We start from the raw sequence: 57,671 nt of genomic DNA on the forward strand, positions 1-57,671 counted from the left end.
ATCGGAACGCTGTTATTCTCATAAAAACCGCTATCCGCGGTCTTAATGTCCAAATCCGTAAACGGTTCTTTAATCGACATCAATTTCCTCCCATTTTCATGTTTCTTGTAGACATTGCACGCCGGAAAATCCGGTTTGCTGTCAGCCTATCTTCTTAAAGCGCCAAGACGAGACGGTCCGATTTTGCCCTGGATACACAGGTGCATAGAAAGCTGTTCGAGGCTTGCTCCTCGGGTGTCAGTATGCCGTCCCGGTGATCCACCTCACCTTGGACGACATCCACCATGCACGACCCGCACAGACCTTCGGAGCAACCGAAATCCACGTGAACCCCGTTAGTTCTGAGCACGTCGAGAATGGTTTCATTCTTCGACACCTTGTAGACGGCTCCCGTCGACTGGACTTCGACTTCAAAGCTGTCGTTGGGCGCGTGCTCGATTTCGGAAGCAGCCGCAAAACGCTCAAAGTGGATGGCCCCACCGCGCAGAGCGCTACCAGACTCGAGGACCGCGTTCAGCATCGGTTCCGGGCCGCAAGTGTAGACATCAGCGCCCATCGGCATGGATTGCATAACAGCGGTCAAATCGAACTGCCCGTCTGTATCGTCGCAATGCAGGTGGTACCACTCATCCAGACCCAAAGCGCGAAACTTGTCATCCATCGCGGCAAGGTCCTTGGATCGAACCAAGTAATAGACCCGGAAATCCTGACCTCGGTTCAGCAGCTCACGCGCCATCGCGACCATCGGGGTGGCACCAATACCACCCGCGATAAGGGTCACGTGGCGATCATGGCTTTCAAGCTTGAAGTGGTTGCGCGGGCCTCCGATGGCGACCTCTGCACCCACTTCCAAGGCATGCATGGCCAGCGACCCCCCGCGACCACCATCCTCGCGCTTGACGGCGACGTTCAGGGTGCGCCCGTCCTGACTCCAACTCCAGAGCGAATACTGACGCACCAGATCGTCACCAAGGTGGATATCCACGTGCGCGCCGGGTTCAAGTCCGGTGAAACGCCCCTGTTCGATTTCGAAACAGAAATCCGAAGTGTCCGAGCTGAGTTCAGTTTTCCGGATCAGACGCGCTTTCTGAGTGTTCATCGGGCTACTCATCTTATCTTGCGCCGAAAAAACCGCAGAAAGGCGGTCGTTGTGTCGGCCTTGGTGTTGACTACTACCTGGCTTGGGTCGGGGCGCGCCTCGGAAGGAGGGCAAAGAACTGCAATACCGCCTTTAGAGAAAGGCGGAACTTCATCGGGCGGTAAACTGCAGAAAAAAAGAAAGTTTTCAATTGCAATATTTTTCGCACTCAGGTGAAGGTAGCTCAATCAAAAACCTCAGAGCCACGTATCCCTCATGTCGCGACGCCACTACAATCTACCTCCGCTTGCCTCGCTTTCTGCCTTCGAGGCTGCCGCCCGGCACCTCAGTTTCAAGGTAGCTGCAAGCGAATTGTCCGTCACGCCCGGCGCTGTCAGTCATCAGATCAAAGCGCTGGAGACCGAGCTGGCATCCCCGCTTTTCATACGTAAACATCGCGGCGTTGAACTGACCGAGGATGGCGCCGCGCTGCTAGAGGCACTGGGAAGCTCTTTCCAGAAAATCTCGAAAATTCTTGAGCAGATTCGCAATGGGGATTCCGACAATCATGTCACCGTGGGGTCCACAACAGCAGTTGCCGCCTTGTGGCTTTCCCCGTCGGTCATTCGGTTTTGGCAGGACTATCCGCACGTAAAAGTGAACCAAATGGCTGAGGATACGTATTTCGCAGATCGCTCTGACGTAGACTTTTTCATTCGATACGGCAAAGACCCGAACGCCTCTCTGCCGCATACCAAGCTGTACCGGGATATCCTGACACCCGTTTGCAGCCCAGAACTGGCGGAAGACCTCAAAGGGGCTAGCCTCAGGGACCTGACAGAACACCGCCTGATTCACCTTGCAACAAAACACAGCAACTGGACCACATGGACGGATTGGTTTCAGGCGTTAGGCTTTAATGAGAGTATTCAGACTCAGGCAAGTGTCAGCAGCTATGCGCTGGCCCTGCAGGTTGCCAGAAAGGGCGCTGGAGTCGCCCTCGGCTGGAAGCGTTTGCTAAAACCCATGCTGGATTCCGGGAAACTTGTGGCTTTAGAGGCATTCAGCATACCTGCGCCGCATAATTTCTATCTGGTTGAACGGGAAAACGACAGCCTGCCAGAAGGGGCACTGGCCTTGAAGGAATGGCTGCTGAATGAGCTACAGGAGAATTCAGTTTAGCTCCGCTCATCTAGCGGTTAGGATTTTTAGTATTGAATGCAGGGCCTCCGCGCTGCCAATGGAGACCCAGAAAAACGCCAATTCAAAAGTCTTAGGAGTGACCGATGAACAAGCATGCACCGCTTTCGTCTGTTCTGACCCCGGTAAACACAGCAAAGGGGCTGCCGAACGCGCATTATATCGACCCTGAAGTGTTTGCCGAAGAACGCGACTCGGTCCTGTTTGCGAACTGGTCCGGGATCGGATTCGGCAAGGACATCCCCGAGGCAGGCGATGCCTATCCGATTGATTTCCTTGGTATGCCCCTGCTGATGGTCCGTGATCGCGACGGTCAGATTGGCGTGTTCCAGAACACCTGCCGCCACCGTGGCATGATCCTGGTCGACAAACCTCAGAAAATCCGCGGCGCGATCCGTTGCCCCTATCACAGCTGGTGCTACGGCCTGAATGGTGAGCTGCGCACTGCCCCTCATGTCGGTGGCCCCGGTCAGAATACCCACGAAGATCTGGATTTCTCGGAACTGGGTCTGATCCGCATCCGCTCCTACGTCTGGCGCGACGTGATCTTTGTGAACGTCGACGGCAACGCCCCCGAGTTCGAAGAAGTTCACGGCGAGCTGATGGAGCGCTGGAAAGAGTTCGAACAGCCTATGTATCACGGCGGCGCTGGCGCGTCGGTCCGGCTTGAGCTGGATTCGAACTGGAAATTGGCGGTCGAAAACTTCTGCGAAAGCTACCACCTGCCCTGGGTTCACCCAGGTCTGAACAGCTATTCCCGTCTGGAAGACCATTACAACATCAACGAGCTGGGCAAATACTCGGGTCAGGGCACCCTTGTATATCGTCAATTCGAAGGGGAAGACGGCTCGAAACTGGCGGACTTTGATGGCCTGAGCGAAAAGTGGCACGAAGGCGCGGAATACATCGTGGTCTACCCCAACACCCTGCTGGGTGTTCAGCGTGACCACGGTTTTGCCTTCATCATCGACCCAATCAATCATGAGCGGTCGAACGAGCGGATTGAGCTGTACTATGCTCAGAAACCCGAAGACAGCCCCGAACATGAAGGCCTGCGCGCGCAAAACGCGGCGCTTTGGAAAACCGTGTTTGAAGAGGACGTCTTCGTCGTCGAAGGCATGCAGAAAGGCCGCCATGGCATCAAATTTGACGGTGGTCGCTTCTCGCCTGCAATGGACGGCCCCACCCATTGCTTCCACCACTGGGTCGCAACGCAGATCGAAAAGGCACGCGCGGAGGCATGACCACTTTTCTGAACGACGGCTTGGCCAGGAATTTCCTGGCCGGGTCGTGGGTGGAGGGCGACAAGGGCGCCTCCATCGCGGTGGAAGATCCCGGCAATCAGGATCACGTGGCGGACTGCGCACAAGCCAGTGAGGCATCGCTGGCTCAGGCGCTCGAAACCGCACGCGCATCATTCGATCGCGGTGATCTGGCAGACATGAACCCGGCCGAGCGTGGCCGCCTGCTGATCCGCATCGCGCAGGAAATCCGCAACCTCGCGGATGAAGGGGCCGACTTGCTGTGCCGTGAAAGCGGCAAAACACTGGACGCGGCCCGGGATGAGTTCATCGAGGCGGCTCAGTATTTCGAATATTACGGCGGCGTCGCGGACAAGATCGAAGGCAAGTCGATCCCTCTGGGTCCCGACTATGCTGATTTCACCGTATTCGAACCCTACGGCGTGTCGGCGCAGATCGTTCCGTGGAACTTCCCTGTTTCTATCGCCGGTCGATCGCTCGCGCCGTCTATGGCGGCGGGAAACTCGACCATCATCAAATCGCCCGAGCTGGACCCGCTTGCGCTGGCGATGCTAGGCACCGCGCTGGAACGCGCCGAGGTGCCTGCCGGTGCGGTGTCGATCCTGAACGGTATCGGCTCAGATCTGGGCGCCAAACTGGTGGCGAGTTCGCAGGTGGATCAGATCGTCTTCACCGGATCGGTGTCGACAGGCCAGCATATCCTGCGCTCGGCTGCCGACAACGTGGTGCCGTCGCTGATGGAGCTTGGCGGCAAATCCGCCGCTGTCGCCTTTGACGACGCGGATCTGGATACGCTGATGTCTAGCCTTCAAAGCGGTATTTTCTACAATGCCGGTCAGGTTTGCTCTGCCATGGCCCGCGTGCTGGTGCATCGCTCGATCTACGATCAGGCCGTGGAACGTGCGGCTGCGCTGGCCAATGGCCTAAGCGTCGGTCACGGGCTTGAGAACCCCGATCATACGCCGGTCGTGTCCAGCCTGCAGCTGCAGCGCGTGGAAGAGATCACCTCGAACGCCCGTCAGGACGGTGCGCGGGTCGCAGCCGGTGGTGCGCGACTGGATCGCGAAGGGTATTTCATGGCTCCGACCATTCTGGCCGATGTCGACTCCGCCAGCCGCGTCGCGCAGGAGGAGGTCTTTGGCCCCGTCACCTGCTTCACGCCCTTCGATACCGAAGAAGAAGCCGTCGCCATGGCCAATGGCACCGAATTCGGTTTGGTCGCGGGCATCTTCACGCGTGATCTCGCCCGCGCCCATCGGGTGGCGCGCAAATTGCGGGCAGGTCAGGTTTTTGTCAACGAATGGTTCGCCGGAGGTGTCTCGACCCCGTTCGGTGGCGTCGGCAAATCCGGCTTCGGTCGCGAAAAGGGGCTCGAGGCACTCTACAACTATGTTCGCACCAAAAACATCGCCATTTCGCTAAAGGGATAGCCATGGATCGCGAAGCCTTAGACCGTGAACTGCTAGAGGCACATGCCAATTGCGACCAAGAGGCGCTTGTGCGCCTATATACGATTGCCGCCGACGAACGAGAGCTGGCCCAGGACATTGATGCCGCCTGTTTCTATCTAACTCACGCCTTCGTCTTTGCACTTGATTCCGGCCACCCGGAGGCAAGCAATCTGAACAAACGGCTGGCTGACTATGGCCGCGCCCACAGACTGGAGTTCTGAGCAATGTCGGCAAAGTCTAAGTGAATCTGTACGCGGCACCCGGCGGTGCCCCGTATCCCCAAGAAGTGAATGCAGGCTGCATCTCTGGTCAAACAGGGTGCTCAGTTGACGCGTTTAGAACAGTTATGGGTCTGAATCGCCATATTCTTAACGAAAGACCGGTTCTGACATGACACAGCAAATCAGGAAGATTAAATGCGCGAAGAAGCACAGGCGGTAGTAATCGGCGGCGGGGTGATCGGTTGCTCGATCCTCTACCATTTGGCCAAATTGGGATGGTCCGATGTGGTCCTGCTGGAGCGGGATGAGTTGACCTCCGGCTCAACCTGGCATGCGGCAGCCAACATTCACGGTCTGCATGACAGCACCAATATCAGCCGCATCCAGCACTATACGATGAACCTCTATAACTCGCTGGAGGAAGAAACCGGCCAAAGCTGCGGTGTCTTCCAGCCCGGCTCGCTGTATCTGGCTCAGACAGAAGAGCGGGAACATCAACTGAAGCTGCAGGCGGCCAAAGCCAAGCTCTATGGCATGAATTTCTATGAGATCAGCATTGAAGAGGCGCAAAAGCTGAACCCGCTGGTCAACTACGAAGGCATCCGTTGCGTGATGTTCGAACCCGATGGCGGCAATGTCGACCCGTCGGGCGTGACCAACGCCTACGCGGTCGGTGCCCGCCAACGCGGGGCCGAGATCCATCGCTTCACCCCCGTCACCGCGACCGAACAGCAGGAAGACGGCACCTGGATCGTCAAAACGCCCAAAGGTGACATCAAAACGCCTTGGGTCGTGAACGCAGCGGGCCTCTGGGGTCGCGAGGTCGCGAAGCTGGCTGGCATCGAGTTGCCGCTGCAGCCCACCGAACACCAGTATTTCGTGACCGAGGCAATGTCTGACGTCGAAGGTCACGGCACCCGCCTGCCCTCTGTATCGGACCGCGATGGCGAGTACTATCTGCGTCAGGAAGGCAATGGCCTGCTCGTTGGGGCCTATGAGAAGGACATGAAATTCTGGGCCGAGGAAGGCACTCCGCTGGACTTCGCCCATGACCTCTTCCCCGACGATCTGGAGCGGATCGAAGAGAACATGATGAACGCGATCGAACGCCTGCCCGCTGTGGGAGAGGCTGGGATCAAGCGCGTCATCAACGGCCCGATGATCTGGTCTCCGGACTCTAACGTGCTGATGGGGCCAGTACCCGAGGTGGATGGTTATTTCTGCTGCAACGGCATCATCCCCGGCTTCTCGCAGTCGGGCGGCATGGGCCTAATGGCGGCGCAGTGGATCATCGAAGGGGAAACCCAATACGATATGTTCGCCTGGGACATGGCGCGCTTTGACACCTGGGCCACCAAGGAATTCACCAAGGCCAAGGTGCAGGACCAATACGCGCACCGTTTCGCCATTCACTTCCCGAACGAAGAACGCAGCGCAGGCCGCCCCGCCCGCGTGCGCCCCATCTACGAGACGCAGAAAGCCATGGGCGCTGTCTTTGGCCTGAATGTCGGTTGGGAACACCCGCTGTGGTTCGCTGATGAGCCGGGTGTCGTGGATACAAACGGCTTCACTCGTCAAAACTGGTGGGCCCCGGTTGGTAAAGAATGCAAAATGCTGCGCGAGCGTGCGGGGATCATCGACATCTCGAACTTCGCCAAATACATCTGCAAAGGCCCCGGCGCTGCGGATTGGCTGAATGCTGTCTTCGCCAACAACATGCCCAAGGCGATCGGCCGGTCCTGCCTAACCCCGCTGATCTCAAAACGCGGTGGCATTGCGGGGGACTTCACCGTCACCCGCGTGGCCGAGGATGAATTCTGGGTCATCGGATCGGGCATGGCCGAACGTTATCACAAGCGCTTCTTCAAACAGGTCCCTCTGCCCGACGGCACAACATTTGAAAGCCACACCGAAGCCATGTGCGGCTTCAACATCGCCGGTCCGAAATCGCGTGAGATCCTGCAGCGGCTGACCAACACGTCGCTGGCGAATGAGGATTTCCCCTTCATGCGCTCGGCCAGGATCGAGCTGGCAGGTGTTGAACTTCTGGCCCTGCGTGTCTCCTTCACAGGAGATCTGGGGTGGGAGCTGCATTGCAAGACCGAAGATCAGGCGCGCCTATACGATGCTCTGCTTGAGGCGGGCAAAGAGTTCGGCGCAGGCCCGGTTGGCAGCCGTGCCCTGATGTCGATGCGCGTCGAAAAGGGCTATGGCTCGTGGAGCCGTGAATACAGCCCCGAATACTGGCCGCATGAGGTGGGTCTGGACCGTCTGTGCAAGTTCGAGAAGGACTTCCTCAACAAGGACGCCGCCCAGAAAGTGCGGGAAACTCCTGCACGTGAACAGCTTGTTCTGCTGCATCTGGATGAGGCAGATGTGACGGCCTCCAACGCGGACGCCACTGGCGGTGAGCCGATCTTCAAGGACGGCGAAGGCATCGGTCGCGTCACCTCGGGCACCTATGGCTATACCGTGGGTATGTCGCTGGCCTTGGGTTACGTCAAAAACGCGCAACCCGGAGACGAGGTTGAAGTGATGGTTCTGGGTCAGCCTCACAAAGCCACCATCCTGCACGAGCCGCCCTTTGACGCAGCGGGCAAAGTCCTTCGGGGATAAACATCGAACAATCACGTTTAAGCCAGTCCTTCGTGGGGCTGGCTTTTTCATTTCTGCACTAATGTCGCGTGGCACTGCAAAGGCGCGTTCGATCCAGCCGTGTAAAAGCAGATTTCAGACAAGCAAATGGCCAGCACCCCAAATGCTGGCCATTTTTTGAGTGAGTGATAGGCCCGAAGGCCCCACCGGTGAATCTCTTGTCTTGGACAAGTTATCAAGCGGGGACGGATCAGTGTATTGGGGGAATCCCGTAGATCATGCAGTTTTAGTCATGTCTTGCGGGAAAAGTTTCGCAACAGTCTGAAGTAAAAGGAAAAACTGGTCGGGTTTCCGCACCAGTGGGAAAGACCCGCGCCAGTAAGGCGCGGGTCGTTTTCTTAGCCGATGATGGCGTTCAGCGTCGCACTCGGACGCATCACAGCAGCGGTCTTGGCAGGGTCTGTGTGGTAGTATCCACCTAGATCGGCAGCCCCACCCTGGGCCGAGGCAAGCTCACCCAGAATCTGCTCCTCCTTGTCGGCCAGAGCAGTTGCAAGCGGCGCAAATTCAGTTGCCAGTTCCGCATCATCCGACTGCGCGGCCAGAGCTTCGGCCCAATAGCGTGCGAACCAGTAGTGGCTGTCACGGTTGTCCGGCTGACCAACCTTCCGGCTGGGGGATCGGTTGTTGTCCAGAATGCCCTGCGTTGCCGCCTCGGCCGCAGCACCCAGAACACCCGCCTTGGCGTTGCCCTTGCTGTCGGCGAGGAAGTTCAGGGATTCACCCAGCGCACAGAACTCACCCATGGAATCCCAACGCAGGTGGTTTTCTTCAACCAGCTGCTGCACATGCTTCGGAGCGGAGCCGCCTGCGCCGGTCTCGAACAGACCACCGCCGTTCATCAGTTTGACGATCGACAGCATCTTGGCCGAGGTGCCCAGTTCGAGGATCGGGAACAAGTCAGTCAGATAATCGCGCAGCACGTTGCCGGTGATGGCGATGCTGTCATTTCCGGCGGTGATGGTCTCCAGCGATTGGCGGGTTGCCTCACGCGGAGCCATGATCAGGAATTTGTCTGCAACACCAGCCGCTTCCAGTGCGGGCTTAACATATTGGATCAACTCGGCATCATGGGCACGGTTTGCGTCCAGCCAGAAGATCGCCTCGGATCCGGTGAGGCGTTGACGATCCATCGCCAGTTGGACCCAGTTCTCGATTGGCGCTTTCTTTACAGTGCAGGCTCGCCAGATGTCTCCGGCCTCGACCTCATGAGAATGCAGCGTTTCGCCGTTGGCCAGAACAACGCGGATTGTGCCATCTGCAGGTGCCTGGAACGTGGTCGGGTGCGAGCCGTACTCTTCGGCCTTTTGAGCCATCAGGCCAACGTTGGCCACCGCACCGGCAGTGGCCGGGTTCAGCGCGCCATTGGCTTTGAAGAAGTTTATGGATTCGTCATAGACCGACGCATAGCAGCGATCGGGGATCACGCAATTGGTGTCGCCTTTGGCTCCTGTCTCATCCCAGCCTTTGCCGCCAGCGCGGATGACGGCGGGCATGGAGGCGTCGATGATCACATCGGACGGGACGTGCAGGTTGGTAATGCCACGGTCCGAGTCGACCATATACATCGACGGACGGTCACCCTTGAGCGCGTCGATGGCAGCCACGATGTCGGCATTGTCTTTCACGCGGTCCAGCAGATCCCCCAGACCCGAGTTCGGGTTGACACCCAGCGCCTCCAGCTCGGCGCCAAATTTTTCGAACACAGGGGCCAACCACGCGCGCACGGCGTAACCGAAGATGATCGGGTCGCTGACCTTCATCATCGTCGCTTTCATGTGCAGCGAGAACATGGTGCCGTCTTTCTTGGTGTCCTCGATGGCATCGGCCAAGAAGGACGACAGCGCTTTGACCGACATGAAGGTCGCATCCGCAACGGTGCCCTCCTCCAGCGGCCAGCCGTCTTTCAACACGGTCACGCTGCCATCTTTGCCGACAAATTCGATCTTCGCGTCACCGGCTTGTGCTACGGTGATCGTCGCCGATTTCTCATTGGCATAGAAATCATTGCCCGACATCGAGGACACTTTGGTCTTGCTGTCCGACACCCATTCCCCCATCGAATGAGGGTTCTTCTGGGCGTAGTTCTTCACCGCGCGCGCCGCGCGGCGGTCGCTGTTGCCTTCGCGCAGAACCGGGTTCACCGCCGAGCCTTTGATCGCGTCATAGCGGGCACGGATCGCCTTTTCTTCGTCGCTCGAAGGCTCTTCGGGGTAGTTGGGGATGTCGTAGCCCTGCGATTGCAGCTCTTCGATTGCGGCCACAAGCTGAGGAACCGAGGCCGAGATGTTGGGCAGTTTGATTACGTTGGCGTCGGGCGTTTTCACCAGATCGCCCAATGCGGCAAGATCATCTGTGATGCGTTGCGCGTCGGTCAGCTTTTCTGGGAAGGTCGAAATGATGCGGCCTGCAAGCGAAATATCCTTGGTGCCAACGCTGACACCCGCCGCCGAGGCGAATTTGCGAATGATGGGCAGGAATGACGCGCTGGCCAGTTCAGGCGCTTCGTCTACAATGGTATACAATATGTCGAAGTTCGATTTATCTGCCATATTCTTTCACCTTTTTTAAGCCTTTAAGGGGCAATCGCTGCATGAGTTCGGGCCGCTTTATTGCGGCGCAGGAGGGGCGCGAATGACATAACACCCCTGAGTGACTCTGATTTGACAGGGCTTCCCTTAAATCAGGTTTGCGTTGGGATCAATCGTCTACTGGGGGCGCAAATTGCCACGGTTGGGGAAAAACACGCCAACGGGCCTATGATTGCGTGCCTTTCAGCGCCCAACGCCCCAGGTATCACTTAGCCGATACCCGCCGGGCCATGGGTCATCCGGGTCTAGCATGTGCTGATGAACGCCGGTGATCCAACCTCGGCCACTGATCACGGGGATGATGGCCGCGCGGTGCCCGACCTTGGTTTCCTCGACAATCCGGCCGGTGAAACGCGATCCGATGATTGATACGGCCTCTAAGGATTGACCGACCTTCATCTGGCCCTTCGCGGCCATCAGGGCCATGCGCGCCGAGACCGCCGTTCCGGTTGGCGAGCGGTCGACTTTGCCGGGCTGGATCGCGACGGCGGATTTCCCTGTGAGTCCGGTTTCGGTTGTCTTCAAAGGCCCGCAAAACGCGCAGAAAGAGATATGATCCCAAGCCGCGTTTTGCGGGTGGGTAAAGCCAAGCTGATCATTGGCGGCATTGGTAATGGCAACGCCCAGACGGGCAATGTCACGGGCCTCGGCCTCGACAATTTCGAACCCCAAGGCCTTGGCATCAACCACCACGAAACTATCCCCTCCATAGGCCGTATCCACGGTAAGGGTGCCCACGCCCGGCACCTCCAGGGGGACCGCGATCTTGTCGGCAAAACTTGGCAGGTTTTGCACATAGATACGCTGGGCTTTACCATCCCGACACTCTGCCCGGACCCGTACCAAACCGCCGGGAGCCTCGAGTGTCATATGCGTTTCCGGCTCTTGCATGGGAATGATGCCGCTGTCCAAAAGGACAGTGGAGACACAGATCGAGTTTGACCCCGACATAGGCGGCGTGTCCTCCGGCTCCATGATAATGAACGCCGCATCCGCCTGCGGATGTTTCGGAGGGACCAGCAGGTTGACATGGCGAAAGACGCCGCCTCGGGGTTCATTCAGCACGAAATTGCGCAAGTTCTGATCCTGCGCAATGAATGTGCGTTGATCCCACAGGGTTTCTCCGGGTGGTGGTTGCACGCCACCGACGATGACGTCGCCCACCTCGCCTTCCGCATGGGCCGAGATCACGTGGACGGTTTTGACGCTGCGCATGGGGCCTCTCTACTCGAAATGAGTCGGGCCGACTGGCCTCGTGTGGGCCAGTTCAGAGGACGACCCCGTTTCGGTCAAGCCTAAACCTGCGCTCAAAACACCCCGGTTGAACTTGAATCGCTGCTACCTAAACCGAACGCCAGTCTCAGGGTCGAACACCATGGCACGTTCGGGTTGGACCGTGATCCCGATCTTCTCGCCTGTAGTGCTGCGTTGGTCATCCCGTTCTTCAACGATCAGCTTGTCGCCATTCGGGGTCAGAAGATAGGAATAGGACACGCCCCCAAGCGCCTCGGTCAAATCAACGGTGCAGGTGTCGGCACTGCGGTCGATCTGGATGTGTTCGGGCCGCATGCCAAGGGTCACCTTGTTTACCCCAGCCGGAACTTGGGCCGATACCGGCAACGGTTGACCAAGGGCCGGATGCGTGACGTGGCCGTCTGCATAGTCGCAGTCGAGAAAGTTCATCGCTGGCGAGCCGATGAAGCCCGCCACAAAGCGATTGTCCGGATCGCGGTACAGGTCCATCGGCGCGCCCACCTGCTCAATCCGGCCATCGCGCAACACGACGATTTTGTCGGCCATTGTCATCGCTTCGACCTGATCGTGGGTCACATAGATCATGGTAGCGCCAATCTCCTGATGGAGGCGCGCGATTTCGACCCGCATCTCCACCCGAAGCTCGGCATCGAGATTGGAGAGCGGTTCGTCGAATAGGAACACTTCGGGGCCGCGCACAATCGCACGCCCGATGGCAACTCGCTGACGTTGACCACCGGACAGGGCCTTGGGCTTGCGTTTCAGGTATTGATCCAGTTTCAGAATGCTGGAGGCGTCCTGAACCTTCTGGTCGATCTCTGCCTTGGGAACGCCGTTCATGCGCAGGCCAAAACCCATATTCTCGGCGACCGTCATATGCGGGTACAAAGCGTAGGTCTGGAACACCATCGCCACGCCGCGTTTTGCCGGATCCATGTGGGTCACTTCGCGCGCGCCAATATGAATTTGGCCTTCCGATGTTTCCTCGAGCCCTGCAATCATTCGCAGCAGCGTGGACTTGCCGCAGCCCGAGGGGCCGACGAACACACAGAATTCACCATCTTCGATTTCCAGATCAATCCCGTGGATCACCTGAGTCTGGCCGTAGCGTTTGATCGCCTGATTGAGCGTTACACCTGTCATGTCGATTGCATCCTGTTGTTCTGTCCATTCGGGCGGGTTTCAGGGAACCGCCAAGCCTGCGCCTCGGTCGCGATCTGGTCGGCAACGCGCCGCACCCGAGGGACCCAAGCCTCTAGTTGATTGAAATCCATCCGCCCGGTTGAACCGGTCACGGAAATTGCGCCCAAAACGCGCCCACCGGAAGTCAGAACCGGACAGGCTACGCAGATAATGCCGGGCTCATGTTCTTCATCGTCGATCGCGTAGCCGCGTCTGCGAATCAGTTCCAGATCCGCCCGCAACGCCGCCTCGGAGGTCAGCGTCTTGTCCGTGAAACGGTGATAGCTTTGCTGGGATACGGCGCGATCCAATGCGGGCCCATCCAGAAACGCCATCATCGCTTTTCCGACGCCCGTGCAATAGGCCGGGCCGACTTTGCCGGCTTGAGAATACATCTCTACCGGTTGGGCCGCGTTGCGTTTGTCGACATACAGAACCTGATTGGAATCCAGCTGCGCCAAATGCACCGTTTCGCCCGTCTCGGAGCTGAGCGTATCCAGAAACGGCCGCGCAATAGGGGCCAGAGAGCTTTGCGTCCACGCCGTATGCGCCAGACGGACCAGCCGGAGACCCGGCGAATAGGTCTGGCGGTCTGGCTCATAGGCCAGCATGCCCTGATTGGTCAGCGATTGCAGAAAGCGATAGAGCGTCGCTTTGGGAAAGCTGCTGCTCTCCAGCAGTTCCGCGAACCGCACCGGGCGCTCGAACGAGGCCACGTGCTCCAGCACATCGCATGCTTTGCCTATTGTTCCGTCACCAGCCACGGGTGTGTGTTCTCCTCCGTTTGACCCCCGTTCAACCACAGTGTTTGCACGAGGGTCTTGACAAGACTAGCCGAGTCGATGTGTAGTTTTCAATATATAAAACACGGTTTCATTATTTGGAACTAAAATGGAAGCTAAGGGAGGACACCATGCATTCCATGTTCAAGCGCACCGCTGCCGCACTGGCGGCGAGTGTGGCACTAGCTGCACCCGTTGCCGCCGAACTAACCGGCGAACTGCGCATCTTTCTTGACACCTCAAACCCGGCGCCACGTGCGACGATGGAAGCGATGATCGAACAGTTTCAGGCTCAGCACCCGGATCTGGCCATCGAAACCACAGTGATCGACCGCGAGGCGTATAAGACGCAGATCCGCAACTTCCTGACGGCTGACACGCCGGATGTTGCGACATGGTATGCCGCAAACCGCATGAAGCCTTATGTTGAGGCGGGTCTGTTCGAAGACGTTTCGGACCTGTGGGCCGAGCCTGAGATCGCCGAAAACCTGGCCTCGACCAAAGGCGCGATGACCCTCGATGGCAAGCAGTGGGGCGTGCCCTATACCTACTATCAGTGGGGTGTCTACTACCGCAAAGACATCTTTGACGAACTGGGCTTGACCGAGCCGACCACCTGGGAAGAAGAGCTGGCGAACTGCCAGAAGATCATCGATTCGGGCCGTGCCTGCTATACCATCGGGACCAAGTTCCTGTGGACCGCCGGCGGCTGGTTCGACTATCTGAACATGCGCACCAACGGGTTCGACTTCCACAACCAGCTCGCCAATGGCGAAATCAGCTGGGAAGACGACCGGGTCAAGCAGACCTTCGCCAACTGGAAACAGCTGGTCGACATGGGCGCCTTCATCGACAACCACCAGACCTATAGCTGGCAGGAAGCCCTGCCCTTCATGGTGAACGGAGACGCCGCCGCCTATCTGATGGGCAACTTCGCTGTTGCACCTCTGCGCGAAGCGGGTCTGAGCGACGATCAGCTGGACTTCTACCAGTTCGTCGCGATCAACCCCGATGTTGAACTGGCCGAGGATGCGCCGACCGATACGTTCCACATCCCGGCCAACGCGTCGAACAAGGAAGCCGCGCGCGAGTTCCTGCGCTTCGTCGTGTCTCCGGACGTTCAGACCGAAATCAACAACGGTTCCAACCTGGGCCAGCTTCCGGTCAACGCGCAATCCTCGGTGGATGACGACAAGTTCCTGCAGCAAGGGTTCACCATGCTGTCCTCGAACAGCCCCGGTGGTGTCGCACAGTTCTGGGATCGTGACGCACCAGCTGAAATGGCCAAGGTCTCGATGGAAGGCTTCCAGGAATTCATGGTCAAGCCCGACAATCTGGACAAAATTCTGGCCAAGCTGGAACGCGCTCGTAGCCGTATCTACGACAACTGATCTGGCAGAGGCCGGGTAAACTCCCGGCCTACGCCTTCTTCAAATGCAAGGCAGGCTTCAACCCGCCTTAGCCCCCAGATCCGAGATAGCCCATGTCAGCCGTCGACACACCGGAACAGGAAAGCTGGTTCCATCGCAACCAACAACGCATCGCGCCTTGGCTCTTCCTTGCGCCGGGCCTGTTGTTCTTCATGGTCTATGTGATCATCCCGGTCTTTCAGTCCTTCAACCTGTCACTCTACGAATGGGATGGGCTTGGCGCCGCAGAATATGTAGGGTTCCGCAACTACGAGGACCTGTACTGGGAGTGGGTTGACCGCGACGCGTTCTACATCTCACTCAAGAACAACCTGATCTGGTTGATCCTGTATTTGGCAGCGATCCCGGCGGGCCTGTTCATCGCCCTGTTCCTGAACCAGACGGTCTGGGGCATTCGACTCTACAAGTCTCTATTTTTCTTTCCGTTCGTGATCTCTCAAGTCGTTGTCGGGCTGGTTTTCACATGGTTCTACGATCCGACATTCGGGCTACTGAACGAATTCCTCAGTTTCTTTGGTCTTGGCCCGCTGAATGTGCTGGGAGATGAAAAACTGGTCACTTACGGCATCATCGTCGCTGGCCTGTGGCCGCAGACGGCCTATTGCATGATCCTGTATCTCACCGGCCTGAACGCCGTGGACCCTGAACAGATCGAGGCCGGACGTCTGGACGGTGCAAAAGGCGGGCGGATGTTGTGGCACATCATCCTGCCGCAACTGCGCCCGGCGACGTTTATCGCCTTTGTCGTGACGATCATTGGCGCGCTGCGGTCCTTCGACCTGATCTCGATCATGACGCAAGGTGGGCCGTTCGGGTCGTCCCGCGTGCTGGCCTACTACATGTTCGAGGTAGCCCTGTCCGAATACGGTTTCCGCATGGGATATGGTGCCGCTATTGCCGTGATCCTTTTCCTCATCATGCTCTGCTTCATCGCCTACTTCCTGTGGTCGATGTACCGCGAAGAAAGGGGGCACTGAGATGTTTCCCAAACCCATCGAAAAACAACCCCGCGCGGCGCAGATCACCTATCAGGCCATGCTGCCCATTGCCCTGCTGCTATGGCTCGGCCCCTTGCTTGCTGTCGCCTTGTTCTCAATCAAGCCCGAAGCAGATTTCACCAACGCAAACTACTGGGGCCTGCCCTCCCGGTTTGAGGGCGCGGTCAACTATGGACAGGTCTTTTTCAACTCGGATATGCCTCGATATCTGCTGAACTCGTTCATGATCACCATTCCAACGGTGATCGGAGCGGTTGCGCTCAGCTGCATGACTGGGTTCGCACTGGGGATCTACAAGTTCAAGTCGAACCTATGGATCTTCTTCATGTTCGTGGCGGGCAACTTTGTCCCGTTCCAGATCCTCATGGTTCCAGTCCGCGACCTGACTTTGGAGCTTGGCCTCTACAATACCAAAACCGGGCTGGTCCTGTTCCACATCGCGTTCCAGACCGGGTTCTGCACGCTGTTCATGCGCAACTTTATCCGCGCGCTGCCTTTCGAACTGATCGAAGCCGCTCGGGTCGAAGGCATCAGCGAGGTCCGTATCTTCTGGTACGTGGTCCTGCCCCTGATGAAACCCGCCATCGCGGCGCTGAGCGTGTTGATCTTCACCTTCATCTGGAACGACTATTTCTGGGCCGTTGTCCTGACCCAAGGGGCTGAAAGTCAGCCTGTGACGGCCGGAATCACCAGCTTCAACGCGCAGTACCGCGCGGCATATCAACTGATGAGCGCGGGTTCCCTCGTTGCCGCCTTGCCGCCCGTGGCCATGTTCTTCCTGATGCAGAAACACTTCATCGCGGGTTTGACCCTTGGAGCTGTTAAATAACGCCAAACGAGAGTTTTGCAAAATGACCAAAATCACCTTTATCGGCGCGGGTTCCACGATCTTCATGCGCAATATCGTGGGCGATGCGCTGCTGACCCCTGCGCTTGCCGACAGCCATTTCGCGCTGATGGATATCGACCCGCAGCGTCTGGCCGAAAGCGAAACCGTAGCGCGGGCCATGATCCGTTCGGTCGGCACCGGAGCAACGGTGACCACCCACACCGACCGCCGCGCGGCGTTGGAGGGGGCTGATTTCGTCATCACTGCCTTTCAGGTCGGCGGGTACGAACCCTGCACGGTGACGGATTTTGAGATCCCCAAGCAATACGGGTTGCGCCAGACCATCGCAGACACGCTCGGGATCGGAGGGATCATGCGCGGGCTGCGCACCGTTCCGGTACTGTGGGGCGTGGCTCAGGATATGATGCAGCTCTGCCCGAATGCGACGCTTTTGCAATATGTGAACCCGATGGCCATCAATACCTGGGCTTTGGCCGAGCAATTCCCGGACCTGAAACATGTCGGCCTATGCCATTCGGTACAGAATACGGTCGAAGAACTTGCCCATGATCTGGACCTGCCCAAGGATGAGATCCGCTACAAGGTCGCAGGCGTGAACCACGTGGCCTTCTTCCTTCGGCTGGATCATCAGGGCCGCGACCTCTACCCCGCCTTACGCCGGGGCTATGCGCATGGTGCTCTGCCGAAACCACCTCTGTTGATGCCGCGCTGCCCCAACAAGGTTCGGTATGAGGTGATGGACCACTTAGGCTATTTCTGCACCGAGAGCTCGGAACATCTGGCAGAATATGTGCCGTGGTTCATCAAGGACGGTCGGCAAGACCTGATTGAACAGTTCTCGATTCCGCTGGATGAATACCCAACCCGCTGTGTCGAGCAGGTCGCGGATTGGAAAGAACAGGCTAAGACACTTACAGACGGGCGCGATGTCTCGGTTATTCGCAGCCACGAATTCGCGGCGGACCTGATGAACGCCGTCGTCACGGACACGCCCTATACGGCCTATGGAAACCTGCCCAATACGGGTCAGATCCCGCAATTGCCCTTGGGCGCTGCGGTGGAAACCCCGTGTCTGGTCGATTCAAACGGCGTTCAGCCCTCGGTCGTTACCGACATCCCGCCGCAGTTGGTGGCGCTGATGCGCACCCAAATCAACGTGCAAGAGCTAACCGTCAGGGCGCTGACCGAGCAAAACGCCGAATACATCTACCATGCTGCCATGATGGACCCGCACACTGCTGCGGAACTGGACCTGCGGCAAATCCGCAGCCTTGTCACGGACCTTCTGACCGCGCATTCGGACTGGCTGCCCGACTGGTGCCGCCCACTTCGCGCCGCATGATCTTCAATTCATCACGAACCTCAATTCCAGCCTCAGCCAAAGAACCAAAGCCAGAATGACAAAGAAACGCCGCTCATCTCATTGGTACGGAAAGCTCGACAAAGACGGGTTCATCCACCGTTCCTGGATGAAAAACCAAGGCTTCCCTGACCACGCCTTTGACGGGCGCCCCATCATTGGCATCTGCAACACGTGGTCTGAACTGACGCCCTGCAACTCGGGCTTGCGAGATCTGGCCGAAGGCGTGAAGCGCGGTGTGTGGGAGGCTGGGGGCTTCCCGGTCGAATTCCCGGTCATGTCGCTGGGCGAGACCCAGATGAAGCCCACCGCCATGCTGTTCCGCAATCTGCTGGCCATGGATGTTGAGGAATCCATCCGCGCCTACGGCATTGACGGCGTTGTTCTGCTGGGCGGATGTGACAAGACTACGCCGGGGCAGCTGATGGGCGCGGCCTCGGTCGATCTGCCCTCGATCGTGGTAAGTTCCGGGCCGATGCTGAACGGCAAGTTCAAGGGCAAGGATATCGGATCGGGCACCGATGTCTGGAAGTTCTCTGAAGAAGTCCGCGCGGGTGAGATGACGCTGCAGGATTTCATGAACGCTGAATCCGGCATGTCACGCAGCGCCGGAGTTTGTATGACGATGGGTACGGCCTCAACCATGGCCTCGCTGGTTGAAGCCATGGGAATGTCGCTGCCAACCAACGCCGCCCTGCCCGCCGTTGACGCCCGCCGCATGGCGCTGGCACACCTGACCGGCAAGCGGATTGTCGAGATGGTGGACGAAGACCTCAAACCCTCTGACATCCTGACCAAAGAAGCCTTCGAGAATGCCATTCTAGCCAATGCCGCCGTGGGCGGCTCGACCAACGCCGTGGTTCACCTGCTGGCGCTGGCAGGTCGGGTTGGTGTGGATCTGACGCTAAAGGACTTTGAAATCGGCTCCGAGATTCCCCTGTTGGTCAACTGCATGCCGTCTGGCACATACTTGATGGAGGATTTCTGCTACGCGGGCGGCGTGCCTGTGGTTTTGAATGAACTCAAGTCCTTCTTGCGCCCTGCCAAGACAGTTCTGAACAAAGATATCTCGGCTCACTACGACGGGGCAGAATGCTACAACCCCGATGTGATCCGCCCCTTCGATGACCCGGTGAAACCCGCTGCCGGCCTGCGCGTTCTGCGCGGCAACCTTGCGCCGAACGGGGCGATCGTAAAACCTTCGGCAGCAACGGATGAACTGCTGGAAACCGAGGCCGAAGCCTTTGTTTTCGAAAACATCGAAGACCTGAAGGCCAATATCGACCGCGAAGACCTGCCTGTGACGCCCGAGACCATTGTGGTCCTCAAAGGGTGCGGACCCAAGGGCTATCCCGGCATGCCCGAGGTCGGCAACATGCCGATCCCTGCCAAGCTGGTGAAAGAGGGCGTACGCGACATGATCCGCATCTCAGACGCGCGCATGTCCGGCACAGCCTTCGGTACTGTCATCCTGCATGTCAGCCCTGAGGCGCAGGCCGGAGGAACCTTGGCGCTGGTCAAGACCGGCGACCGCATCCGCGTGTCGGCCAGCAAGGGAGAGCTTGAGCTGCTGGTCGATCAGGCGGAACTCGACACCCGCCGAGCAGCCTGGCAGCCGGAGGCACCGCATTACACGCGCGGCTACGCCCGACTTTACATCGACCACGTACTGCAAGCCGATCAGGGCGCTGACCTTGATTTCCTTGTCGGCAAAGACACACGCCTCGTTACAAGAGAGAGCCACTAATGGACCAACCTGCTGTATTCCAGGACCTGCAAGGGGCCTCAGTCTATATCACCGGCGGCGGCTCGGGCGTTGGCGCTTCGCTGACCGACGGGTTCATGGCGCAAGGGGCCAACGTGGCCTTTATCGGCCGCTCGGACGCAAGCGCCTTCGTGGAAGAAATGCGTGCAAAACACGGTCGTGCGCCCCTGTTCATGCAAGGCGATATGACCGACACGGAACTGTTGCACGCCACAATGCAGAAGGCCGCCGAGGCCCATGGACCGATCAAAGTGCTCGTCAATAACGCCGCCAACGATCAGCGCCACTCACTGGATGAGACGACCTCTGAATTCTGGGACTGGATGATCGAGGTGAACCTCAAAGCCTATTATTTCGCCTGTCAGGAAGCCGCGCGGCAGATGGAGAATGGCGGCTCGATCATCAATTTCAGCTCGATCAGCTACATGATGGGCAACGCGGGCTATCCGATCTACACGACATCTAACGCGGGTATCACCGGGATGACCCGCTCGCTGGCGCGCGAGCTTGGACCGAAACGCATCCGCGTCAACGCACTGGCCCCCGGTTGGGTTCTGACGCAAAAACAGATGGACATGTGGGCCACGCCCGAAGATTTGGCGGCACATTTGGATCGCCAATGCCTTAAAGAACATCTAAAGCCCGACGACATGATCGGACCCACCTTGTTTCTGGCCTCGGACGCCAGCCGCGCCATGACCGGACAATGCATGGTTGCTGATGGTGGCGTCGTGGTAACGGGGTAGAACGATGAAACCAGAATGGATCGCAGCGGACTGGGGCACCTCGCACTTGCGCGTCTGGGCGATGGAGGGGTCGACCCCTATTGACCACGCCCAGTCAGACATGGGCATGGCGCGCGTCTCCAAAGGCGGGTTTGAGGACGCCCTGTTGGCATTGATCGAGGGCTGGTTGAACAATGCCCCTGTCGATGTCGTCGCCTGCGGCATGGTCGGCGCCCGTCAGGGATGGGTTGAAGCACCCTATGCTGCTGTTCCAACCCCGCCTGTGCAGGGCGTTCCGATCCGCGTGCCCGCCACCGACCCTCGGATCCGTGCTTTTGTCGTGCCTGGTTTGAAACAGGTGTCCCCGCCGGATGTGATGCGCGGCGAAGAAACGCAGATCGCGGGATTTCTGGATACGCACCCCAACTGGGATGGGGTAATCTGCTTGCCCGGCACTCACACAAAATGGGTGCAGGTCAGCGCGAACGAGGTCGTCAGCTTCCGCACATTCATGACCGGAGAACTGTTCGACCTGCTGAGCGGTCAATCGGTCCTTCGACACTCGGTACGCGAAGGTTGGGATGAGGCCGCATTTGCTGAGGCTGTCGAAGATACTCTGTCCAAACCCGAACAGCTTGCCGCCCGCCTGTTCAGCCTGCGTGCTGCAGATCTGCTGCACGGGCAGGATGGCAGCACGGCCCGCGCGCGTCTGTCCGGGCTATTGATTGGGGCCGAACTTGCGGCCTCACGCCCCTATTGGCTGGGTCAGCAGATCGCGATCATCGGGGCCGAGGGGCTATCGGCCGCCTACGCGCAAGCGCTGCAACCGCAAGGCGCGTTTGTCGAGATGGCCGACGCCACCACATCCACTCTGGCCGGGTTGAACAAAGCCCGCAATATGACAAGAGAAACCGTATGAGCCGCCCTATCATTGCCATTCTACGAGGGTTGACCCCCTCGCACGCCGAGAAAGTCGGTCGACTTCTGATCGAAACCGGGATCGACCGGATCGAGGTGCCGCTGAACTCACCGGATCCTCTTGAGAGCATCGGGATTCTGGTCGAGGCTTTCGGCGATCGCGCCCTAATCGGCGCGGGCACGGTGTTGACACCCGAACAGGTTGAGGCCGTACGGGATGTGGGCGGCAAGCTGATTGTCTCGCCCAATGCCGATCCTGATGTGATCCGGCGTAGCCGTGAACTGGGGCTGCAATCCTGGCCGGGCATCTTCACCCCGACCGAGGCCTTTTCGGCCCTCAAAGCGGGTGCAACCGGTTTGAAGCTGTTCCCCGGTTCCTTGGCAGGCCCCGCAGGTCTGTCTGCTTTGCGGGCGGTCTTGCCAGAAGGCACGCAGGTCTTCGCGGTTGGCGGCGCGGGCACAGACAACTTCGACGAATGGATCGCAGCCAGCGCGGACGGGTTCGGCATCGGGTCGGCACTGTTCAAGCCCGACATGGAGATCGCGGAAATCTCGGAACGAGCCATCCGGATCGTAGCCGCCTATGACGAGGCCGTTGCATGAGCGTCACTTTCGACGACCGCCCGTGTATGCTGGGCGAAGGCCCCCTCTGGCATCCCGAGCGGAAGCTGTTGTTCTGGTTCGACATCCTCGGCAAACGCCTTCTGACCCGTGAAGGCGAGGCGCAGAAAAGCTGGGATTTCGACGAATATGTCTCGGCCGCAGGCTGGGTGGACCGTGATACTTTGCTGATGGCCTCGGAAAGCGGTTTGTGGAGATTTTCGCTCACAACGGGTGAGAAATCACTGGTTGCCCCGCTCGAGGCTGACAATCCTGTCACCCGCTCGAATGATGGCCGCGCCGATCCGTGGGGCGGGTTCTGGATCGGGACGATGGGCAAAAGCGCGGAACCTGGTGCTGGTTCAATCTACCGGTACTACAAGGGCGAGTTGCGCCGTCTGGTGCCGGGTATCACCATCTCAAACGCGATCTGTTTCGCTCCGGACCGGTCCTCCGCTTACTACGCAGACACTGCGACACGACAGGTAATGCGGTGGGGTCTGAACGCCGAAACCGGCTGGCCCGAAGGAGAGCTTTCGGTCTTTCTGGATCTAAACGAAGACGGTTTGAACCCGGATGGCGCGGTGGTTGATACCGCCGGGAACGTTTGGATCGCTCAATGGGGGGCGAGCCGGGTCGCGGCCTATGATCCGGCGGGCCAGTTCCTGCGCGCAGTCGCGGTAGACGCCGCCCATACATCCTGCCCCGCCTTTGGCGGAGACGACCTGACAACACTATTCTGCACGACGGCCCGCGAAGGGCTGAGCACTGAGACGCTTGAAACACAACCCACGAACGGAATGACCTTTGCCGAACCGCACGCAGGCCAGGGTCAACCGGAACACAGAGTCCTTCTATGACCCCCGAACTAGGCGTTTGCTACTACCCCGAACACTGGCCCGAGGCTGTTTGGGCCGAAGATGCCGTGCGCATGGTCGAAACGGGCCTGAGCTGGGTGCGCATCGGCGAATTCGCCTGGAGCAGGTTGGAACCCTCGCCTGAAGATCTGCAATTCGACTGGCTGGATCGTGCGGTCGAGGTATTGGGATCGGCCGGTTTGAAGGTGGTTATGGGGACACCCACAGCGACACCTCCGCGCTGGATGCTGGACAAACACCCCGATATGCTGGCCGTCGACGCCCAAGGTCAGCCGCGTAAATTCGGGTCACGTCGGCACTATTGCTTCAGCCATGCGGGCTATGTCGACGAGTGCGTTCGCATCGCTCGGATCTTTGGCGAGCGCTACGGCCACAATCCGCATGTGGCGGCTTGGCAAATCGACAATGAATATGGCTGCCACGACACCACGATCAGCTACAGCCCCCCTGCGCTAGCGGCGTTTCGGCTGTGGTTGGCGGATCAATATGGCAGCATCGACGCCCTGAACGATGCTTGGGGCAATGTGTTCTGGTCGATGGAATACGACCACTTTGACCAGATCGACCTGCCAAACCTGACCGTGACTGAGCCGAACCCGGCCCATGTTCTGGCCTTCCGACGCTTTAGTTCAGACCAGGTGGTGGCGCTTAACAAGGCACAGGCCGATGTGTTGCGCCCACTGACTGATGCGCCGCTGTCGCATAACTACATGGGACGTGTGCTTGAGTTCGACCATTTCGATGTTGGTACGGACCTCGATATCGCCACTTGGGATAGCTATCCGATCGGCTTCTTGTCCGACCGACTGGAAGATGACGCCGAACACAAGGCCAAATTCCTGCAACAGGGCGATCCGGACATGCAGGGCTTTCACCATGACCTCTATCGCGCGGTTGGCCGTGGTCGTTGGTGGGTGATGGAGCAACAACCCGGCCCGGTGAACTGGGCTCCGTACAACCCAGCCCCCCTGCCCGGCATGGTCCGGCTGTGGTCACTTGAGGCCGTGGCCCATGGGGCCGAGGTGGTGAGCTATTTCCGCTGGCGCCAAGCGCCGTTTGCGCAGGAACAGATGCACGCCGGATTGCTGACACCAGACAGCCGCGCGGCCCCCGGTCTGGCCGAGGCACGCCAGACGGCGGAGGAATTGAAGGCCATCGGTCCGGTGCACCAGAAACAGGCGCAGGTTGCGATCCTGTTCGACTATGCCTCGGATTGGGCGTGGACCGCGCAGCCGCAGGGCGCAGGATTTGACTATTTCCGGCTGGTATTCTCGACCTATCGCGCTCTGCGTCGGGCCGGGCTGTCGGTGGACATTGTTTCACCTCAGGACCTGCCGAAAGGCTATGCAGTGATCCTTGCGCCAGGTCTGGCCACAATCGACGCCGAGTTGGAAACACGTTTGGCAGAGGCCTGCGAGCTTGCCATACTTGGTCCGCGCAGCGGCGCAATCACCCGCGATTTCCAGATCCCTCTGTCAGGTCGCCCCGGGCTTGATGCGGTCGATTGCCATGTCGATCTGGTTGAAACCCTGCCGCCGAGTGTCAAACGCCCGGTCGTGGGGGGCGGAGCGGCGCAGCACTGGATCGATCGTCTGTCCGGAGACGGCGCGGACCTCTTGCGATTTGAAGATGGGACTCCGGCCGTGAAAACGGGGGACGGTGTTTGGTATCTGGCGGGTTTCCCCGACGAGGCGCTCTGGGATCGTCTCATCGGATTGGCGGCGCAACACACCGGTCTAACCCTGCAGCCGATGCCCAAGGGCTTGCGACGTCGGGAAACGGCCGAGCATACGTTCCTGATTAACTACAATGCCGATCCGGTTGAATGGAACGGGCACTCTATTGCGGGCTGCGACGTTGTGATTCTAGAAAACAGTGCGTCCTTGGAGGGCTAAAACCGCCTCGGCTATTCCGCCCAGATCGCAAGGCTGTGGGCGGCGACCGGGTCTTCTCCGATAAGAAACACGCGCTTTGAGTTCACCGGCAGCGGTTGATCTTGATCGCCGAAATTGAAGGCAAAGCGTAGGTCCCCGCGTTGGGTCAGCCTCAAATCCTGATGCGTTTCCGTGACCTCTAGCCCAGCCCAATCCAACACGTCGTGCAAGATGCTTTGCAACAAAGTGCCGCTCGGGACCATCGCAAGATAGGTCGTCCTGTCCGAGCGAATGACCGCAGGGCTGCCATTCTGATATCGGCTATAGAAATGGCCGATAACTTCTTCACTTGTAACGACAATTTCGCGCCAACCCGTGAAGGGCAGCGGGTTTCGGTCGCGCAACTGCACGGCTTCGTCCGCAAGGTCGGGCAAGGACTCGACTCGCAAAACGCGAACACCTGTCAAATCACTCAACACCCCCGGCGCGAGGCTATCCGGGCTGTGCATGTCTGGCGTCTTGCTGCCCGACCGCGCCCCGATCAACAGTTTCGCTGACGTCGCCTGAAGTCTTGAGGCCAACTCTTCACTGACGATCATGCTCTGCGGCAGCACGATCAAGGCATAGCCATCGAGGTCGTCCTCCGGCCCGACAAAATCCAGATCGACGCCGAAACCGCGCAAACCCGCGTACCAGTCTCGTAGGATGTTCGCATTAGGAAATGCGTCGTCATGCGGCAGGATATCCGCCGCCCAGATCGACGTATAGTCGATCAGAATTGCAACTTGGGCCTTCTGCCTTTTGGCCGGCGGCAAAGCCGCGCGATCCTTCACCACCAGCGCCAGCTCAACCGCCGCTTGATCCGGACTGCCATCCGACCGTAAAAGCGCAGTGTGGAACTGCTCCTGAGCGAACTTGGCCTGCCGCCAGCGAAAGAACATCACCGCCTGCGCGCCATGGGCAAAGGCTGCCCAGGTCCATAGCCGGACCACGCCATCTGCCGGCGAAGGGTTCTTTTCCGCCCAGTCGACGGGACCGGGTTGCTGCTCTAGCACCCACATGCGCCCACGGCCTTGCGAGCGATAAAGATCGCAGTGAAACCCCTGATAGTCCGGTGCCCCGGTTCGCAAGTAGCGATGCTTGTCCTGATCAGACAGGGATGATCCCAGCAGATTGCCCAGAGGGTAGCTGTCGAAGCCGACGATATCCAAATCGGCGGCCACCGCGTGGTGATCAAACTCGAAACTGCCCGCCATGAAGTTATGCGTGATGTCCCTGCCCGGAGAATGTGCCCGAAGAATATCCACCTGAGCCTTGTTGAACAGTCGGACCCGGTCCGAGGAATAACGCGCAAAATCCAAAGATTGCGTGGGGTTGGCGGCCGCGACCAAGCCGTTTGGTAGCTCGATCTGGTCAAAACTTGAATACTGCGTGCCCCAGAAGACCGTGCCCCATCTCTGGTTCAACTCCTCAATCTCGCCATAGCGATCTTGCAGCCATCGGCGAAACCCATTGCGAGCCGCGTCGGAGTAGCTGAGAACGGTGTCGTGGTCATTGTATTCATTGTCGATCTGCCACGCGTGAACATGTGGGTTTTGCCCATAGCGCCGGGCATATTCGGTGGCGATCCGTTTGGCCTCCTCCAGATAGACATCGCTGGAGAAGCAATAGTGCCGTCGCGATCCAAAACCGCGCACACGACCGTCGGGGCCGACGGGCAAAATCTCTGGATACTCGTCGATCAGCCACTTTGGCGGCGAAGCCGTTGGCGTAGACATCATGACCCGCAGGCCGGCCTCACCCAAAATCCCGATGACCTCATCCAGCCAACCCCATTCGAAATGACCGCGCCGGGGCTCGATCAGGCCCCAGGTGAACTCGGCAATCCGCACCCAATCGAGGCCCATGTCGACCATACGCGCGGCATCGTCCTGCCATTGGGACGGGTCCCATTGTTCGGGGTAATAGCAAACCCCCAGTTCAAGTTTGCTCATCTGGTGTCCTTCGCGGTTCGCCGTTCGATCCATTTCAGGAAGCTGGCGCAGCCCAAAGTGATCACGACATAGAGAATCGCCGCCGTGTTGAAGGGCGCAAACGGCAGGAAGCTAGAGGCCTGGAACTCGCGCATGCGTTGGGTCATGTCGCGCACAGACAGGATCGACAGCAGCGAGGTGTCTTTGATCATCGCGATGAACTCATTGCCCAAGGGCGGTGTCACGATCCGCAGGGCCTGCGGCAGCACGATCAACCGCGCGGTCTGCCAGCGTGACAGGCCCAGCGAGCTGCCAGCCTCGAGCTGGCCTTTGGGTATGGCTTCGATGCCGGATCGGAAGATCTCGGCCATATAGGCGGAATACCCAACCGAAATGGCGATGATCCCGCGGGTCATGTTGGTCATATCAATCCCGCCACCGGTGGCATCCTTGACCGCGCCCGCCAGAGGAAGGCCGATATAGAGGATGATTACCAGCATCGGAATGCCTCGGATCGTGTCCACGAAAAACTCGGCCCCGACCGCAAGCGGATGCAGTTTGTGCTGGGACCCACCGACCGTTAGTGTCAGCAAAAGGAAACCGAAAACGGCAAAAGCCAGCCCCGGATTTCGAAACTTGTCCGGCAGAAAGCTGGTCTGCCAGATCACGGGATAGCCCTGCGAGTGGGCCTCAACCGGAACAAACGCGCCCGAGACGCTGTCGACGGTCTCAATCTGCTCAATCGCGGATGCGGCGTCCGGGGCGCTCCGGATTCGGATTTGCTGATCGCCGCCGCCTTCGAATTCGCCGAAGCGGATCACATCGGCCTGCGCCTGAGGGGTGCCGCGTACGATGGCAATACGGCCCTCAGTATTGCCGACAAGGACATAGCTGACCTTGGGCTGCATGAAGAAAAAGGTGGACACCGCAAGCAACGCCAGACTGATCGCGCCATAGACCATCGTCGTCCGGGCCTTTGGCTTGAATGACTGAAGCCCGACCCAGATCAGACCAAGGATCGCGGCGAAGATATAGGCAAAGATCGCCGCGCGGAACGTGATGGCGACGCCTGTTGCGAATTGCCAATGGGCCATGAACATCAGGTAGAACAGCGCGGCGCCCGTTAGAATTTCGAACCCAAGTTGCACGCGCCCGCGCATTGGTTTCGCCAAGAGGCCAGAGGTCAGGCACAGCGCGATGATCACAGCATAGACAGCCAGCAGAATCTGCAAGCCGCTCTGAACTTGTGCCACCACTTTAGGAAACAAAACCCACGTTTGGTTGGTGCGATCAATCAGGGTCGAGGTATTCTCGCTGAGCGCATGAAAAAAGACGGACTCGGCGAAGGGCATCAGGACATGCGGGGCGACAAAAGCCAGAATGGACAGGGCAACAGCCGCCGGAAACGCCGCCAAAGCGGAAATGCGAAGCCATGCGGGCGCTTGCGCTTCGAACCGGGTGTGCCGTGCGCAAAGATAGCCGAGGATCGCCGTCGCAAGGACCAGTAGGAACCCCACGAAAATCGGCCCAGCGTCGTTGCCGATCCCCAGAATGGCGACCAGAGATCGCAGGTATTTTGACGAGGTGGCAAACAGATAGATGATAAACGGCGCGGCTGCGAGCAACACGAGGTTGCTCGGGCGGATCGAGCTGAGGCGCGACATGGGGTTCTCCGCTAAGTCAAAGCCCCGGCGGCAGAAACCGCCGGGGCTGGAAGGGGTTCAAAGGATCAGTTGGTGCCCCAGTATTTGGCTTTCAGCTCATCCAAAGTGCCGTCTTGCTGAATTGCGGCCAGACCTTCGTTGATCGCATCGACGGTCGGATCACCTTCCTGAAACACGATGCCCAGAGGGTCGGATTGCAGGCCGGTAATGCCCACGGTTAACTCGCCCGCGAACTCCTGCTCATACGCGGTGGCCGAAGTTCCGTCGATGATCACGCCTTCGACGTCAGCGTTCTGCAACGCCAGAATGGCGGCAGAGAAGTTGTCATAGAGGCTGACATTCTCGCGCCCGACCAGCTCTTCCGCCAACTGCGCGTTGGTTGTTCCGGTTTGAGCGGCCAGTTTCAGACCTCCGGCCTTGAAGTCATCCAAGGTCGTGTCGCCCTTGTCGACTTGCAGCAGGATGGCCTGGCTGACCACGATATACGGTTCCGAGAAATCCATGGTCTCTTCCCGTTCCGGCGTGATCGACACGCCCGAGATGACCAGATCGAACTCACCTTGCTGAAGGGCTGCGAAGATGCCGTCCCACGCGGTGTTGACGAAATTCGGCACGCAGTTCACGCGTTCGCAAATGGCGTTCATCACGTCGACGTCAAAGCCCACGATCTCGCCCGTTGTCTCATCGACGGTCTCCATCGGCGGATAGGTTGCATCTGTTCCGATCTTCAGTACGCGTCCTTCCAAATCGGCGGCAAAAGCGGCCGGGACCGTCATCGTGGCAACGGCTGCAGCGGCAAGTAGATGTTTGAACATGTTCGGTTTCTCCTTTGTTGGGTCAGGTCAGATCGCCGAGTTCGGCGGAGGTGTGTCAGGTTGCCGCTCGATTAACGTGGCCCTGATCTTCTTTTGAATTTCGGACGGATCGACCCCGTCCAATGATTTTAACATGAACGCGCCCAGCAACCGGCTGGTCTCGTCAATCGGCACGTAATAGGCACTAGGTGCGGGCACGAAATACTTACTGAGTTGGAGGTCATCGGTCGAAATGACCACAACATCGCGCCCGACCCTGATGCCATCTTCGGCGGCGGCCGACAAAACGCCAAGCGTCATCGCCTCGTTGGCGCAGATGATACCGGTCGGGCGGTCTTTGCGCTGCATGAGGCTGCGAAAAGCCTCTTGGCCGCTTTGCGCCGTTGTGGGGCCGTTGTAGATCAGATCAGGCTGAACAGGCACACCCGCAGCCTGTAGCGCGTCGGCATAGCCAGTCTGACGCTGCCCGGCGTACACCAATTCGGCGGGTGGGTTGATAAGCGCAATCCGCCGATGACCCAAACGCAACAACCGATCTGTGGCGTCGTGCGCAGCGCTTTCGCTATCGAAATCGACATAGGGATGGGGTTCAGAACTGTCGCTCATGCCATAGGTCACAAAGGGGAAGTTCTGGCTTTGTAGGTAGGCGATACGCGGGTCGTTACGTCGGGTGCCAGAAAAGATCACCCCATCCGCCGAGCGTTCTTGAACAATCGTGCGCAGGGCGGCCATTGCGTCATCCTGGTCGGTCACGCTGCACACGCTCAGCTCATAGCGTGACCCCTGCAAAGCGGTTGAGATGCCAGCCACAATACGGGTGAACTCAACACCTTCCCACTCCTCGGTGGCGTCGGTGGAGACGCCCACCAGTACCGCGATCCGGTAGGATTTGTTCGTGCGAAGCTTCAGCCCGGCAAGGTTCACTTTGTAACCCTGCTCCAAGGCCACTTTCTGTATCTCTTCACGGGTTTCGCGTTTGACCGAGTCCTCTCCACGCAAAGCATTGGATACGGTCCCGACGGAGTAGCCTGTCTGCTTGGCGATAGACTTGATCGTTGCGCGGGCCATCTAGATACGACCTTTCAAAAGGTCGGTCAGAAAGCGCCTGCCTGTTGTCAGCGTCGCCGCCGGGCTCGGCGACTCGTCATGCTCAACGAACATATCCGAACAGGCGGTGCAATCCAGCGCGTCAAAAACCGCGCTCCAATCTAAGTCGCCCTGCCCCAGATCTCGCCACCTAGCGTCGCCCTTTTGGCTGGGATCCACATCCTTGGCGTGGACTGAGACCACACGGTCGGCGTATCGCCCAATTACCTCGACCGGGTCCAGGTTGGCCGCCCCCAGCCAACCGATATCGGGCTGCCAAAAGACGTTCCCCGTCTCCAGGATCATCTCTAACGGCGTCTGCGAAGGATACCCGAACAGATCGAAATCGTGGTTGTGATAGGCCAGTCTAACGCCCAAGCCTGACAGTTGCGCAGCCCATTGTGATAACTGGCCCGACACAGCCTTCCATCCCTCGGCAGTGTCGGGCCGCGCCGCTGGTGCCAGCCATGGCATGACGGCTACCGGGCATTCTAATCGTTCCAAAAGGTCCTGGATTTCGGGTAAACGCCCCTCGAACTCTTCCCAGTCGAAATGCGCCGAACGGACCCGCAAACCAGATTGCGCAACGATCCCGGCCATCTGAGGCGCTGTCAGGTCGTGCAACCCCGTCGTTTCGACATCTGCATAGCCACAGGCCGCCGCCAATTGCAGTTGATCGCCAAGATCACCACAATTCCGGACTGTGTATAGCTGCGCAGAGAACCGCATTTCCCACCATTGAAACGTTTCAATAATGGTTGAACAGGCTTGGATGAGTTGTCAAGCGGCTTGAAGCCGCCTTGCTAAATCACTTGCGCATAGACAGGCCGTTGTGGAACAGATGCACTTTTTCCGGTCGTGCTGTGACCGAAACCTGCTGCCCGCGAAGGTTCCGTTGAATACCGGGCAATTTGGCGATGACCTGATCCGCGCCATTGGACTTAGCAAAATAGAGCAGCGTCACCTCACCCAATGCTTCGGTGAAATCAACCTCACCGCTCAGGATCGGGTCGCTATCCGTCAAAGTGAAATCTTCGGGCCGGACGCCGATTCTTACCTGTTTGCCTTCGTCCTCGGGTCCGGTCGGGATCGCGGAAATCGCTGAACCTCCGCCCTCCAAGGCTATCGTCGTCATCTGCCCAGTGCCCGTGATTGTTCCGGGTAACAGGTTCATCGAAGGCGACCCGATGAACTGAGCCACGAACTCATTATCCGGAGTTTCATATAACTCAAGTGGGGTGCCAACCTGGGCAATGCCTTTGTTGGCCAGCACCACGATACGGCTGGCCAAAGTCATCGCTTCGACCTGATCGTGGGTCACATAGATCATGGTGCTGTCGGGCATCGCCTCTTTCAGGCGGGCAATCTCAATCCGCGTGGCGACGCGCAGCGCTGCGTCGAGGTTCGAGAGCGGCTCATCAAACAGATAGACCTTGGGGTCCCGAACAATCGCTCGCCCGATCGCGACGCGCTGGCGCTGACCGCCAGAAAGGGCTTTGGGTAGGCGATCAAGATATGGGTCCAATTGCAGAATTTGAGCCGCGCGCTCAACAGCAGCGTCAATCTCTGCGGCGGGTCGCTTGGCGATCTTAAGCGCAAAAGACATATTCTCGCGCACGGTCAAATGCGGGTAGAGGGCATAGGACTGGAACACCATCGCGATGCCGCGCTGCGCGGGCGGCACGTCATTCATGACCTGACCTTCGATCTCCAGCGTACCGCCGGTGATCTTCTCCAGCCCCGCAATCATCCGGAGCAGAGTGGATTTTCCGCATCCGGACGGGCCGACAAAGACGATCAACTCGCCCTGCTCGATATCCAGATCAATGTGTTTCAGGACATCAACTGGTCCATAGGATTTCGCCACATCTGTGAGTTTGAGTTCCGACATGACTTACCCCTTGTCCCTGCGCATCAGGCAGAATTCGGCAGGTTGCAGCGTGACGCGACCTTCACCCGTGACACTGCCAATGTCCTCACCAATTGCCTGCCAGCTGCCCGAGGGCAGATCGACCTGCCCCGCTTCGCGCCCCAGATTAAAAGCGCAAAACACCTCCTCGCTGGCGTTTTCGCGACGGAACATCAGGATCGGGCCAACTTGCACCATTTCTGATTGCGCTCCCGTAGCCAGCGCCGGATGTGCATGACGCAGAGCAATCGCGCGGCGATAGTGGTGCAGCATGGATTGGTCGTCCGCCTCCATACGATCAACCGCACGTTCGGACTGCGTATCACTAACAGGCAACCATGGCTCGCCGGTGCTAAAACCCGATTGTTCATCCTGAGTTGCCCAGACCATTGGCGTCCGGCATCCGTCACGGCCTTTGAACTCAGGCCAGAATTCAACGCCATAGGGGTCTTGCAAGCGTTCGAAGGGCACGTCGGCCTCAGGTAGGCCCAATTCCTCGCCCTGATACAAACAGGCCGAACCGCGCAGGCACATCATCAGAACCGCGTGTTGGCGCGTTGCTGCATCGCTGAGGTCCCAGCGAGAGGCATGGCGTTGAACATCATGGTTCGAGAACGCCCAGCAAGGCCAGGCATCTCCGGCCTTGGCCTGAAGCTGGTCAAACACCTGCTTCGCGTAAGCTGCTGTCAACGCGCGTTTTTCCAGAAACTCGAACGCATAGCACATGTGCATACGCGCATCACCCGAGGTGTATTCCCCCATGATCTCAAGTCCGCGCTGCGCGTCACCGACCTCACCCAGACAGGCGCGTCCTTCGTATTCGTTGGTCAGCGCTCTCAGTCGTTCCAGGAAGGCGATGTTTTCAGACTGACTTTTGGAATAGAGGTGGTTCTGGTGGTTGTACGGGTTCACTGCGGGCGCAATCGAGGCATTTCGCTCTTCAACCGGCAGCGCCGGGTTATCGCGTAACTGCTTGTCGTGGAAATAGAAGTTGATCGTGTCCAGACGAAAGCCATCGACCCCCATCTCGAGCCAGAACCGGGCCACGTCCAGCAGCGCGTCCTGAACCTGTTCACAGTGAAAATTCAGGTCCGGCTGCGATGTCAGGAAGTTGTGCAAGTAGTATTGCAGGCGGCGCGGGTCCCATTGCCAGGCCGACCCCCCAAAGATCGACAACCAGTTGTTCGGTGGCGTCCCATCGGGTTTGGGGTCGGCCCAGACGTACCAATCGGACTTCGGATTGTCTGTTGAGGCACGGCTTTCGGTGAACCACGGGTGTTGATCCGATGTATGTGACAGCACCAGATCAATCATCACTTTCAGACCCTTTGCGTGGGCCTGATCCAATAGTTCTTGGAAATCCTCAAGCGAGCCGAACATCGGATCGACATCACGATAATCGCTCACGTCATAGCCGAAATCCTTCATCGGCGACTTGAAGAAAGGCGAAATCCAGATCGCATCGACGCCGAGCGAGGCGATATAGTCGAGCCGTTGGGTGATCCCCTTCAGGTCACCAATCCCGTCGCCATTGCTGTCCTGAAAGCTGCGCGGATAGATCTGGTAGATCACGCCGCCCCGCCACCAGTCTGACGGCGCTCTGGTTGAGTTGGATAGGTCTACGGTGTTTTGCACGTTCATCAGACGCCTCTATTTGACGGATCCGGCCAGTAGGCCCCGGACCAGGTATTTTTGCATTGCGAAGAACACGACCAGTGGCACAAAGATCGATACGAAGGCCGCCGTCGCGAGGATTTCCCAGTTGCCGCCTCGTGTGCCCAAAAGCTCGACGATGCGGTTGGTCATAACGGTGGTCTGGCCGGTCGCATCGATCAGGAATACCTTGGCGACCAGAAGGTCGTTCCATGTCCACAGGAACTGGAAGATCGCAAAGGATGCGAGTGCCGGGAAGCTGAGCGGCAGGATCAGCTTAGTGAAGATCTGGAACTCGGTCGCGCCATCGACGCGAGCATTCTCTATCAGATCCCGTGGCAACCCGGCCATGTAGTTGCGCAGCAGGTAAATCGCCAGTGGCATACCAAAGCCTGTATGGGCCAGCCAGACGCCAAGATAGCCTTTACCAATCCCGATATTCAGGTGGAATTTCAACAGCGGGATCAGCGCCAATTGCAAGGGCACAACCAACAGTCCAACGACGGCCGCGATCAACAGAGCACGGCCCGGAAACTCCATCCACGCCAGCGCATAGGCTGCGAAGGCCGCAACGAGGATCGGGATGATTGTCGCAGGAATCGTCACCGTTAGCGTGTTGAAGAACGCTTTGGCCATACTGTCGGAACTGCTTTGATCCAGCAGGACTTTTCGATAGTTGTCCAACGTGAATTCCGGCGGCAATTCGGCCGTGACGAACACACGGACACCTCGGTTTCCGGTGAACTCCTCAGTGTTCTCCATCCTGTAGGCGCCGTCCGCATCAACGGTGATCGTGCCGCCTCGACGCAGTTCAGCGGTGTCGCCGGGAACAAAGGCGTCAACCTCACGGGCACTGATACCCCAGTTGGAGATCTTGACCTGTTCGTCGTCCCCGAAAAGCTGGCCTTCGATCACGTAGAGGCCGTTCTCCAGCACCTGTGTATCAGGTGCAGCGCTGCGCAGGGTCAGGTTTTGCTCGGAAGGGAAGATCGACCGCCACCAGCCACTGCCCGAGATCTGATCCGCAGTCCGGAATGACGAGATCAGCAGACCGAGGGTCGGGATCACCCAAAGCACCACCAGAAAAATGACCGAGGCATGGACGACCCAGCGTAGTGCCGGTTTGGTTCCTGCAATATCGCTCATGGCCTCACTCCATTTCCTTGCGCGCATTGCGCACGTTCCAGATCAGGATCGGAGTGACCAACAACATGATCACCATGGCCGAGGCCGACCCCACCCCCCAATCATTGGCGCGGAACAGCTTGTCGTACATGTAATTGGCCAGCACCTGCGTCTCCCATTGGCCATTGGTCATGGCAAAGACGATGTCGAAGACCTTGAGAACAGTGATTGTGATCGTCGTCCAAACCACCAGAATGGTTGTCTTGATCTGAGGCACTTTGATCTTGAAGAAGATCTGGAACGGGTTAGCCCCATCCAGAATGGCGGCCTCGACCGTTTCCTCAGGGATGCCGCGCAAGGCCGCCGACAGGATCACCATGGCAAATCCGGTTTGAATCCAGACCAGGACGATCATGAGGAAGAAACTGTTCCAGAACGGAACGGTCAGCCATGTCTGCGGTTCAGTCCCGCCGAAAAAGATATAGAGGGCGTTTAGAATGCCGATTTGATCCTGTTCCGCCGGCCGAGCGTCATAGACCAGTTTCCAGATCACCGAGGCCCCCACAAAGGAAATTGCCATCGGCATGAAGATCAGCGACTTGGCAAAATTGCCCCAGCGGATGCGATCGGTCAGCTGCGCTACGAGCAGACCAAAACCCGTTGACATCGCGGGCACCACGATCAGCCAGAACATGTTGTTGCGCATGGCTTCCCAGAATTTCGGCTCTGCCGCCATCTGGGTGTAATTGTCCAGACCAACCCATCTGTACCCGCCGCCAGGCACGCGCTCCGTGAGGGATAGGCGCAACGTCTCAACCACCGGATAGGCCAGATAGAGGCCAAGCGCCGCCAGCGCGGGAAACAAAAACAGCCATGGCCGGATCATGTTCGCGCGGTTGATGTTGCGCCCTGCGTTCGGCCCGCGCGGCGGGAACAGGACTTTGTCCAGGAATTGGTTCGAGAGATAGAAGTAGCCCACGCAACCCGACACACCGATGATGATGGTCAGCAGGCCCTGAAGTGCCGGTGTCATGATGCCCTCGTCGGTTTGGAAACGGGGCGGCCAAATAGCCGCCCCGAAGCGTCAGTTACTTCGCGGCATCCCATGACGACTGGATTTCGCCCGCAACAGTGGCCGCGTCCTTCGCGCCCGAGGAATAGTCGACCATTCCTGTCCAGAACGTGCCCGCACCGACTGCGCCCGGCATCAAGTCTGAGCCGTCAAAGCGGAACGTGGTGGCGTTGGTCAGAATCTCACCCTGACCGCGCTGTGTGTCATTGGCATAGTTTTCCGGGTTTGCCCCCAGATGCGGCGTCAGGAACCCGTCCTGAGACATCATGATCTCATGCGCGAATGGGGTCTTGAGGAACTCCATGAACACTTCAGTCGCAGGGCTTGGATTCGTGATGGTAAACAAGGTGCCCGCACCCAGAACCGGAGTGCCAAGATCTTTCTCGGCATAGGCTGGGAAATAGAAGAAATCGGCATCCACGCCCAGCTCTGTCCCTTCCGGGAAATAGGCCGGGATGAACGAGGCCTGACGGTGCATCATGCAGGCAGGCGGGCTGTCGAACAGGCCCTTGGGGCTGTCGCGGAAATCGATCGCAGCCGTGTCGTCTGCGTTCCCAACCACATAGTCGTCATTGCGGGTAAAGCTGCCATATTCCTCGATAGCGGCAATCACGCGCGGGTCGTCGAACTTCATCTCATTCGACACCCACTGGTCATAAACCTCGGGCGGTTGCGTACGCAGCATCAGGTCCTCAACCCAATCCGTAGCGGGCCAACCGGTCGCGCCACCGGATGCGAGGCCGACGCAGAGTGGCGTCTCACCGTCTTCGACCATCTGATCCATAAGCGCTTTGAACTCTTCCATCGTCTCAGGGACCTCATAGCCGAAGTCCTCGAAATTCTCGGGGATGTACCAGACCAGAGACTTGACGTTCACGTTGAAGAAGAAGCCGTAGAAATCCTTGGCTCCGTCTGCGTTTTCAAACGTTCCCAAATCGACCCAGGACTGACCGGCGGCGAAATTGTTCTTGATCCAGTCTGCCGATCCTTCGGCAAGCGGCGTCAGATAGCCGTTCTTGGCCATGTTCGCCGCAAGGCCAGGCTGCGGGAAAACCGTCAGGTTTGGCGCTGATCCAGCTGCAGCGTCGATCAAAATCTGCTGTTCCAGCGAGTCCGAGCCGACATAGCTGGAGTTTGCACCTGTTGCCTCATCGAAATAGGCGACCAGATTTTCGAAGGACTGTCCTTCGCCCGCAAGCCAAGGGCCGAAAATGGTCAGGTCCTGACCGCTTAGATCATGAGCGTCTGCAAAGGCCTGAAATCCGTCCCAGTCAAAGCCGCCCTCTCCAACGGGGTGGATCATTTGACCCTGTGCGTGAACAGCCCCGGCAGTCAGGGCAAACGTGGCCACACCTGCGTACAGCGTGTGTTTCATGAAATCTCCTCCCAATACTCTCCAGCGCCTTCGCTTCACGTTTTTCAAAGCGCTTTGAATGATTATTGTTATCCGCTAACATTTTTACTCTGTCAATGAGTCGTATTTTCGAATAAGTCAGAAAAACAGGCTTGTCTGTTATCACAACAGGTTGGCAGGCGCACAAAACAGGACTTCACCAGTAAAGCCTTCGATTTGAAGGCGCTTTGACTACCTATGAACCTCAAGCAGCTCTCTGAAACACTGGGTCTTTCGCAAACCACGGTCAGCCGGGCGCTGAACGGCTACCCTGAGGTCAACGCTGAAACACGTCTGAGGGTTGAGGCTGCTGCAGCCAAACATGGCTACCGCCCTAACAGCCGCGCCAAAGGGTTGGCGACGGGCAAGTCCATGGTCATCGGTCACGTCATCCCCAGCTCATCAAGGCATGAAATGGTGAACCCGATCTTCGGCGATTTCGTCGCCGGAGCATCAAAAACATATGCCGAGCATGGCTATGACATGATGTTCACCAACGCCGATGACACCTCGATCGAGGCGGCCTATCGCAATCTATTTCAACGCGGAGCGGTCGACGGTGTCGTGCTGCAGGGCCCAAAGGTCAACGAGCCAAGGATTGAGGTTCTGATGCGGATGGCGGTGCCGTTTATCGTTCATGGCCGCTCAACCGGTGTGCAGGCTGAATATGACTGGATTGATGTGAACAACAAAAGTTCGTTCCAGCGCGCGACGCAGTTTCTGATTGACCTGGGCCACCGTCGCATCGCCCTGATCAATGGGCTGGAGGATATGGACTTTGCCCAACGCCGTCGCGCCGGATATCTGGACGCTCTGCAACAGGCCGCGCTGACGCCGGATGCCGCCTTAATGCGCAGCGCCGAAATGACCGAAGTCTATGGTCACCGGGAAACCCATCAGATGCTGCACATCGAGGAACCTCCGACTGCGATACTGGCATCGTCGATGATCACAGCCATAGGCGTGCGCCGCGCGCTAGAAGAAGCCGGGCTGCAGATGGGGCGAGATATTTCGGTCATCGCCCATGACGATGATCTTTCCTATCTCAAAAACGGACAGGATGTGCCGATCTTCACTGCAACGCGGTCCTCGGTTCGGGACGCTGGCGAAATGGCGGCCGAGATGCTGATCCAGCGGATCAAGTCTCCGTCTTCACCGGTACATACGAGGTTGCTTGAGGCCGAGTTGGTCGTCGGGCGGTCAACCGGGCCTGCGCCTACTGGGGTTCGATGATGAAATACACACGCAACGACTTCCCCGGCGACTTTCTGTTCGGCGTCGCAACATCCGCCTACCAGATCGAAGGCCACGCTCAAGGCGGTGCGGGCCGGACGCATTGGGACAGTTTCGCGGCCACCCCCGGCAATGTCGTCGGCGCGGAAAATGGCGCACTCGCCTGCGATCACCTAAATCGGTTCGAACAAGACTTTGATCTGGTTCAGGATGCAGGCTTTGACTGCTATCGCTTTTCGACCAGTTGGGCGCGTGTGTTGCCCGAAGGTCGCGGACATGTAAATCAAGCCGGGCTGGACTATTACGACCGCCTGGCGGACGCGCTGCTTGAACGTGGCATCCGCCCCTGTGCGACGCTCTACCACTGGGAGTTGCCTTCGGCACTTGCAGATCTGGGAGGCTGGCGCAATCGGGATATCGCCGGGTGGTTCGCCGATTTCACCCAAGTGATCATGGGCCGGATCGGAGACCGCATGTATTCGGTCGCGCCGATCAATGAGCCTTGGTGCGTCAGCTGGCTCAGCCATTTCGAAGGCCACCATGCGCCGGGTTTGCGTGATATTCGCGCGGCCGCACGTGCGATGCATCATGTTCTTCTGGCCCATGGCAGCGCAATTCAAACAATGCGTAGTTTGGGCATGTCCAATCTGGGTGCTGTCTTCAACCTCGAATGGGCGGAGCCCACTGATGATAGTGCTGCTGCTCAACGCGCGGCAGCACTCTATGACGGGATCTACAACAGGTTCTTTTTGGGCGGAGTGTTTAAAAAAGCCTATCCCGACAACGTGCTGCAGGGATTGGAGCCTCATTTGCCCGAGGGTTGGCAAGATGATTTCGACACAATCGGGGCACCGGTCGATTGGTGCGGCTTGAACTACTACACCCGCAAGCTGATCACCTCGGCAGACAGTGCATGGCCAAGCCTGACCGAAGTGCCCGGCCCTCTGCCCAAAACTCAGATGGGTTGGGAGATCGACCCCGACGCCCTGACCCGTTTTCTGAAAAGAACCGCAGAAGACTATACCGGTGATCTTCCGATCTATGTTACAGAAAACGGCATGGCGAGCGCCGAGCGCCAGCAAGACGATGAGCGCATCGCCTATCTGGACGATCACTTGACGGCGGTGCAACAGGCTTTGGCTGCGGATGTGCCCGTAAAGGGGTATTTCATCTGGTCTTTGCTGGACAACTACGAATGGGCCTATGGCTATGAAAAACGGTTTGGATTGGTAGACGTGGATTTTGAGACGCTGAACCGTAGGCCCAAAGCCTCCTTCGCGGCTGTAAAGGCCGCACTTTCCAAGGGCTCTACCGAACGACAGGCCTATCGCCAGCCGTCTGGCTCTTTGCGACCACATTGGACATTGGTGGCCGATATAGGCGGTACGAATACGCGTCTGGGCATTGTCTCTGATGGTAAGCTGACCGCATTGCACAAACACCCGACGGGCACCCTGCCCGATCTGCTGGACGCGTTGCATCGTATACGCGATGAAATTGGCACCGCGCCACAAGCCGTTGTAGCGGCTGGGGCCGGACCGGTGCGCGACGGGCGCATCCAACTGACCAACGCGAATTTGGACCTGTCCGAGGACGCTCTGGCCAAGGCGACGGGGGCCACCAACACCTACGTGATCAATGACTTTACGGCAGCAGCGTGGTCCGTGGCCGAAGTGACAGAGGCTGACGTATCCGTCCTGCAAGGTTCTGCCACTCCGCCGATGGGTACGCGATTGGTCGTGGGGCCTGGAACCGGTTTGGGTGTCGGCGCGCTGCTCTATTCGGAGGGGCATTTCCACACCGTCTCAGGCGAAGGCGGCCATGTTGGCCTGTCTCCGCGCACGCGGGATGAGGTCGATATCTTCGACGCCGCCCGCCATCTGGCGCCCGAATGCTCTTTCGACAACAGCCTCGTACTTGAGGCCGAAATGTTCCTCAGCGGAACCGGCTTGCCGATCCTCTATCAGGCCGCTGGCATGGCGGCTGGGCAGGCCAAGCCTCCCGTTCGTACCGCCCGAGATATTTTGCAGGACGCGCAAAACGGTAGTGACCCGATCGCCGTTCGCACCGCAGATTTGTTCATCAGCCATCTGGGTGCGTTGATGGGTGACATGGCCGTCACAGTGATGCCTGCCGGTGGCGTCTTCCTTGTTGGTGGCGTAGCCGAGAAAAACCGCTGGATGTTTGGCGAAACCTTCCGCAACGCGTTCAATGCAGGTGGGCGTTTCAGCGAGTTGCGGCAGTCGATGAACCTTTATATATCGGAACAGGCCGAATTTGGCATTGTTGGCGCTAACAACTTCTGTAAAAATGCGCTTCAGCGATAACTGAGCGTATTTTGGAAGAGGATGTGGGATGATCCTGTGTTGCGGAGAAGCCCTGATCGACATGATTGCCGAACCGACCCTGTCCGGGCGGGACGGTTTTGTTCCACATTCCGGTGGCGCCATATTCAATACCTCTATCGCTTTGGGCCGGTTGGGCGCGCCCGTTGGACTGCTGACCGGCCTGTCCTCGGATATGTTCGGGCAGCAATTGGCCGATGACCTGAGGGCCAGCCACGTGGACACGACACATGTGATTGCCTCGGACAGACCAACCACGCTGGCGTTTGTTCAACTGAAGGACGGCCACGCCACATACACGTTTGTCGACGAAAACACTGCGGGTCGGATGTTACGGGCCGAGGATATGCCGCGCCAACTCCCCGCGGTTTCAGCGCTGTACTTTGGTGGCATCAGCCTTGCCTGTGAGCCTTGCGCGGATGCCTATGCCGCGTTGGTGGCGCAACATGGCGCGAACTGTGCTGTGATGTTGGACCCCAATATCCGACCCGGTTTTATACAGGATCAGACCCGCTACCGCACGCGGTTGAACCAGATGATCGAACAGACCGATATCGTCAAAGTCTCGGATGAGGATCTGGACTGGATCATCCCCGGCCCGGAAAGCCACGATCAGAAAGTTCCCCTGCTGCTTCAAGCAGGCCCCTCTGCCGTCATCGTCACACGCGGGAGCGAGGGCGCCTCGGGTTATCTGGCCAACGGCACGTTTGTCTCAGTCCCTGTCAAACCGGTGCAAGTTGTGGATACGGTTGGCGCGGGGGACACGTTCAATGCAGGGGTTCTGGCCTCGCTGGAACAGGCTGGCCAGCTGACAAAGCCGGGCTTGAAAACACTGTCCCCGGATGCACTACGCGACGCTTTGACCTTGGGTGCAGAGGTGGCCGCTGTGACCGTCTCGCGCGCCGGAGCCAACCCGCCCTGGTCGCACGAATTATAGCCCTACGAAGAGTCCGAGATGAAACGATCCGAAATCAACCGTATCAAGACCGAAGCCCAGGCATTCATCAGTTCATTTGGTGCCGTTCTGCCGCCTTTCGCAGATTGGACACCTGAGCAAATGCGCAGCGCCGATGCCGACAGCATCCGCGCCCATGGGTTAGGATGGGATATCACCGACTACGGTCAGGGCAAGTTCGATGAGCTTGGGTTGTTCCTGTTCACCCTACGCAACGGCAACGTGAGCGATCTGAGTCGAGGGCGCGGTATGCTCTATGCTGAAAAGCTGCTGATCTCTCGCGACAAACAGCTGTCGCCGATGCACCGCCATATCGTCAAAGCCGAGGACATCATCAACCGAGGCGGCGGCGATCTGGTTATGGAAATCTATGCCTCGGACCCCGATGGCGGTATCGACCGCAATACCCCAGTCACTGTTCCCAGCGATGCCTGCCCTGTCACCATACGGCCCGGAGAGCATCTGCGCCTGAAGCCAGGTCAGAGCGTGACCTTGATGCCCGGCATCTGGCATGCCTTCTGGGCGGAAGGTGGGGATTGCTTGATTGGCGAAGTCTCAACCGTGAATGACGACCGGACGGACAACGTATTTGAAGACCCGATCCCCCGCTTTGCAACAATCGAAGAAGATGCATCACCGGATTTCCTGTTGGTTGCCGACTACTGACTTCATTAAGAATTTCGCGCTTGCATTTTCTGACTAATTTAGTCAGTTAACGGCTGACCCAGTCAGATTCAGTTGGAATCATCGCCCGGTCCCATTTTTGCGACCGAAAGATAACCTGACATGCGAAAATCCCACGCCGACCTGTTGGCCATGGACGCTGTTGCCAGTCGCCATGGCTGCGCATTGAAACCAAAACTGAGGCAGGCGATTGAGGCTGATCTCAGCTTTTCCGTCCGCGCTGCATCACCGCGTCTTGAAACGCCAGTTGATCCCAATACGCTTCCGCAAAACGTCCACCTATTGGCCGCGAAAGCCCTCGACCCCAAAAGGTAACGCGCATGAAACACTCGGCATTCAACCACACACTGCCCCGCGTCGAATTTGACGGTTTCGAACGCGGTTTGCTGCCTGTCATGCGGCACTTCATCCTCAGCTTCACAGAGCCGGAAACGCAGGCTTGGCAACATGCCTTTTCGGTAGCGACCGAGCGTTGGGGGCGCGATCAGGGGCTTGTTCTGGCGCATCTGGTCTTCAAGATTATCAAGGCCACGCTACACACCCGCCCTCTGGGTCTGGCCTTCAAAGACCCGCTTTGTGTTGAAACACGGCAAGAACTGACATGTGACGAGCACGCCCTGCTCCGGATGCTGCATCACATGCGCCGCGACGAAACTCCGGCAGCGCGCGATGCCTTGAATGATTTGACCGGAGACTACCCGGACGCCCATCTGATACAGGCCGGTTTGACCCTGGCCAGCCAGTTCCCGACAAATGGCGTCGGACCGGGCCAAAGCGCGCGCAGGCCAACCCTGCGCGTGGTCCGATAGCGCGATTCCGGCGCTTGACAACAGGAGCGTGAGCAGACTAGCTGCTCTGGATGGTTCCCGACGGCCTGTGCCTTAGGGATGAAAATGGGAATACGGTGCGGCCCAAGTGCCAATGCCGTGACTGCCCCCGCAACTGTAAGTGGAGAGCGACGCCACAAAACCACTGGCCCCTAAGGTCGGGAAGGTTGGCCGAGCAATGACCCGCAAGTCAGGAGACCTGCCATCACAGTTTAACCAACCCGGGGCGGGGTGTCCCGGAAGGAGGCTCGATGGCACATCTGCGTGCTGATGCAATTCATGGCTTTTGCCTTCACTTGGCTTTTATTCAAGTTGGCTACCCGTGCCATGGCTGATCATTTTGTCCTGATATGCGGCACCTGCACTGGGCCGATCCCCGCACATAAGGCGAAGGAAACGCTGGATAGCCAGCTGCCCGAGGGGTTCTCGACACACCTGATCGACTGTATGGCCGGGTGCGACCGACCTATGACGGTTGGGCTGCAGGCCAAGGGAAAGGCGCAATATCTGTTTGGCGACATTCAATCCCCCGCCGATCTGAGCGCTTTGGCTGAGTTCGCCCATCAATTCCGCGACAGCGAGGATGGCTGGACCAGCGCCTCGACCCGTCCCTTGGCGCTCTATACCAAAACCCTGTCGCGCATGCCCTGCCTGCCACCGGAGAACACGGCATGAGCTTTCTGGTCGCTGAAAACCTGGAATACTATGCCCTGAACGGCGATGTTCTGCTGCGCGACACCTCGTTCACGCTTGAGGAAGGCGCGATATTGGCCGTCGCTGGCCCGAACGGAGCTGGCAAGACGACGCTGCTCAACCTCTTGTGCGGCGTCGAAAAGCTGGCACTGGGGGATGTGCGCATTCAGGGGCAAAGCCTGCGGAAACTGTCGTCGCTGGAGCGGGCCAGACGGATTGCCGTTGTCGGTCAGCAAGAAATGCCCGACGGGCGGCTGCAACTGCGCGATTATGTGGCCCTTGGGCAAATCCCGATCAAGGCCGACAAATCCGCCGAAGCTCTTAAGACGGACCTGCAGCGCGTATTGGACACCACCGAACTGTCCCATCTGGCCGGCAAACAGATGGCAAAACTGTCCGGCGGAGAGCGCCAGCGTGCTCATATCGCACGGGCTTTGGCGCAGAACCCCTCGCTGCTGTTTTTGGACGAACCCACCAATCATCTCGACCCTGATGCCAAAGGGCACATGCTGTCTCTGGTCGCCGAGTTGGGCGTGACGGTTGTGATGATCGTCCACGATCTGGTCATGATCCCCGAATTCGCCAGCCACGTGGCCCTGATGAAGAACGCGCAACTGACGGCCTTTGGCCCGGTCTCCGAAGTTCTGACGCCAGACCGCGTGCGCGAGACTTTTGGTGTTGACTATCTGTGTTTCCAGCACGAAGGACGCGTGATCCCCGCGCTAGACATCCGAAAACGAAAGCTTTCATCTTAACAGGAGAGATTGATGAAACAGAAACTCTTGTCCGCTGCGGTTCTAAGCGCACTGGCAAGCGGCGCTGCCGCGCAAGAGATCACCGTCGACAATTGCGGTGAACCTCTGGTGTTCGACAGCAAGCCCGAGCGGATCGTGGTTCATGACATGAACATGACCGACATGGCCTTTGCGTTGGGTCTTCAGGACAGCATCGTTGGTCTGACCGGCATCACCGGCTGGTACAAAACTAGCCCCGATTTCGACGCGCAGCGCGGTGACATTCCCGAGCTCGCCCCGAAATACCCGACGGTCGAGAACCTCGTCGCAGTCGAACCCGACATGTTCTTCGCCGGGTGGTACTACGGTATGAAGCCCGGCGGTGACGTTACCCCCAACACGCTGGAGCCCTTTGGCATCAAGACCATGGTGCTGACCGAAAGCTGCATCCACCTTAACAAAGACCGTCCCGAAGCCAGCATGGATCTGCTGTTTGACGACGTTCTGCGTCTGGGCAATGTCATGCAGGTCGAGGACAAAGCGACCGCGCTGGTCTCGGGCTGGAAAGACCAACTGGCCGCGATCGAGGCCAAAACCACCGATCTGGAAAAACCCCGGGTCTTCCTGCTGGACGGCCCGGCTGATGCGCCCTTTACCGCAGGCAAATATGCCATTCCCGACGCGATGATCGCAGCGGCTGGCGGCGTCAACGTTACCCATGACATGGACACTAGCTGGGGCCGCACCTCGTGGGAGGCTGTCGCCGCCTCGAACCCCGAATTCCTTGTCCTGCTGGACTATCAAACCGGCAACGGCGCGGCGGATACGTTCAAGTTCCTTCAGGAACATCCGGTGATGTCGCAGACCGATGCGGTCAAGAACGAGCGCTGGATCGGCCTGCGCTACGAAGAGCTGACACCGGGACCGGCAAACATCGAAGCGATCGAGAAGATGGCAACGGCGATGCACCGGGGAAACAGCTGAGATGACGAAGACGGGCCAGGCGGTCCTGCTGGGGGCGGTCATTCTGACCGCCCTTTTGCTGCTGTCGACGATCTACGGCACCACTCCGATCCCCTTGGCCGAGGTTTTCACCGCGATTGGGCTGGGTACTGGCGTAACTGAGGGCGATATGTCCCCTTTGCACCGGATCGTCTTTGACCTGCGCCTGCCCCGCGCGTTGTTTGCGGCGGTGATTGGGGCCGGGCTGGGTGTTGTCGGGGTCGTTTTGCAGACGACAACGCGCAATGACCTGGCTGACCCGTTTCTGTTTGGCCTCTCGTCCGGGGCCGCTGCGGGCGCCGTTCTGGTCATCACTGTAACAGGCGATGTTCTGGGCATCTGGACCCTGCCGCTGGCGGCGTTTTGCGGGGGCCTGATCGCGTCCGGCATTGTTCTGGCCCTGGTTCAGAGCCTACGTACCAGCGCGCCGGAAAAGCTGATCCTTGCAGGCCTGGCTGTGTCTTTCCTGTTTTCGGCCATCACCAACTATCTGATCTTCGCCGGCGACAGCCGCGCCGCGCATTCCGTCATTTTCTGGATGCTAGGCGGCCTTGGTCTGGCCCGGTGGGAGACCTTTCCACTTGTCGTGCTAGGGCTGACCCTGATCCTGGGCTATTCCCTCTATCGCAGCCGCTGGCTCGACGCGCTTCTGACGGGGGATTTTACGGCCTCAACACTGGGTATTCCAGTGCAAGGCCTGCGGTTTCGGATGTTTCTGGTCGCCGCCTTGGCCACGGCCAGCTTTGTGTCGGTGGCAGGCGTGATTGGCTTCGTCGGCCTGATGGTCCCGCATATCGCCCGAGGCATCGCGGGAACGCTCCACCGCAATCTCTTGATCACATCCGCCGTCGTCGGGGCCATCCTGCTGACGCTTTCAGACATTCTGTCACGGCTGCTTCTGGCCCCGCAGGAACTGCCGGTGGGGATCGTCACGACCTCGATCGGGTCGCTGTTTGTGTTCCTCTACCTGTTCAAATCCTCACGATCTGACTAACACGACCTTCATCCCAGGTTTTGCCGACGTTCAAGCCAGCTGCCCAGCTCTTTTTCCGCCGAAAAGATGCTCTCTCGGTTCAGTATCTGAGAGGTCATGGCCTTTGAAACCGCCCGGACACGTTTGTTGATCGCGATATCGCTGGCATCCACCGGCAGATCGCCCACATCCAGTTTTTCATAGATCGACAGCAGCCGGTTCTGCACCGTCCTCAGAGCCAGCTTGCGACGCAGCGCGATGGTCTTGTCGGGCAAACCAAGGGCGAGATCGGATAGGATTGCCAGCTCAACCTCCGTCAGCGCCTCACCCGAGCGGCTCTGTTCGCGTTGGATCTGGTGGATTTCCCGGTCCACCATGATCTGCGCCTCGATCAGAACGGCGCGCAGGGCCAGATGCATGCGTGAGGGGCTGGCCGTTTTCAAAACATAGCCGTAGGCGGCCTCTTTCGGAACGATACGCGCGATGCCGCGCAGGTAGGCCTCGTCCGAGTAGTTGGACCAGAACAAAATGCGGGTTGCAGGTCGTTCAGACCAAATGGTCCGCGCGGCTTCGATTCCGTTGCGCTCTTTCATGCGCAGGTCCATGACAATGGCTTCAACACCGTTCTGCCGGGCCTGCTCTTCCCCTTCCCAGCCGTTCGAGGCGAGGCTCAGATCGGTCACCTCGGGCAAGGCATCCTGAACCAACTCCCGCAGGTAATTCGCGTGCATTGCATCGTCTTCGACCAGCAGAACCTTCATGCCAACACCTCGGTTTTCGGGCATTCAGAAGCCGGTAGACAGACCGTAATCTCGGTCCCGCCATTGTAGCGGATGTCAAACTTCGCCGCGATAAGTCGTGCGCGGGTTCGCATATGCGTCAACCCGCCCGAGGCTTGCCGGATTTCAATCGCCCCCATGCTGCGCCCATTGTCCCGCACGCGAAGGTGCAGCCCGTCCTGACATACAATCTCGACCTCGATCCGACTGGCCGAGGCGTGTCGGACCGCGTTGTTGATCGCCTCTTGTGCGATACGGAACAAGGCGATGCGCTTGGTTTGCGGCAGCTGGTCGACCATCCCGCCGGACAGGTCACGCACGTCAATCTCGACCCCTTCATCCGGGTCAATCGCGCGTTCAAGATGGGTTCGCACGGCGTGCTGAAAACCGAACAGCTCCAGCAGGGACGGAATCGAAGTGTCGATGATCTCACGCAATCCCTGAATGCAGTTCCTCATACTGCTGCGCAGCCCGTCCAGATCCTGAGGCGTTTCGCACCGTTCCAAATCCCGGCTGATCCGCGTCATGTCGGCCAGAGTTTGATCGTGCAGATCCATCCCGATCCGTTGGCGTTCCAGCTCTAGCGCATCTGTCAGGCTGAGGGCCCCAAGCCGCAACCCCTCTTCCCGCGCCTGCACCTCGGTCCGCATGATCGCCTCACGCCGAGCCTGTTCATTCGCACGTAGAGCATAAAAATACGGGGCCAGAATATCCGCAATATTGCGCACCTGTTCGACGGCCTGTTCATCATAGAAATCGAGCTTTTGGGATGAACAGTTCAACGACCCGATGGTGCGGCCCAGCACTTTCATCGCCACATTCACGCGGCTGCGCATATTGTGTTTGAGGATGGGATCATAGTCCCCGCCTTCGAACACATATCGCGGGTCCTCCGGCGCGTTTCCAGTCAGCATGTAGTCGCAATCTCCCCGCAGGATATCGCGCACGGGCGAGACCTCGACAGGGGCGCGTGTGCGGCTCCAACTGGTTCGCAGGCCGACCTCATAACTTGTGTTGAGCCGCCCTTCCTCGTCGATCAGGCAGACATCCAGGTGATCGATTTCCAGAATACGCACGATCTCGGATTTGACTGACCGCAACGCGGATTTGATATCCAGATTGCCTGCCAGATGGTTCGAAATCCGCAAATAATAGGCAAGATCGGCCATGTGTTCTCTTTCGCAGCGCCAGCCTGCCGCAACCGGCATGGGCGAGTATATCGACCAGCGGATCGAGTGTCATGCGGGTCGCCGCAGCCTATTTGCGGGAACCCGCAAGGAATGCGCGCGTCCTACTCTTACGCCGCGCGTGCCCTTCAGAGACTTTAGGCACGTCGGCCCCGTCAGGCTGGCACCAAAATCGTGCGGCGCTTGGGCCGCTTTGGGAGGAAAACATGACACTAAAGGCCATATTGCTCGGCGCTGCGGCCGGGATCATCACCCTGACAGCCCCGGCTGCCGAAGCGGATACATCCGACAAACGCATTGCCCTGTCGAACAACTATGCAGGTAATTCCTGGCGGCAAGCCATGCTGGAAAGCTGGCAGAAAAACGGAGATCAGGCCGTCGCGGATGGTGTGGTCGCCGCTGCTGACGCCTTTACGACCTCGGAAAATCAAGCCACCGAACAGGCGGCTCAGATTCAGAACATGATCCTACAGGGCTATGACGCGATCGTAGTCAACGCCGCCTCGCCCACCGCAATCAACGGCGCGGTCAAGGCTGCGTGCGATGCGGGTATCACGGTTGTATCCTTCGACGGCATCGTTCAGGAACCCTGCGCATGGCGTATCGCGGTCGACTTTCAGCAGATGGGGCGCGAGCAGGTGAAATACCTCGCCGAGCGCTATCCCGATGGCGGCAATCTGCTGGAAATCCGCGGTCTGGCCGGGGTGTTCGTCGATGACGAGATCAGCGCAGGTATTCATGATGAGGTGAAGAACACCAATTTCGAGATCGTGGGCTCGGTCCATGGGGATTGGGCGCAGGATGTGGCTCAGAAGGCCGTCGCCGGTATCCTGCCCAGCCTGCCCGAGATCGTGGGCGTCGTAACCCAGGGTGGTGACGGCTATGGGGCGGCGCAGGCCATCGGGGCCACGGATCGTCCAATGCCAACCATCGTGATGGGCAACCGTCAGGACGAACTTCAGTGGTGGTCGGATGAGCAGGACGCAAACGGATATCAGACAACCTCTCTGTCGATTGCGCCAGGCGTCAGCACGCTGGCCTTTTGGGTCGCCCAGCAGATTCTGGATGGGCAAGAGGTTCCGAAGGACCTGACCGTACCATTCCTGAGAATCGATCAGGCAGATTTGAAGGACGCCCTGAAAACAACGCCTAAAGGCTCGGTCGCGAACGTGGAATACACGCAGGATCAGGCCAAAGACGTCATCGCGTCGGCCCAGTAAGCGCGTGAAGACTGACAAGAAAATGGGACCCGGAGCCACCGCTGCACCGGTTGTCTCTCTGGAGCAGGCCCATCTGTCCTATGGGCCTGTTCTTGCCCTACGCGGTGCGACGTTGAGCATCAGCGCAGGGGAATGCGTTGGACTTGTCGGCCACAATGGGGCCGGGAAATCCACGCTGGCGAATGTGATCAACGGCCGCCTGACGCAAACTCAGGGCGCCGTCCACCATCGGAACGCAGATCCCGCCCTGCGCAACAGCCGGAACGCGCAGAATGCAGGCATTCGCAGCGTGTTTCAGGAGCTGTCGCTCTGCCCGAACCTGACCGTTTTGGAGAACCTGCGTATCCCCTATCGCAACATGCCGCGCAAAGGCTGGCGGCGGGTTGCGCGACAAAAGATGCTCGACTCGTTGGATCTAGTCTTTCCGGGTCATGGCATCCACGCCCGCGCCACGGTTGGAAACCTGACCATAGCCGAGCGTCAGATGGTCGAGATCGCCATCGCCTTTGCCGACCGCGACCGAGAACCTAGCCTTGTTATTCTGGACGAGCCAACCTCGTCCCTTGACGCCGCCATCGCGCAACAATTGCTGGACCATATCAAACGGTTCTGTGCCAAGGGCGGCGCGGTGCTGTTCATCTCGCATATGATGGGTGAGATTTTCGAAGTCTCGACCCGGATCATTGTCATGAAAGATGGCCAGATCGTTGATGACCAACCTGCCAGCCAATTCACCCGCACTTCGATCGTGGATGCGATGGGGCATGTCGCGCCTGATGACGACGCCTCGGGCGCCGGACGGGCAGATCGGACCCTTGGGGCCGAGGTTGTGCGCGCGGCGAACGGGTTGAACGCCCGCGCGGGTGAAATCGTCGGGCTTGCCGGGCTTGCGGGTCACGGACAGGCCGAAGCACTGGCGCAAATCTTCTTCGACCACGCCCCAATATGGAAATCCGCACGCCAGCCCGAGGTGGTCTTTGTCGCCGGAGACCGCGCCCGCGACGGCCTCATGCCGCTCTGGTCGATCATGCGAAACCTCTCGCTGACCATCCTGCCCGAGTTCGGCAAGAAAGTGATGGTGGATCGCAGCAGCGAGGCGGACATGGTTCAGACCTGGAAAGACCGTATCGGCATTCGCACCGACAACCTGTTGAACCCGATCCTGTCCCTTTCGGGCGGCAACCAGCAGAAGGTTCTGTTTGCCCGTGCGCTGGCCTCCTCCGCGCCGATTGTGGTGATGGATGACCCGATGCGCGGCGTGGATGTGGGCACCAAGAAAGACGTCTATCAAATGATACAGGCAGAAGCCGCAAGAGGCCGCAGCTTCCTGTGGTACTCGACCGAGACCGACGAAATCCTCGAATGTGACCGGGTCTTCGTATTCCGCGCCGGTCAGATTGCCGCCGAGCTGGAAGGTGATGAGATCACCGAGGAGAACATACTAAACGCCTCTTTCCAGATGCAGGAGGCCTGAGATGACCAGCGACCGTTTGCGCCTATTGCTGCCCGTTCTGTCTCTGGCCGTCCTGTTGGGCGCCGTGTTCTACCTGCAACCCCGCGCGATGAGCTATTTTGGCCTGAACCTGCTGTTCAATCTGGCGATCCCCGTGGCCCTGGCGACCATTGCGCAGATGATGATCATCATGGTCAACGACATCGACCTATCGATCGGCACTTTCGTCAGTTTCTGCGCCTGTGTCACGGCCACATTCGTGCATGACACGCCGCTGCTGGGCTATGGGATTCTGGCCGCTGCGATTCTGGCCTACGCGGCACTGGGGGCCTTGATCCAACTGCGCGGATTGCCCGCAATCGTCGTGACCTTAGGCATGTCTTTTGTCTGGGGCGGGCTGGCGGTGCTGATCCTGCCCTCACCCGGAGGAGCGTCGCCCGAATGGCTGAAAACCCTGATGAATTTCAAAACCCCACTGGTGCCGGTTGCCGTGATTGCTCCGCTGGTCGTGGCCTTTGCCGTGCATCTGTTGATCAAACGGTCCTGGGTGGGCGTGGTTCTTCAGGGTGTTGGCGGCAATGAACGCGCAATGGAGCGCGCTGGTTGGTCGGTCGTCCGCCTGCGGGCCTCTGCCTATGGATTGGCGGGCCTGTTCGGAGTGCTGGCAGGCATGTGCCTTGTCGGACTGACCACTGCGGCGGATGCCAATATCGCGCTGCGCTATACGCTGTTGTCGATTGCGGGCGTGATCCTTGGCGGAGGCGAATTTGTCGGCGGTCGTGTCTCGCCCTTCGGGGCCGTTATCGGGGCGCTGACCCTGACCCTTGCCGCCAGTTTCCTGTCCTTTCTGCGCCTCTCGCCGGATTGGCAGATCGGTGCACAGGGCGCGATCCTGATCCTCGTTCTGGCCGTGCGACTGTTCTTTGTCCGCAAGGAGGTCTCGGCATGAGTGATCAAACCACCCCTGACACCGGACACAATCCCTTGCGGGCAATTGTTCAGAAACCGTGGCTCTGGGCTTATCTGGCCGCAGGGATTACCTTTGTCGCCACCAGTCTGCTGGCCGGGTCCGGGGCGGGGTCACTACTCTATGCGGCTCTGACCTTTGCCTCCTTCTCGGCTATTGTCGGCATCGGACAGATGCTCGTGATTACGCTTGGTCCCGGCAATATCGACCTGTCTGTTCCAGCCACAATGACATTGGCCGCCACTTTGGCGCTAAAGTTCATGGACACGCAGTCCGCGCTGATCCTGCCCGGCCTGCTGGTTGCAATCGGAATAGGCATCGGTTGCGGGATCGTGAACTTTGCACTGATCCTGGTACTGCGCATCCCGCCCATCATCGCAACACTGTCCGCCTCGTTCCTGTACCAATCGCTGGCGATCTGGTCGAACCGGGGGCTGCGCATCAAACCACCGGAACCCCTGGCCGAGTTCGCCTCTGGCGGGACGTTCGGGGTTCCGAATGTCGCCTGGGTCGGCATTGCGCTGGCCGTCTGCGCATGGCTGTTGCTCGAACGCGCGATTGCAGGACGGTGGATCTCGGCCATCGGGCAAAACCTACGCGCGGCAAGGCTCAGCGGGGTCCCGGTGAACGCGGTGCGCTTTGGCATCTATGTCAACTCAGCCGTTTGTGCCGCCTTGGCGGGGTTTCTGCTGGCCAGCTTCTCGGGCGGGGCCAACCTGAACATGGGCACCGAATACATGTTGATGTCCATTGCCGTCGTCGTCATTGGCGGGTCGTCCATCGGCGGAGGCAATTCGAACGTACCCGGCATCTGGGGGGCGGCGCTGTTCATGTTCCTGATCGTATCGATGCTGAATTCATACGGTCTGGGCGCCGGAATTCGCCTAATTTTGACCGGGCTCGTGATTGTGGGTGTGGTCACTCTGGCCAGCCGAAAGGGATATAGCGCATGAGTCATTCGCAGATATATGAGGTCATCCGTCCTGCGTTTCGGGACCTGATCCACTCAAACCTCACGCTGGCGCGGATCGCAACGGGCCATGTTTGGACCGAGGGGCCGGTCTGGTTTCCCGCGCATGAAACGTTGCTGTTCTCGGACATCCCGAATGCCCGAATGTATCGCTGGACCCCGCATGGCGGCACCAGCTTGTTCCGCCAGAACTCGAACTATTCCAACGGCAACACGCGTGATCGCGAGGGGCGGCTGGTGACCTGCCAGCACGCAACCCGCTCGGTTGTACGAACCGAACATGACGGGCAACTGACAACAATGGCTGACCGTCATGATGGCCGCCGGTTGAATTCGCCCAACGACGTGATCACACGGTCGGATGGCTCGATCTGGTTCTCGGATCCGACTTACGGCATCCTCTCTGATCTCGAAGGTCACAAAGCCAAACCCGAACAGGAAGGCAGCTTTGTCTTCCGCCTTGATCCGGACAGTCCGGAACCCACCATTGTTTCACGCGATTTCGTGCAGCCGAACGGGCTGGCATTCTCTAAAGATGAAGGCTGCCTGTACGTCGCCGAATCCGGCAGCAGCCATGACCCGGACGTTCCTTCTTTACTGAAGGTCTTTGATGTCCAGCCGGACGGCGGGCTTGGCAAACCCAGCGATTTCGCCGCGATTGATAAGGGTCTGCCCGACGGGCTACGCGTAGACCAATACGACAATGTCTGGTGCTCAGCGGATGACGGGGTGCATGTGTTCTCGCCCGACGGAGAGCTGCTTGGCAAGGTGAAAACGCCCGAGACCGTCGCGAACCTTTGTTTCGGTGGCCCGCGCGGCAATATGCTGTTCATCACCGCAACCACCAGTGTTTACGCAGTTCACGTGAACACCAAGGGCGCTGTAGGATAAGCAAATTCTGGACTTCCGATCCTCGCCTAGACATGGTGGCGATGTGCGCAAACCCCCTCAAAAGGGTTTGCCCGAAACACGCCACCAACGAAGGTCCACCTGATGAACCAGCCCCATACAACGCGCATGAATGGCGCGCAGATCATCCTGAAAATGCTGGAGCTTCACGGCGTTTCCCATGTTTTCGGTCTGCCCGGAGAGACAACGATTGGTTGGTACAAGGAATGGCGCGCCAATAGCGGGATCGAGTTCGTGCTGACCCGCGATGAACGCACGGCAGCTTTCGCGGCCGAGGCCTATGCAAAGATCACAGGACGGCCCGCCGTACTTGAAGCGCCCAGCCCCGGTGTGACCCACTGCACTCCGGGCATTACCGAGGCGTTCCTCAGCTCGGTGCCGGTGATCTATTTCAGCTCGGACATCCCGATCAATCAGGACAAAAAGCACGGACTGACCGGCGTCGATCAGACCAAGCTCTATGACAGCATCTGCAAGGAAAGCTTCGTGCTGACCAATGCGCGAGACATCCCGTTCCTGATCCGGCGGGCCTTTCGCGTGGCAACCTCAGGCCGTCCGGCGCCTGTTCATATCCGTGTGCCGATCAACATTTTTGGCGAGGAGGCTGAGATCACCGACCTGTATGCCGAACCCGACTACAGTACCTATCCCGCGCACCGGCCGGTCGCGGATCACAGCAAGATCCGCGCTGCAATCGACGTGCTGTTGGCGGCGCAAAAACCTGCGATTGTCTGCGGTCAGGGCGCGCTGATCTCACAAGCCTCTGACGCGATTCTTGAACTGGCTGAACGGCTGCAAATCCCGGTCGGCACCACCACACCAGGCAAAGGCACCATCCCAGAGGATCACCCGCTGGCCCTGCGCGTCATCGGTGGCCGCGGCGGGATGGAGTATTCGAACCAGTACCTGCTTGAGGCCGACACAATCTTCTTCGTCGGCTCAAATACCGACAGCGCCGGAACGGATCACTGGAAACTCTACGGCGATCCCTATACCAAAAACTTCCTACACCTTGATATTGCAGAGGCTCATGTCGGAAACACCTTCCCGCTGAAGGTTGGCCTTGTTGGTGATGCCCGCGCAACGATCGAATATATGGTTGAAATTCTTAAGGCTGAGCATCCCGGCCTTCAACGGACGCCATTGGATTTGAACCCGATAAAACAAACCGCGCTGGACAAGGTCTTCAACTCGAACATCCCGATGCCCGAAGGCACGATCTCACCGGTCAAGCTGTCTCAGGTGTTGGATAGGATAATGCCCGATGATGCGATTGTCACGTCTGAGCCCGGCGTAAGTGCGATCTATCCATCGGCGCTGCTGACGTTCCGCAAACCGGGGCGGCGCTACATCACCAACTACTCGATGGGGGCGCTGGGATATTCGGTGCCTGCCGCAGTTGGTGCGATCTATGCCCATGACGGCCCGGTCATTTCCTTCACCGGAGACGGATCGTTTGGGTTCGTCATCGGCGATATGGAGACCTTGAAGCGTAGCGGCAAGAACATCACCGTCATTCTGACCCGCAACGACACGTTTGGCTGGATCAGGGGTGAGGCGATCCTGCTCGACGATGTGGATGAGCCTTGGACCACCGATTTCGGACGCGTCGACTATTGCAAGGTGGCCGAAGGGTTCGGCTTCAAAACCGCCCGGATCACCTCTGAGGCCGATATCGAACCAATCCTGTCCAACGCCATCACCAATCCTGGCGCGAATTTCATTGAGATGATGGTGCCCTCACAAGACAAGATCATACCCTTCGTGCCCAACTGGGTTCGCGTCGCTCGTGCAAAGAACCTGCCCCACTTCTACTGAGGCAGGCTATATGTCAGCAACTCCCGCACCAGCGGATTGGGAAAACGACGTTTGAAGGTGACGGCGTGAAAGCTCTCCTTGATGCGGGGATGCTCCTCAGCCTCGACCAGACGGCCCGAGGACAGCTCATCCTGCACCACGATCGGAGCCACCAACGCAAGGCCGATATCCTCACGCGCGAGCAGGCGCATCATGGCCATGTCGTCCACTTCGGCCGCGATCTGAGGTCGGACGGACATGCGGCTGGCCATCGAATCAAACGCCGTGCGGACGCTGCTATTTGTGGTTGGCAGGATAAAGGGCTGCTCCTCCAACAGTTCCCGGATCGGGCGCTCTGGATCCAGTCGCGCCGGCGTGCCGACGATGCTGACGGGTTGTTCCGCCAGATGGTGCGTTTCAAAACTGGTTAGGCTGTCGCTGGCAGGCTCGTGATTCATGAGAACCAGGTCGAAATTCAGCGTCTCCAGCCCCTCAAGCAACTCGCTGGGATTGCCTGATCGCAGGATCACCTCGACATCTGAGCGCGCCAGCATCGGGCGCAGAAAGCCGATCTGAAAGTTCCGTGACAACGTCGCCTGCGCGCCAACCCGAAGCGCAGTACGAGCGTTGCCCTCATCCTGCAGAGTGGCCACAAGTTCTTGCCCTGTCGCGAAAATTGCGTCCGCATGGTCCAGCGCGATGCGCCCGGCCTCGGTCAGATGCAGCTTGCGCCCGCGGCGTTCAAACAGGGGGTGACCCAGCCGTTCCTCAAGCTCTTTGATCTGAACGGACAGTGCGGATTGCGACAGGTTCAGCCGTTGGGCTGTGCGGGTCAGGTTGCCATCATGGGCGACCGCCCAGAAGTAACGTAGGTGATGATAGTTAAGCGGCATATCGTTCTATTTAGTAGAACGTAATCTCTATAACAATGTATTTTTCATACACAGGATTGCGCAATATGTCCTGCTCAACCAGCCAAATCAGGCTGGACTCACAAGGAACGCGCATCATGACCTACCTGTTTCTACCCCTGCTTAGCCCGCTGATCTTGCTGACATCGGCCTACTATGCCAGCCGCAATCCGGGACTGCGGCCAACCCATGCCTCGAGACTGTCGGAATGGGCGGCATTGGCGGCTTTTGGAGCAGCTGCGCTGTCGGCTCTGATGCTGGTTCTTCA

The 57,671-nt window shown here is 58.7% G+C and carries 50 protein-coding genes, 1 pseudogene and 1 riboswitch (1 of these 52 running past the window's edge); of the genes and pseudogenes, 33 read left to right on the forward strand and 18 right to left on the reverse strand.

Translation table 11 applies throughout. The features are described 5' to 3' along the window. Positions 1 to 154 precede the first annotated feature (154 nt). Entirely contained in the window at positions 155 to 1,099 is a 945-nt protein-coding gene (locus ACR0AI_RS09100; RefSeq protein WP_480673800.1) for a PDR/VanB family oxidoreductase, read from the reverse strand. Positions 1,100 to 1,354: 255 nt separating this feature from the next. Between ACR0AI_RS09100 and ACR0AI_RS09105 the strand changes: the two genes are divergently transcribed. The 5 genes from ACR0AI_RS09105 to ACR0AI_RS09125 all read left to right on the forward strand — a co-directional run bounded on the left by ACR0AI_RS09105 (position 1,355) and on the right by ACR0AI_RS09125 (position 7,828). After that, positions 1,355 to 2,260: a LysR substrate-binding domain-containing protein gene (locus ACR0AI_RS09105; RefSeq protein ID WP_480673798.1), complete on the forward strand. Its 906-nt coding sequence runs from the start codon at positions 1,355 to 1,357 to the stop codon at positions 2,258 to 2,260. Positions 2,261 to 2,364: 104 nt separating this feature from the next. Continuing rightward, positions 2,365 to 3,522 carry an aromatic ring-hydroxylating oxygenase subunit alpha gene (locus ACR0AI_RS09110; RefSeq protein ID WP_480673796.1) on the forward strand — a complete coding sequence of 386 codons (1,158 nt, stop codon included), beginning with the start codon at positions 2,365 to 2,367 and terminating at the stop codon, positions 3,520 to 3,522. Further along, complete coding sequence (locus ACR0AI_RS09115) at positions 3,519 to 4,970, forward strand: aldehyde dehydrogenase family protein (protein WP_480673794.1); 1,452 nt, start codon at positions 3,519 to 3,521, stop codon at positions 4,968 to 4,970. Before ACR0AI_RS09110 ends, ACR0AI_RS09115 begins: the two co-directional genes overlap by 4 nt. Before the next feature lie 2 nt (positions 4,971 to 4,972). Beyond that, positions 4,973 to 5,212, forward strand: coding sequence for a hypothetical protein (locus ACR0AI_RS09120; protein WP_480673792.1), 240 nt, complete (start codon positions 4,973 to 4,975; stop codon positions 5,210 to 5,212). A 195-nt stretch (positions 5,213 to 5,407) separates the two neighbouring features. Then, the gene (locus tag ACR0AI_RS09125; RefSeq protein ID WP_480673790.1) at positions 5,408 to 7,828 is read left to right on the forward strand and encodes a GcvT family protein; all 2,421 of its coding nucleotides are present in this window, start codon (positions 5,408 to 5,410) and stop codon (positions 7,826 to 7,828) included. 377 nt (positions 7,829 to 8,205) lie between these two features. Here the strand turns inward: ACR0AI_RS09125 and ACR0AI_RS09130 are convergent, their stop codons facing one another. The 4 genes from ACR0AI_RS09130 to ACR0AI_RS09145 form a co-directional block, all read right to left on the reverse strand. Further along, positions 8,206 to 10,419, reverse strand: a complete 2,214-nt coding sequence (locus tag ACR0AI_RS09130) for an NADP-dependent isocitrate dehydrogenase (RefSeq protein WP_480673788.1) — start codon at positions 10,417 to 10,419, stop codon at positions 8,206 to 8,208. 222 nt (positions 10,420 to 10,641) lie between these two features. Next, positions 10,642 to 11,673, reverse strand: a complete 1,032-nt coding sequence (locus tag ACR0AI_RS09135; protein ID WP_480673786.1) for a trans-3-hydroxy-L-proline dehydratase — start codon at positions 11,671 to 11,673, stop codon at positions 10,642 to 10,644. A 123-nt stretch (positions 11,674 to 11,796) separates the two neighbouring features. Next, positions 11,797 to 12,855 carry an ABC transporter ATP-binding protein gene (locus ACR0AI_RS09140; RefSeq protein ID WP_209250735.1) on the reverse strand — a complete coding sequence of 353 codons (1,059 nt, stop codon included), beginning with the start codon at positions 12,853 to 12,855 and terminating at the stop codon, positions 11,797 to 11,799. Then, positions 12,852 to 13,658 (reverse strand): IclR family transcriptional regulator, encoded by an 807-nt coding sequence (locus ACR0AI_RS09145; RefSeq protein WP_170767812.1) that lies wholly within the window; start codon positions 13,656 to 13,658, stop codon positions 12,852 to 12,854. The genes ACR0AI_RS09140 and ACR0AI_RS09145 overlap by 4 nt, the downstream gene beginning before the upstream one ends. A gap of 149 nt (positions 13,659 to 13,807) precedes the next feature. Here ACR0AI_RS09145 and ACR0AI_RS09150 point away from each other — a divergent pair, with 149 nt between their 5' ends. The 10 genes from ACR0AI_RS09150 (at position 13,808) to ACR0AI_RS09195 (ending at position 25,095) form a co-directional block, all read left to right on the forward strand. Then, positions 13,808 to 15,067, forward strand: a complete 1,260-nt coding sequence (locus tag ACR0AI_RS09150; RefSeq protein WP_170377456.1) for an ABC transporter substrate-binding protein — start codon at positions 13,808 to 13,810, stop codon at positions 15,065 to 15,067. Between the two features lie 92 nt (positions 15,068 to 15,159). Beyond that, on the forward strand, positions 15,160 to 16,083 hold the full coding sequence (locus ACR0AI_RS09155) for a carbohydrate ABC transporter permease (protein ID WP_170555117.1): 924 nt from the start codon (positions 15,160 to 15,162) through the stop codon (positions 16,081 to 16,083). Position 16,084: 1 nt separating this feature from the next. Further along, positions 16,085 to 16,933 carry a carbohydrate ABC transporter permease gene (locus ACR0AI_RS09160; protein WP_170377452.1) on the forward strand — a complete coding sequence of 283 codons (849 nt, stop codon included), beginning with the start codon at positions 16,085 to 16,087 and terminating at the stop codon, positions 16,931 to 16,933. A 22-nt stretch (positions 16,934 to 16,955) separates the two neighbouring features. Further along, complete coding sequence (gene melA / locus ACR0AI_RS09165) at positions 16,956 to 18,296, forward strand: alpha-glucosidase/alpha-galactosidase (RefSeq protein WP_170640068.1); 1,341 nt, start codon at positions 16,956 to 16,958, stop codon at positions 18,294 to 18,296. Positions 18,297 to 18,351: 55 nt separating this feature from the next. Next, on the forward strand, positions 18,352 to 20,061 hold the full coding sequence (locus ACR0AI_RS09170; RefSeq protein ID WP_480673782.1) for an IlvD/Edd family dehydratase: 1,710 nt from the start codon (positions 18,352 to 18,354) through the stop codon (positions 20,059 to 20,061). Then, the gene (locus tag ACR0AI_RS09175; RefSeq protein ID WP_480673780.1) at positions 20,061 to 20,825 is read left to right on the forward strand and encodes an SDR family NAD(P)-dependent oxidoreductase; all 765 of its coding nucleotides are present in this window, start codon (positions 20,061 to 20,063) and stop codon (positions 20,823 to 20,825) included. Before ACR0AI_RS09170 ends, ACR0AI_RS09175 begins: the two co-directional genes overlap by 1 nt. Positions 20,826 to 20,829: 4 nt before the next feature. Further along, entirely contained in the window at positions 20,830 to 21,723 is an 894-nt protein-coding gene (locus ACR0AI_RS09180) for a 2-dehydro-3-deoxygalactonokinase (RefSeq protein ID WP_480673778.1), read from the forward strand. Continuing rightward, entirely contained in the window at positions 21,720 to 22,325 is a 606-nt protein-coding gene (locus tag ACR0AI_RS09185; RefSeq protein ID WP_170377442.1) for a 2-dehydro-3-deoxy-6-phosphogalactonate aldolase, read from the forward strand. Before ACR0AI_RS09180 ends, ACR0AI_RS09185 begins: the two co-directional genes overlap by 4 nt. Continuing rightward, a complete protein-coding gene (locus tag ACR0AI_RS09190) occupies positions 22,322 to 23,182 on the forward strand; it encodes an SMP-30/gluconolactonase/LRE family protein (protein ID WP_480673775.1) in 861 nt (286 codons plus the stop codon). The genes ACR0AI_RS09185 and ACR0AI_RS09190 overlap by 4 nt, the downstream gene beginning before the upstream one ends. Then, positions 23,179 to 25,095 carry a beta-galactosidase gene (locus ACR0AI_RS09195; RefSeq protein WP_480673773.1) on the forward strand — a complete coding sequence of 639 codons (1,917 nt, stop codon included), beginning with the start codon at positions 23,179 to 23,181 and terminating at the stop codon, positions 25,093 to 25,095. The genes ACR0AI_RS09190 and ACR0AI_RS09195 overlap by 4 nt, the downstream gene beginning before the upstream one ends. A gap of 11 nt (positions 25,096 to 25,106) precedes the next feature. Here ACR0AI_RS09195 and ACR0AI_RS09200 read toward each other — a convergent pair whose 3' ends face one another. The 10 genes from ACR0AI_RS09200 to ACR0AI_RS09245 form a co-directional block, all read right to left on the reverse strand. Continuing rightward, entirely contained in the window at positions 25,107 to 27,068 is a 1,962-nt protein-coding gene (locus ACR0AI_RS09200; RefSeq protein WP_480673771.1) for a beta-galactosidase, read from the reverse strand. Beyond that, entirely contained in the window at positions 27,065 to 28,711 is a 1,647-nt protein-coding gene (locus tag ACR0AI_RS09205; RefSeq protein WP_480673769.1) for an amino acid ABC transporter permease, read from the reverse strand. The genes ACR0AI_RS09200 and ACR0AI_RS09205 overlap by 4 nt, the downstream gene beginning before the upstream one ends. Before the next feature lie 65 nt (positions 28,712 to 28,776). After that, positions 28,777 to 29,526 carry a basic amino acid ABC transporter substrate-binding protein gene (locus ACR0AI_RS09210; protein ID WP_419740815.1) on the reverse strand — a complete coding sequence of 250 codons (750 nt, stop codon included), beginning with the start codon at positions 29,524 to 29,526 and terminating at the stop codon, positions 28,777 to 28,779. Between the two features lie 27 nt (positions 29,527 to 29,553). Continuing rightward, positions 29,554 to 30,594: a LacI family transcriptional regulator gene (locus tag ACR0AI_RS09215; protein ID WP_480673767.1), complete on the reverse strand. Its 1,041-nt coding sequence runs from the start codon at positions 30,592 to 30,594 to the stop codon at positions 29,554 to 29,556. Continuing rightward, the gene (locus ACR0AI_RS09220; RefSeq protein ID WP_480673765.1) at positions 30,595 to 31,341 is read right to left on the reverse strand and encodes a sugar phosphate isomerase/epimerase family protein; all 747 of its coding nucleotides are present in this window, start codon (positions 31,339 to 31,341) and stop codon (positions 30,595 to 30,597) included. Positions 31,342 to 31,420: 79 nt separating this feature from the next. Continuing rightward, positions 31,421 to 32,503, reverse strand: coding sequence for an ABC transporter ATP-binding protein (locus ACR0AI_RS09225; RefSeq protein ID WP_480673763.1), 1,083 nt, complete (start codon positions 32,501 to 32,503; stop codon positions 31,421 to 31,423). Positions 32,504 to 32,506: 3 nt separating this feature from the next. Then, a complete protein-coding gene (locus ACR0AI_RS09230) occupies positions 32,507 to 34,162 on the reverse strand; it encodes an alpha-glucosidase (RefSeq protein ID WP_480673761.1) in 1,656 nt (551 codons plus the stop codon). 9 nt (positions 34,163 to 34,171) lie between these two features. Continuing rightward, the gene (locus ACR0AI_RS09235; protein ID WP_480673759.1) at positions 34,172 to 35,320 is read right to left on the reverse strand and encodes a carbohydrate ABC transporter permease; all 1,149 of its coding nucleotides are present in this window, start codon (positions 35,318 to 35,320) and stop codon (positions 34,172 to 34,174) included. 4 nt (positions 35,321 to 35,324) lie between these two features. After that, on the reverse strand, positions 35,325 to 36,332 hold the full coding sequence (locus ACR0AI_RS09240; protein ID WP_170377422.1) for a carbohydrate ABC transporter permease: 1,008 nt from the start codon (positions 36,330 to 36,332) through the stop codon (positions 35,325 to 35,327). 55 nt (positions 36,333 to 36,387) lie between these two features. Continuing rightward, complete coding sequence (locus tag ACR0AI_RS09245) at positions 36,388 to 37,746, reverse strand: ABC transporter substrate-binding protein (RefSeq protein WP_480673756.1); 1,359 nt, start codon at positions 37,744 to 37,746, stop codon at positions 36,388 to 36,390. A 216-nt stretch (positions 37,747 to 37,962) separates the two neighbouring features. On the opposite strand from ACR0AI_RS09245, the gene ACR0AI_RS09250 reads away from it, so the two are divergent. The 11 genes and pseudogenes from ACR0AI_RS09250 (at position 37,963) to ACR0AI_RS09300 (ending at position 47,231) form a co-directional block, all read left to right on the forward strand. Further along, a complete protein-coding gene (locus tag ACR0AI_RS09250; protein ID WP_480673754.1) occupies positions 37,963 to 38,997 on the forward strand; it encodes a LacI family DNA-binding transcriptional regulator in 1,035 nt (344 codons plus the stop codon). Continuing rightward, a pseudogene (locus tag ACR0AI_RS09255) lies at positions 38,997 to 40,298 on the forward strand (GH1 family beta-glucosidase); the annotation flags it as partial. The gene ACR0AI_RS09250 and the pseudogene ACR0AI_RS09255, both read left to right, overlap by 1 nt. Positions 40,299 to 40,364: 66 nt before the next feature. After that, positions 40,365 to 41,324 (forward strand): glucokinase, encoded by a 960-nt coding sequence (locus ACR0AI_RS09260; protein ID WP_480673818.1) that lies wholly within the window; start codon positions 40,365 to 40,367, stop codon positions 41,322 to 41,324. Positions 41,325 to 41,352: 28 nt separating this feature from the next. After that, the gene (locus ACR0AI_RS09265; protein WP_480673752.1) at positions 41,353 to 42,279 is read left to right on the forward strand and encodes a carbohydrate kinase family protein; all 927 of its coding nucleotides are present in this window, start codon (positions 41,353 to 41,355) and stop codon (positions 42,277 to 42,279) included. 18 nt (positions 42,280 to 42,297) lie between these two features. Further along, on the forward strand, positions 42,298 to 42,963 hold the full coding sequence (locus tag ACR0AI_RS09270) for a D-lyxose/D-mannose family sugar isomerase (protein WP_480673750.1): 666 nt from the start codon (positions 42,298 to 42,300) through the stop codon (positions 42,961 to 42,963). Between the two features lie 120 nt (positions 42,964 to 43,083). Beyond that, positions 43,084 to 43,296 carry a hypothetical protein gene (locus ACR0AI_RS09275; RefSeq protein ID WP_480673748.1) on the forward strand — a complete coding sequence of 71 codons (213 nt, stop codon included), beginning with the start codon at positions 43,084 to 43,086 and terminating at the stop codon, positions 43,294 to 43,296. 5 nt (positions 43,297 to 43,301) lie between these two features. Beyond that, positions 43,302 to 43,790 carry a hypothetical protein gene (locus ACR0AI_RS09280; RefSeq protein ID WP_480673746.1) on the forward strand — a complete coding sequence of 163 codons (489 nt, stop codon included), beginning with the start codon at positions 43,302 to 43,304 and terminating at the stop codon, positions 43,788 to 43,790. 34 nt (positions 43,791 to 43,824) lie between these two features. Further along, positions 43,825 to 44,029: riboswitch (cobalamin riboswitch) on the forward strand. Positions 44,030 to 44,135: 106 nt separating this feature from the next. After that, a complete protein-coding gene (locus ACR0AI_RS09285) occupies positions 44,136 to 44,483 on the forward strand; it encodes a DUF1636 family protein (protein ID WP_480673744.1) in 348 nt (115 codons plus the stop codon). Beyond that, complete coding sequence (locus tag ACR0AI_RS09290) at positions 44,480 to 45,256, forward strand: ABC transporter ATP-binding protein (protein WP_480673742.1); 777 nt, start codon at positions 44,480 to 44,482, stop codon at positions 45,254 to 45,256. The genes ACR0AI_RS09285 and ACR0AI_RS09290 overlap by 4 nt, the downstream gene beginning before the upstream one ends. 12 nt (positions 45,257 to 45,268) lie before the next feature. Further along, on the forward strand, positions 45,269 to 46,219 hold the full coding sequence (locus ACR0AI_RS09295; RefSeq protein ID WP_480673740.1) for an ABC transporter substrate-binding protein: 951 nt from the start codon (positions 45,269 to 45,271) through the stop codon (positions 46,217 to 46,219). A gap of 1 nt (position 46,220) precedes the next feature. Continuing rightward, positions 46,221 to 47,231 carry a FecCD family ABC transporter permease gene (locus ACR0AI_RS09300; RefSeq protein ID WP_170641305.1) on the forward strand — a complete coding sequence of 337 codons (1,011 nt, stop codon included), beginning with the start codon at positions 46,221 to 46,223 and terminating at the stop codon, positions 47,229 to 47,231. 8 nt (positions 47,232 to 47,239) lie between these two features. Here the strand turns inward: ACR0AI_RS09300 and ACR0AI_RS09305 are convergent, their stop codons facing one another. Together ACR0AI_RS09305 and ACR0AI_RS09310 are read right to left on the reverse strand one after the other, a co-directional pair. Further along, the gene (locus ACR0AI_RS09305; RefSeq protein ID WP_480701302.1) at positions 47,240 to 47,995 is read right to left on the reverse strand and encodes a response regulator transcription factor; all 756 of its coding nucleotides are present in this window, start codon (positions 47,993 to 47,995) and stop codon (positions 47,240 to 47,242) included. After that, on the reverse strand, positions 47,968 to 49,158 hold the full coding sequence (locus ACR0AI_RS09310; protein WP_480673736.1) for a GAF domain-containing sensor histidine kinase: 1,191 nt from the start codon (positions 49,156 to 49,158) through the stop codon (positions 47,968 to 47,970). Before ACR0AI_RS09310 ends, ACR0AI_RS09305 begins: the two co-directional genes overlap by 28 nt. Before the next feature lie 224 nt (positions 49,159 to 49,382). On the opposite strand from ACR0AI_RS09310, the gene ACR0AI_RS09315 reads away from it, so the two are divergent. From ACR0AI_RS09315 to ACR0AI_RS09340, 6 genes are all read left to right on the forward strand, one after another. Then, a complete protein-coding gene (locus tag ACR0AI_RS09315) occupies positions 49,383 to 50,396 on the forward strand; it encodes a substrate-binding domain-containing protein (protein WP_480673734.1) in 1,014 nt (337 codons plus the stop codon). 22 nt (positions 50,397 to 50,418) lie between these two features. Next, positions 50,419 to 51,870, forward strand: coding sequence for a sugar ABC transporter ATP-binding protein (locus ACR0AI_RS09320; protein ID WP_480673732.1), 1,452 nt, complete (start codon positions 50,419 to 50,421; stop codon positions 51,868 to 51,870). Position 51,871: 1 nt separating this feature from the next. Then, the gene (locus ACR0AI_RS09325; RefSeq protein WP_170555060.1) at positions 51,872 to 52,798 is read left to right on the forward strand and encodes an ABC transporter permease; all 927 of its coding nucleotides are present in this window, start codon (positions 51,872 to 51,874) and stop codon (positions 52,796 to 52,798) included. Next, positions 52,795 to 53,769, forward strand: coding sequence for an ABC transporter permease (locus ACR0AI_RS09330; RefSeq protein ID WP_480673729.1), 975 nt, complete (start codon positions 52,795 to 52,797; stop codon positions 53,767 to 53,769). Before ACR0AI_RS09325 ends, ACR0AI_RS09330 begins: the two co-directional genes overlap by 4 nt. Next, positions 53,766 to 54,677 (forward strand): SMP-30/gluconolactonase/LRE family protein, encoded by a 912-nt coding sequence (locus ACR0AI_RS09335; RefSeq protein ID WP_480673727.1) that lies wholly within the window; start codon positions 53,766 to 53,768, stop codon positions 54,675 to 54,677. The genes ACR0AI_RS09330 and ACR0AI_RS09335 overlap by 4 nt, the downstream gene beginning before the upstream one ends. A gap of 102 nt (positions 54,678 to 54,779) precedes the next feature. Continuing rightward, complete coding sequence (locus tag ACR0AI_RS09340) at positions 54,780 to 56,513, forward strand: thiamine pyrophosphate-binding protein (RefSeq protein ID WP_480673726.1); 1,734 nt, start codon at positions 54,780 to 54,782, stop codon at positions 56,511 to 56,513. Here the strand turns inward: ACR0AI_RS09340 and ACR0AI_RS09345 are convergent. Next, a complete protein-coding gene (locus ACR0AI_RS09345; RefSeq protein WP_170641291.1) occupies positions 56,507 to 57,385 on the reverse strand; it encodes a LysR family transcriptional regulator in 879 nt (292 codons plus the stop codon). The two genes, ACR0AI_RS09340 and ACR0AI_RS09345, sit on opposite strands and share 7 nt — an antisense overlap. A 116-nt stretch (positions 57,386 to 57,501) precedes the next feature. Between ACR0AI_RS09345 and ACR0AI_RS09350 the strand changes: the two genes are divergently transcribed. Then, a protein-coding gene (locus ACR0AI_RS09350) for a proton-conducting transporter transmembrane domain-containing protein (RefSeq protein ID WP_480673723.1) crosses the window boundary here: on the forward strand, positions 57,502 to 57,671 show its start. Its footprint extends 1,381 nt past the window's final position; only the first 170 of its 1,551 coding nucleotides appear in the window; the start codon lies at positions 57,502 to 57,504; its stop codon lies beyond the right edge, outside the window.

Source organism: Ruegeria sp. BG3, from assembly GCF_056538485.1.

Bases quoted from the DNA above. Each gene is read 5' to 3' on its own strand.
- ACR0AI_RS09100 (WP_480673800.1), bottom strand. From the start codon at position 1,099: ATGAACACTCAGAAAGCGCGTCTGATCCGGAAAACTGAACTCAGCTCG.
- ACR0AI_RS09105 (WP_480673798.1), top strand. From the start codon at position 1,355: ATGTCGCGACGCCACTACAATCTACCTCCGCTTGCCTCGCTTTCTGCC.
- ACR0AI_RS09110 (WP_480673796.1), top strand. From the start codon at position 2,365: ATGAACAAGCATGCACCGCTTTCGTCTGTTCTGACCCCGGTAAACACA.
- ACR0AI_RS09115 (WP_480673794.1), top strand. From the start codon at position 3,519: ATGACCACTTTTCTGAACGACGGCTTGGCCAGGAATTTCCTGGCCGGG.
- ACR0AI_RS09120 (WP_480673792.1), top strand. From the start codon at position 4,973: ATGGATCGCGAAGCCTTAGACCGTGAACTGCTAGAGGCACATGCCAAT.
- ACR0AI_RS09125 (WP_480673790.1), top strand. From the start codon at position 5,408: ATGCGCGAAGAAGCACAGGCGGTAGTAATCGGCGGCGGGGTGATCGGT.
- ACR0AI_RS09130 (WP_480673788.1), bottom strand. From the start codon at position 10,419: ATGGCAGATAAATCGAACTTCGACATATTGTATACCATTGTAGACGAA.
- ACR0AI_RS09135 (WP_480673786.1), bottom strand. From the start codon at position 11,673: ATGCGCAGCGTCAAAACCGTCCACGTGATCTCGGCCCATGCGGAAGGC.
- ACR0AI_RS09140 (WP_209250735.1), bottom strand. From the start codon at position 12,855: ATGACAGGTGTAACGCTCAATCAGGCGATCAAACGCTACGGCCAGACT.
- ACR0AI_RS09150 (WP_170377456.1), top strand. From the start codon at position 13,808: ATGCATTCCATGTTCAAGCGCACCGCTGCCGCACTGGCGGCGAGTGTG.
- ACR0AI_RS09155 (WP_170555117.1), top strand. From the start codon at position 15,160: ATGTCAGCCGTCGACACACCGGAACAGGAAAGCTGGTTCCATCGCAAC.
- ACR0AI_RS09160 (WP_170377452.1), top strand. From the start codon at position 16,085: ATGTTTCCCAAACCCATCGAAAAACAACCCCGCGCGGCGCAGATCACC.
- melA (WP_170640068.1), top strand. From the start codon at position 16,956: ATGACCAAAATCACCTTTATCGGCGCGGGTTCCACGATCTTCATGCGC.
- ACR0AI_RS09170 (WP_480673782.1), top strand. From the start codon at position 18,352: ATGACAAAGAAACGCCGCTCATCTCATTGGTACGGAAAGCTCGACAAA.
- ACR0AI_RS09175 (WP_480673780.1), top strand. From the start codon at position 20,061: ATGGACCAACCTGCTGTATTCCAGGACCTGCAAGGGGCCTCAGTCTAT.
- ACR0AI_RS09180 (WP_480673778.1), top strand. From the start codon at position 20,830: ATGAAACCAGAATGGATCGCAGCGGACTGGGGCACCTCGCACTTGCGC.
- ACR0AI_RS09185 (WP_170377442.1), top strand. From the start codon at position 21,720: ATGAGCCGCCCTATCATTGCCATTCTACGAGGGTTGACCCCCTCGCAC.
- ACR0AI_RS09190 (WP_480673775.1), top strand. From the start codon at position 22,322: ATGAGCGTCACTTTCGACGACCGCCCGTGTATGCTGGGCGAAGGCCCC.
- ACR0AI_RS09195 (WP_480673773.1), top strand. From the start codon at position 23,179: ATGACCCCCGAACTAGGCGTTTGCTACTACCCCGAACACTGGCCCGAG.
- ACR0AI_RS09200 (WP_480673771.1), bottom strand. From the start codon at position 27,068: ATGAGCAAACTTGAACTGGGGGTTTGCTATTACCCCGAACAATGGGAC.
- ACR0AI_RS09205 (WP_480673769.1), bottom strand. From the start codon at position 28,711: ATGTCGCGCCTCAGCTCGATCCGCCCGAGCAACCTCGTGTTGCTCGCA.
- ACR0AI_RS09210 (WP_419740815.1), bottom strand. From the start codon at position 29,526: ATGTTCAAACATCTACTTGCCGCTGCAGCCGTTGCCACGATGACGGTC.
- ACR0AI_RS09215 (WP_480673767.1), bottom strand. From the start codon at position 30,594: ATGGCCCGCGCAACGATCAAGTCTATCGCCAAGCAGACAGGCTACTCC.
- ACR0AI_RS09220 (WP_480673765.1), bottom strand. From the start codon at position 31,341: ATGCGGTTCTCTGCGCAGCTATACACAGTCCGGAATTGTGGTGATCTT.
- ACR0AI_RS09225 (WP_480673763.1), bottom strand. From the start codon at position 32,503: ATGTCGGAACTCAAACTCACAGATGTGGCGAAATCCTATGGACCAGTT.
- ACR0AI_RS09230 (WP_480673761.1), bottom strand. From the start codon at position 34,162: ATGAACGTGCAAAACACCGTAGACCTATCCAACTCAACCAGAGCGCCG.
- ACR0AI_RS09235 (WP_480673759.1), bottom strand. From the start codon at position 35,320: ATGAGCGATATTGCAGGAACCAAACCGGCACTACGCTGGGTCGTCCAT.
- ACR0AI_RS09240 (WP_170377422.1), bottom strand. From the start codon at position 36,332: ATGACACCGGCACTTCAGGGCCTGCTGACCATCATCATCGGTGTGTCG.
- ACR0AI_RS09245 (WP_480673756.1), bottom strand. From the start codon at position 37,746: ATGAAACACACGCTGTACGCAGGTGTGGCCACGTTTGCCCTGACTGCC.
- ACR0AI_RS09250 (WP_480673754.1), top strand. From the start codon at position 37,963: ATGAACCTCAAGCAGCTCTCTGAAACACTGGGTCTTTCGCAAACCACG.
- ACR0AI_RS09265 (WP_480673752.1), top strand. From the start codon at position 41,353: ATGATCCTGTGTTGCGGAGAAGCCCTGATCGACATGATTGCCGAACCG.
- ACR0AI_RS09270 (WP_480673750.1), top strand. From the start codon at position 42,298: ATGAAACGATCCGAAATCAACCGTATCAAGACCGAAGCCCAGGCATTC.
- ACR0AI_RS09275 (WP_480673748.1), top strand. From the start codon at position 43,084: ATGCGAAAATCCCACGCCGACCTGTTGGCCATGGACGCTGTTGCCAGT.
- ACR0AI_RS09280 (WP_480673746.1), top strand. From the start codon at position 43,302: ATGAAACACTCGGCATTCAACCACACACTGCCCCGCGTCGAATTTGAC.
- ACR0AI_RS09285 (WP_480673744.1), top strand. From the start codon at position 44,136: ATGGCTGATCATTTTGTCCTGATATGCGGCACCTGCACTGGGCCGATC.
- ACR0AI_RS09290 (WP_480673742.1), top strand. From the start codon at position 44,480: ATGAGCTTTCTGGTCGCTGAAAACCTGGAATACTATGCCCTGAACGGC.
- ACR0AI_RS09295 (WP_480673740.1), top strand. From the start codon at position 45,269: ATGAAACAGAAACTCTTGTCCGCTGCGGTTCTAAGCGCACTGGCAAGC.
- ACR0AI_RS09300 (WP_170641305.1), top strand. From the start codon at position 46,221: ATGACGAAGACGGGCCAGGCGGTCCTGCTGGGGGCGGTCATTCTGACC.
- ACR0AI_RS09305 (WP_480701302.1), bottom strand. From the start codon at position 47,995: ATGCCCGAAAACCGAGGTGTTGGCATGAAGGTTCTGCTGGTCGAAGAC.
- ACR0AI_RS09310 (WP_480673736.1), bottom strand. From the start codon at position 49,158: ATGGCCGATCTTGCCTATTATTTGCGGATTTCGAACCATCTGGCAGGC.
- ACR0AI_RS09315 (WP_480673734.1), top strand. From the start codon at position 49,383: ATGACACTAAAGGCCATATTGCTCGGCGCTGCGGCCGGGATCATCACC.
- ACR0AI_RS09320 (WP_480673732.1), top strand. From the start codon at position 50,419: ATGGGACCCGGAGCCACCGCTGCACCGGTTGTCTCTCTGGAGCAGGCC.
- ACR0AI_RS09325 (WP_170555060.1), top strand. From the start codon at position 51,872: ATGACCAGCGACCGTTTGCGCCTATTGCTGCCCGTTCTGTCTCTGGCC.
- ACR0AI_RS09330 (WP_480673729.1), top strand. From the start codon at position 52,795: ATGAGTGATCAAACCACCCCTGACACCGGACACAATCCCTTGCGGGCA.
- ACR0AI_RS09335 (WP_480673727.1), top strand. From the start codon at position 53,766: ATGAGTCATTCGCAGATATATGAGGTCATCCGTCCTGCGTTTCGGGAC.
- ACR0AI_RS09340 (WP_480673726.1), top strand. From the start codon at position 54,780: ATGAACCAGCCCCATACAACGCGCATGAATGGCGCGCAGATCATCCTG.
- ACR0AI_RS09345 (WP_170641291.1), bottom strand. From the start codon at position 57,385: ATGCCGCTTAACTATCATCACCTACGTTACTTCTGGGCGGTCGCCCAT.